The organism is Diaphorobacter oryzae DSM 22780 (assembly GCF_059568935.1).
Genome location: NZ_JCANUL010000001.1, coordinates 676655 through 722688, shown reverse-complemented (window position 1 = coordinate 722688; position 46034 = coordinate 676655). Strand labels below are relative to the sequence as shown.

Below are 46034 nucleotides of genomic sequence, written 5' to 3'. Positions count from 1 at the left end.
ATCGTGGCGATCAACAAGGACCCGGAGGCGCCGATCTTCTCGGTGGCGGACTACGGGCTGGAGGCAGACCTGTTCGCGGCCGTGCCGGAACTGGTCAAGGCGCTCTAAGCCGCAGTGCCGGCACAAAGGCATCGCTTGCGATGCCTTTTTTTTTCATCACATTCGTACTGTATTTGAGTTGGAGATCCCCATGAGCTACGTCGCCCCCGTGAAGGACATGCTGTTTGCCATCGAGCACCTGGCCCGCATCGACCAGGTCGCGCAGATTCCCGGCTTCGAGGATGCGGGGCTGGACACCGCCGCCGCCGTGCTGGAGGAATGCGCGAAGTTCAACGAAGGCGTGGTGGCGCCGCTCAATGTGGAGGGCGACAAGAACCCGTCGTCCTGGAAGGATGGCGCGGTCACGACCACGCCCGGCTTCAAGGAGGCGTTTCGCCAGTTCGCCGAAGGCGGCTGGCAGGGACTGCAGCACCCCGTGGACTTTGGCGGCCAGGGCCTGCCCAAGACCATCGGCGCGGCCTGCATCGAGATGATCAACAGCGCGAACCTGAGCTTCGCGCTGTGCCCGCTGCTGACCGATGGCGCCATCGAGGCGCTGCTCACGGCCGGCAGCGACGCGCTCAAGGCCACTTACCTCGACAAGCTCATCTCCGGCCAGTGGACCGGCACGATGAACCTCACCGAGCCCCAGGCCGGCTCCGACCTGGCTCTGGTGCGCACCAAGGCCGATCCTCAGCCCGATGGCACCTACAAGGTGTTCGGCACCAAGATCTTCATCACCTACGGTGAGCACGACATGGCCGAGAACATCGTCCACCTCGTGCTGGCACGCGTGGCCGGCGCGCCCGAGGGCGTGAAGGGCATCAGCCTGTTCGTGGTGCCCAAGTTCCTGGTGAATGCCGACGGCAGCCTGGGCGCGCGCAACGACGTGCACTGCGTGTCCATCGAGCACAAGCTGGGCATCAAGGCATCGCCCACGGCCGTGCTGCAGTTCGGCGACCATGGCGGCGCCGTGGGCTACCTCGTGGGCGAGGAAAACCGCGGCCTGGAGTACATGTTCATCATGATGAACGCCGCGCGTTACGCGGTGGGCGTGCAGGGCATCGCGGTGGCCGAGCGGGCCTACCAGCAGGCGGTGCAGTACGCGCGCGACCGCGTGCAAAGCCGCCCCGTGGACGGCAGCGTGGCGGGCAGTGCGGCCATCATCCACCACCCCGACGTGCGCCGCATGCTGATGACCATGCGCGCCTACACCGAAGGCTGCCGCGCCATGGCCACCACGGCCGCTGCCGCCTACGACGCCGCGCACCACCATCCCGATGCAGAAGTGCGCAAGCAGAACGCCACGTTCTACGAATTCATGGTGCCGCTGGTCAAGGGCTACAGCACGGAGATGAGCCTGGAGGTGACCAGCCTGGGCGTGCAGGTGCACGGCGGCATGGGCTTCATTGAGGAAACGGGCGCTGCGCAGTACTACCGCGACGCCAAGATCCTGACCATTTACGAAGGCACGACCGCCATCCAGGCCAACGACCTGGTGGGCCGCAAGACGGCGCGCGACGGCGGCCAGTCGGCCCAGGCTATTGCGGCCCAGATCGAGAAGACCGAGGCCGAACTGCTCGCCGCCGGAACGGACGACGCCAAGGCCGTGGCCGGCCGGCTGGCGGCGGCGCGCAAGGCGTTCCTGGACGTGGTGCAGTTCATTGCCGGCGGCGCCAAGGCGCAGCCCAATGACGTGTATGCAGGCAGCGTTCCCTACCTGATGCTGACCGGCAACCTGGTGGCCGGCTGGCAACTGGCGCGTGCGTTGCTGGTGGCGCAGGAGCTGTCGTCCAAGGGACAGGACGTGGCGTTCATGCAGGCCAAGATCGCTACTGCGCGCTTTTATGCCGAGCACATCCTGGTGAAGGCTCCGGGCCAGCGCGACGCCATCGTCGAGGGTGCGGCCAGCGTCACGGCGCTGCCGCTGGAGGCCTTCTGACGCCATCCACCAGGGTGTGAGGTTGCAATTAAATTGATAGCTGCTAGCGCTTTTCCATCAAGCGCTAGAGCCTGATTTTCATATAAATCTATTGGAGACTGTGTCGATGTCCAAGCTACCGCCCGTATTGCAGAAACTGTCACTGCCCGTGATCGGCTCGCCGCTGTTCATCATCAGCAACCCCAAGCTGGTGATCGAGCAGTGCAAGGCGGGCATCGTGGGCTCCATGCCGGCGCTCAATGCGCGCCCGGCCGAGCAGCTCGATGACTGGCTGGCCGAGATCACCGAGACGCTGGCGGCCTGGGACAGGGCGCACCCCGAGGCGCCTTCGGCACCGTTCGCCATCAACCAGATCGTGCACAAGAGCAACGACCGCCTGGAGCACGACATGCAGCTGTGCGCCAAGTACAAGGTGCCGATCATCATCACGTCGCTCGGCGCGCGCGAGGACGTGAACCAGGCCGTGCATGGCTGGGGCGGCGTGGTGCTGCACGACATCATCAACAACAAGTTCGCGCGCAAGGCCATCGAGAAGGGCGCCGACGGCCTCATCGCCGTGGCGGCGGGCGCGGGCGGGCACGCGGGTGTGAAGAGCCCCTTCGCGCTGATCCAGGAAATCCGCGAATGGTTCGACGGCCCGGTGGCGCTGTCGGGCTCCATCGCCTCGGGCGGCGCCATCCTGGCCGCCCAGGCCATGGGCGCGGACTTTGCCTACATCGGCTCGGCCTTCATCGCCACGCACGAGGCGCGCGCCCACGATGCCTACAAGCAGGCCATCGTGGACGGCACGTCGGACGACATCGTCTACAGCAACCTGTTCACGGGCGTGCACGGCAACTACCTGGCGCCGTCGATCCGTGCGGCAGGGCTGGACCCCGACAACCTGCCCGAGTCCGACCCGAGCAAGATGAACTTTGGCGGCGACGCCAAGAAGGCCTGGAAGGACATCTGGGGCTGCGGCCAGGGCATTGGCGCCATCCGAGAGGTCACGGGCGCGGGCGAGCTGATCGCACGCCTCAAGCGCGAATACCAGCAGGCGCGTGAGCGCGTGCTGGCGCCGGCCTGACGGCCCACCGCCGGCGAGGCGAACCCCCATCCCCCACACACGGCGCCTTCGGGCGCCGTTTTCTTTGGGGCTTCCGGCTCCCGAGAGGGGGCCACAGCGGCTGCCGGCCGTGATGGGCAGCGCGCACACCGGACTGCCGCACTCGGGTTCCGTCATCCTGTCATACGGCTAGTGCAATATTGTTTAGAATTGTTTGCGTAATTTCAGTAAATACTGAAATTTCAGAATAAATGAACAAACCTTGTGCTCCGTCATCGTCCGGTTTCGACCGGCTTGCGCGCCGACCCATGGCGGGGACGGGGCGGCTGGTACTGGCTTCGCTGCTGTGGCTGCCCCAGGCGCTGCTGCTGGCGCTGGCGGTGCAGGCCATCGCCGATGGGCGGGGCACGGCGCCGCTGTGGCCCCTGGCCGCTGGCGTGGCGCTGCTGGGCGCGCTGCGTGCCTGGTGCGAGGCCAGCGGCGCGCGCAGGGCCCAGTTGCAGGCGCGTTCCCTGCTGAGCACGCTGCGCATGCAGGTGCTGCGTTCGCTGGCGGGCACCTCGCCGCTGGACCGCCGGCGCGCGGCCTCCGGCCAGGCGGCCAGCGCCATCGCCGAGCAGGCCGAGGCCATCGTGCCCTGGCTGTCGCGCTACCAGACCGCCATGTGGCGCGTGCGCACCGTGCCGCCGCTGATCGCGCTGGCCGTGGCCAGCCAGAGCTGGGTGGTGGCCCTGGTCCTGGTGCTGGCCGCGCCGTTGATTCCGCTGTTCATGGCCATCGTGGGCTGGCGCGCCAAGGCGGCCAGCGAGGCGCAGATGGTGGAGCTGGGCGGCATGAATGCCTTCTTGTTGGACCGTCTGCGCGGCCTGTCCACGCTGCGCGCGCTGGGCGCCGTCGACGCCACGGCCCAGCGCCTGCGCGCCAACGCCGAATCGCTGCGCGAGCGCAGCATGCGCGTGCTGCGCATCGCCTTTCTCTCATCGGCGGTGCTGGAGCTGTTCTCGGCCCTGGGCGTGGCCATGGTGGCCGTTTATGTCGGTTTTCATCTGCTGGGCCATCTGCCCTTCGGCAGTTGGGGCCAGACCCTGACGCTGGGCCAGGCGCTGTTCGTGCTGCTGCTCGCGCCCAGCTTCTTCGATCCGCTGCGCGAGCTGTCTGCCGTCTGGCATGACCGGGCCAGCGGCGAGGCCGCGCTGCAGGCATTGGACAAACTGGGCCATGACGCGCAGCCGCTGCCCGGAGCCCTTGCCGCACCGGTCCGGTCTGGCGGCCGGGCCTGCGCCTTGCGCCTGGAACAGGTGCGGCCCCAGGCGCCCGGCGGTGCCTGCACGCTGGCCCCCCTGAACCTGGACGTGCGGCCCGGCGAGCATGTGGCGTTGTGGGGCCCCAGCGGCAGCGGCAAGTCGCTGCTGTTGGCGCAGATCGCGGGCCTGCTGCCCGTGGCCGGGCCGGGTTCCATCCATGTGGACGGCCAGTTGCTCGATGCCGAATCGGCGGGCAGGCTGCGCACGCGCATGGCCTGGATGGGGCAGAGCCCTTATGTGTTCGCGGGCTCGGTGGCGGGCAACCTGGCGCTGGGCCGCCAGGGCCTGGCCTTCGATGATCTGCGCCAGGCCATGCGGCTGGCGGGGCTGGGCGCGGTGGCCCAGGCGCGTGCCGGCGCCACGCTGGGCGAAGGCGGGGCCGGCCTGTCGGGCGGCGAGATCGTGCGGCTGGCACTGGCCCGCCTGGCCCTGGCGCCCGATGCCGGTCTGCTGCTGGTCGACGAACCCACGGCCCATCTTGACCCGGCCACGGCCGCGCAGGTCACCGACGCCCTGCTGCAGCTAGCGCGTGGGCGCACGCTGATCGTTGCCACCCATGATGCCGAACTGGCCGCCGCCATGCATCGCGTGGTGCCACTGGTGCCCGGGGCCGGGGCCCCTGCGCGGCACCGCCCGGCCGACATGGCCAGCGCGGAGTGCGCCGCATGAAGCCCCGCTCCCGCCTGTTGGATGTGCTCGCGGCCCTGGCCCGCATGGCGCCGCGGCGCCTGTGGCTGGGCGGCGCGCTGCTGGCCCTGCTCACGGTGCTCATGGGCATGGCGCTGCTGGGTCTGTCGGGCTGGTTCATCACGGCCACGGCGCTGGCCGGCCTGGTGCCGGCCACGGCCCTGGTCTTCGATGTCTTCATGCCCTCGGCCGGCATCCGCCTGCTGGCGCTGGGGCGCACGGGCACGCGCTACGCCGAGCGGCTGGTCACGCACGATGCCACCCTGGCCGTGCTGGCCGCGTTGCGCGAGCGGCTGCTGCGCAGTTGGGCCACGCCCGCCGCGGCGCAAAACCTGCGGTTGCGCCCGGCGCGGCTGCTGCAGCGGCTGACGGCCGACGTGGACGCGCTGGACAGCCTGTACCTGCGCCTGTTCGTGCCGCTGGTGGCGGCCGCTGGCGCCACGCTGATGGCGGCCATTGCCCTGGGGTTCATGCGCTGGTGGTTGGGCCTGGCCTTGGCCGCCTGGCTGTTGCTCACGGGGCTGGGCAGCGCGCTGTGGCTGGCGCGCGCCGCGCGCCGCCCCGCCGTGCGCCGTGCCTTGGCGCTGGAGTCGCTGCGGGCCCGCACCGCCGACCTGGTGGCCGGGCAGGCCGAGTTGGTCATGGCCGGCACCCTGGCCGCGCATGGCGAGCGCATCGCCGCGCTGGATGCGCGCGTGGCAGGCGCGGACCGCGTGCTCTACGGCCTGGAGGCCAGGGCGTCCTTCATCCAGGGCCTGTGCGCGGCGCTGGCACTGGCCGGCGTGCTGCTGGGCGTGGGCTGGCTGGCCCAGGCCGGCTTGCTGGGGGCGCCCGTGGCTGCGCTGGCCGTGCTGCTGGTGCTGACGGCCATGGAGCCGTTCGCCGCATTGCGCCGTGGCGCCCTGGAGGCAGGCCGCAGCGGCCTGGCCGCGCGCCGGCTGGCGCCCGCTGTGTGCGGCCAGGGCGATGCCGGCCAGATTTTGCCGGCCGCACCGCACGCCGGCCTGGCCGTGGAGCTGGAACAGGCCGTGGCACCCCATGGCGCCAGGCTGCCGCAGCGCTTGCGCATCCACGAGGGCGAGCGCGTGGCCCTGCTGGGCGCCAGCGGTGCGGGCAAGACCACGCTGCTGTCGCTGATGGCGGGCGAGCTGCAGCCGCTGGATGGAACCGTGCGGGCGCAGCGCTGCACCTGGATGACGCAGCGCACCGAGCTGTTCGAGGACAGCCTGCGCGACAACCTCTTGCTGGCCAGCCCCGGCGCCGACGATGCGCGGCTGTGGGCGGCGCTGGAGGTCGCGGGCCTGGCGACGGACGTGCGCGCCATGCCGCAGGCGCTGGATACACGCCTGGGCGAGGGCGGGCTGGGCCTGTCGGGCGGCCAGGCGCGGCGCCTGGCACTGGCGCGGTTGCTGCTGAGCCCCGCGCGCTGCTGGCTGCTGGACGAGCCCACCGAGGGGCTGGACGCGCCAACGGCTGCTGACCTGCTGGCGCGCCTGGAAGGCGCTGCGCAGGGGCATACCGTGGTCCTGGCCACCCACAAGCTGCGCGAGGCCCGGCTGGCCGACCGCCTGCTGTGGGTGCGCGAGGGCAGGGTGGTGTCACAGGCGCGGCGCGGCACGCCGGCCTTCGACGAGGCGCTGGGCCGTCTGCGACAGGACGCTTGAGCACAGGCTGGCCGCAAGGAATTCATCCCAAGTACCCGAGAGAAAGGATCTCACCATGGACCTCGACATCGTCGATTTATCGCGGCTGCAGTTCGCGGTAACGGCGCTCTACCACTTCCTGTTCGTTCCGTTGACCATCGGCCTGGCCGTGATCATCGCCATCATGGAGACCGTCTACGTGATGACGGGCCGCACCATCTGGCGCGACATGACGAAGTTCTGGGGCACGCTGTTCGGCATCAACTTCGCCATGGGTGTGGCCACGGGCATCGTGATGGAGTTCCAGTTCGGCATGAACTGGAGCTACTACAGCCACTATGTGGGCGACATCTTCGGTGCGCCGCTGGCCATCGAGGGGCTGATGGCCTTCTTTCTCGAAGCCACCTTCGTGGGCCTGTTCTTCTTCGGCTGGGACCGCATGAGCAAGGTGGGCCACCTGGTGGCCACCTGGTGCGTGGCCCTGGGCTCGAACTTCTCGGCGCTGTGGATCCTGATCGCCAACGGCTGGATGCAAAACCCCGTGGGCGCGCAGTTCAATCCCCAGACCATGCGCATGGAGGTCACCGACTTCTTCGCGGTGCTGACCAACCCCGTGGCGCAGGCCAAGTTCGTGCACACGGTCTCGGCCGGCTACGTGACGGCGGCCATCTTCGTGCTGGGCATCTCGGCCTGGTACCTGCTCAAGGGCCGGCACATCCACCTGGCGCGCCGCTCCATGACGGTAGCTGCCTCGTTCGGCCTGGCGGCCGCGCTGTCGGTGGTGGTGCTGGGTGACGAAAGCGGCTACCTGTCGTCGGAACACCAGAAGATGAAGCTGGCCTCCATCGAGGCCATGTGGGACACCGAACCCGCGCCGGCCGCCTTCACGGCTTTCGGCTTTCCCGACAAGGAGGCGCGCGAGACGCATTACGCCGTGCACATTCCCTGGGCCATGGGCCTGATCGGCACGCGTTCGCTGACCACCGAGATCCCGGGCATCAACGACCTGGTCAAGAAGACCGAGCAGCATGTGCGCGACGGCATCGTGGCCTACGACGCGCTGGAGACCATCCGCGCCGTGCGCGCACCGGACCCGGTGCCGGCCGAGGCCAAGGCAGCGTTCGAGGACAAGGGCGCCCTGCTGGGCTATGCGTTGCTGCTCAAGCGCTATGTGGACGACCCACGCCAGGCCACGGATGCGCAGATCCAGCAGGCTGCCTGGGACACGGTGCCGGCCGTGGGGCCGCTGTTCTGGAGCTTCCGCGTCATGGTGGGGCTGGGCATGTTCTTCATCGTGCTGACGGCGACCTTCTTCTGGCTGTCGGTGCGCCGCAGGCTGGACGCCCATCCCTGGCTGCTCAAGCTTGCGGTGTTCGCCATTCCACTGCCGTGGATCGCCGCCGAATGCGGCTGGATCGTGGCCGAGGTGGGCCGCCAGCCCTGGATCATCGAAGGCGTGCTGCCCACGGCGCTGGCCGTCTCCAACCTGGGGGCGGGCACGTTGCTGCTGACCATCGCCGGCTTTGTCGCCATCTACACCGTGCTCTTCGTCATCGAGATGAAGCTGCTGGTCAAGGCCATTCGCAAGGGGCCACAGGAGGAAAGTGCGCCGCACCTGACCACCTACTTTCCGTTGATGCAAAAGCTCGCCCGCGGGCAATGAGCAGGGGAGATTGAAATCATGATTCTTCACGAACTGCTGAGTTACGACGTCCTGCGCCTGCTGTGGTGGGGACTGCTGGGCGTGCTGCTCATCGGCTTTGCCGTGACCGACGGGTTCGACCTGGGCGCCGGTGCGCTGCTGCCGCTGGTGGGCAAGACCGACGTGGAGCGCCGCGTCGTCATCAACAGCGTGGGCCCCGTGTGGGAGGGCAACCAGGTCTGGTTGATCCTGGGCGGCGGCGCCATCTTCGCGGCCTGGCCGCAGCTGTATGCCGTGTCGTTCTCGGGCTTCTACCTGGCCATGTTCGCCGTGCTGGTGGCGCTGATCCTGCGCCCCGTGGCCTTCAAGTTCCGCAGCAAGCGCGAAGAACCCGCCTGGCGCGCACGCTGGGATGCCGTGCTGTGCATGGCCGGCGTGGTGCCGGCGCTGATCTTCGGCGTGGCCGTGGGCAACGTGCTGCAGGGCGTGCCTTTCCGCCTCGCGCCCGACATGCGCATCTACTACGAGGGCACGTTCTTCGGCCTGCTCAACCCGTTCGCGCTGCTGGCCGGCCTGGTCTCCCTGGCCATGCTGCTGATGCATGGCGCGTCCTGGCTGGTGTTCAAGACCGAGGGTGAGGTGGCGGCCCGTGCGCGCCGCTTCGGCGTGATCGCGGCCATCGCCACCACGGTACTGTTTGCCGTGGCCGGCGTCTGGCTGGCGGCGTTGAACGGCTACCGCATCACCAGCGTGGTCAACCCCGTGGGCCCGTCCAATCCGCTGTTCAAAACGGCCGAAGTGCATGCCGGCGCCTGGTTCGCCAACTACCGGGCACTGCCCGCGCTGTACCTGGTGCCGGCCCTGGGCCTGCTGCTGCCGCTGCTGGCGGCCCTGGGCATGTGGCTGCGCCGCGAGTGGCTGGCCCTGCTGTCCAGCGGCCTGGGCATTGCGGCCATCATCGCCAGCGTGGGAGCGTCCATGTTCCCGTTCATCCTGCCCTCGTCGCTGAACCCGCAGCACAGCCTCACGGTCTGGGATTCCTCGTCCAGCCATCTGACGCTGTTCATCATGCTGGTGTGCGCGCTGATCTTCGTGCCCATCATCCTGGCCTACACCAGTTGGGTCTACAGCGTGCTGCGCGGCAAGGTCGATCCCATGGCCATCATCGAAGGCCGGGGCCACTCTTATTGATTCGCCGGCTCACGAAGCTGCAAGAAAGGAAACAACACCATGTGGTATTTCGCCTGGTTGCTCGGCCTGCCGCTGGCGGCGGCCTTCGCGGTGCTCAACGCGATGTGGTACGAACTGATGGATGACGAGGCCACGCGCCGCGAGTTGCTGGCCCGCGAAAAGCCTGCCAAGCACTGAAAGAAAAACAGCTCCCTCGGGAGCTGTTTTTCTTGTCCGGGTGGCCCGTGATCAGTCGTTCGTCGCGTCGGGCTTGGCGCGGCCCTTTGTGCCCGTGACGCGGTCCTTGAACTCGAGCAGCCGCGTCACGGCCGTGCCCATGCCCATGAGCTGCATGGCGGTCTCGGGCGACAGGCGCTGCACGTCGTCGAACCAGTTCATGAGCCGGTCGATCAGCTCGTACATGTCGCGCATGCGCTGCTGGGCGTAGCGCTCCTCGTCGGTCGAGGCCTCTTCCAGCATGGCGGCGCGCAGCATGGACTGGGTGGGTTCGATCTCGCGGCGGCGGCGCTCCTCGGCCAAGCGGCGGAAGATCTCCCAGACGTCCTGCGGCGCCTCGAAATATTCGCGCCGGTCGCCGGGCTGGTGGCGCAACTGGACCAGGCGCCAGGCCTGCAGCTCCTTGAGCCCCATGCTGACGTTGGAGCGCGAAAACTCCAGCGTCTCGGCGATCTGGTCGGCGTTGAGCGGCTCCGGCGACAGGAACAGCAGGGCGTAGATCTGGCCCACGGTGCGGTTGATGCCCCAGCGGCTGCCCATCTCTCCAAAGTGCGAGACAAATTGCCGGTTCAACGCGGGAAGAGGTTTGGATTGCGCCATGGCCGTCATTGTGCCCCGCGCGCGCACAGCGCCGCCGCGGCTGCGGGCGCCGTGCATGCACGGGCCGAAAGGCGCACAATGGCGGCCTTGTTTTTTGCCTTCATCCTCTGTCGCAGGCACGGGTCCGGCCGCGCGGAGGCCCCACACCGTCCCGATTGCCACCCATGTCCCACGTTAGCCGCAGTGCGTTGATTGACTGCACCAAGGGCTTGGCCTGTGCGGCCATCGTCTGGCACCACCTGGCGTTCTATGGCCCCATGTCCGACGTGGCCCGCCAGGTCGTGCCCGGGCTGATCGACTGGCTGTACGAGTACGCGCGCATGGCGGTGCAGGTGTTCCTGGTGCTGGGCGGCTTTCTGGCTGCCGCGAGCCTGGCCCCGCAAGGGCAGGCGCGGTTCGATGCGCCCTGGACCCGGATCGCGCGCCGCTTTATGCGGCTGGTCGTGCCCTATGCGGTGGCATTGGTGCTGGCGATCGTGGTGCAGGCGGCCGTGCGGCCGTGGTTCGAGCATGAGTCGCTCTCCGGCGAGCCTGACCTGTGGCAGCTGTTGGCCCATGCCCTGCTGCTGCAGAGCATCCTGGGCGAGGAATCGCTGTCGGCCGGCGTGTGGTACGTGGCCATCGACTTCCAGCTGTTTGCGCTGACCACGCTGCTGCTGGCCGGCGTGGCATGGGCCGGTGCGGCGCTGCGCCGGCGCTGGGGCGATCAGATGCCGGCCCGCTGCTGGCCATGGCCCGTGAGCGTGGCCCAGGTGCTGGTGGTGGCGGGCGTGGCGGCATCGCTGCTGGGCTTCAACCGCGATGCGCAATGGGACATCTGGGCGGTGTACTTCTTTGGCGCCTACGGGCTGGGCATGCTGGCGTACTGGGCGGTGCAGGCTCCACGTGCCCTGGGGGCCTGGAGCTGGGCCCTGCTGATGACGGCCCTGGTGGTCGCGGCGCTGGGCCTGGAATGGCGCCCGCGCATCGCGCTGGCGGGCGTCACCGCGCTGGCCCTGGTGGCGGCCATGCGCAGCCCCGCCATGGCAGGGTGGAAGGGCTGGGCGCCGCTGAACCGGCTGGGGCAGATGTCCTACTCGGTCTTCCTCGTGCACTTCGCGGTGTGCGTGTTCGTCAATGCCGTGGTCAGCCAGGCATGGCCGCAGTCCATAGCCGCGGCCATGACGGGCATGGTGGCGGCGTTCGGTCTGTCCCTTGCCGCGGGCCATGTGCTGTACGAGCGCGTGGAGCGGCATGTGCCCACCTGGCAGTCCGCACTGCGCTGGCAGGCGGGGCTGGTGGGGACGGGGCTGCTCACCGCCCTGGTGGCGGGCTTTTACTGAACACAAAAAAGGCAGCCGGTGGGGCTGCCTGGATGTTCGGGGACCGAAGCCCGGCAGCGTTCAGCGGTGCAGTTCGCCCGCGCTTTCGGGCTGGAACTCGATGGCGTCCACGCGCACCGTGACCTGGCCCGTGGGGCTGGGCATCTGGAATTCGTCGCCCACGCTCAGGCCCAGCAGCGCGATGCCCACGGGCGCGAAGACCGACACCTTGTCGCTGGAGCCGTCCATCTCCCGTGGGTACACCAGGGTCAGCGTATTGGTCTTGCTCGACTCCAGGATGGTGAAGCGCACGGTGGAGTTCATGGTCACCACGTTGGGCGGCATGTCCTTGGGGTCGAACACATCGGCGCGGTCCAGCTCGGCCTCCAGCGCCTCGCGGCCGGGAAACGGGGTGCTCTGCTTTTCCAACAGGGCTTCGATGCGCTCCATATCCAGGGACGACAGGATGACGTGGGGCTTGCGCTGCATGGTATGACTCCCTTGTGGTGTGTGGGTGGCGAGGGGTCGCGGTCGCCGCTGCCTGCAGCGGCCGCTGGCGTCCCGACAACGCTCAAACGGACAAAAGCCCGGGCAACGGGGTTGTCCGGGCCAAGGCATGTACTCAGAAAGCACCATCTTGGTGCGATGGCTGGATTGTGGGGCCGAGGCCCGCTTTTGCCAAGAGATCTCGCACGCCGTCAGTGCGAATTGCCGCGGGCTTGCAGGAAGCCGGCAAATTGCGTAGGGACGGCCTGCGGGCGTGGTGGCTTGGCTACTGCAGGCCCAGCTGCTGCGCATGGTGGCGCAGGTGGTCGTCGATGAAGCTCTGGATGAAGTAGTAGCCGTGGTCGTAGCCCGCGTGGCGGCGCAGCGTGAGTGGCTGGCCGATGGCGGCGCAGGCAGCTTCGAACAGGTGCGGGTGCAGCTGGTCGGCCAGGAATTTGTCGGCCAGGCCCTGGTCGATGAGGATGCCGGCCGGGTAGGGCGCCAGCGGATAGTTCTCCAGGAGCACGGTGGCGTCGTGCTCGCCCCAGGTCATGCGGTCGGGGCCCAGGTATCCGGCAAAGGCCTTCTCGCCCCACGGGCAGCGCGTGGGTGCGCAGATGGGGGCGAATGCCGACAGGCTCTTGAAGCGGCCCGGGTGGCGCAGCGCCAGCGTCAGCGCGCCATGGCCGCCCATGCTGTGGCCGAAGATGCCCAGCCGCGCCTCGTCGATGGGCAGGGTGGCGGCGATGAGCGGCAGCAGCTCCTGGACCAGATAGCTTTCCATGCGCCAGTGCGTGGCCCAGGGGGCCTGCGTGGCATCGAGGTAGAAGCTGGCGCCCACGCCGAAGTCCCAGGCGTCCGACTCGCCGGGTACGCCGGCGCCGCGCGGGCTGGTGTCGGGCGCGATCAGGGCCATGCCCAGCTCGGCGGCCAGGCGCTGGGCGCCGGCCTTGACCATGAAGGTTTCCTCGGTGCAGGTCAGGCCCGCCAGGTACAGCAGGGCGGGCACCTTCTCGCCGGCCACGGCCTGCGGCGGCAGGAAGACGGAGAAGCGCATCGGCAGGCCGATTTCGCGCGATGCATGCTGGTAGAAGCGCTGCTCGCCTTGGAAGCAGGCATGTTCGCTCAGGAGTTCAACGGAAGTGGACATGGGCGGTATGCTCCTAGTTCAATAGCTGTTTGCGCTTGATCGGCAATGGTTCCAGGTATTAAATGCCATGAAACCATTGCGTATCAAGCGCAAGATGCTCCTGTTTTTGTCAGGCAGCGTAGCGGACCACCGAGCGGATGGACTTGCCTTCGTGCATCAGGTCGAACGCCGCGTTGATGTCCTGCAGGCCCATGGTGTGGGTGACGAAGGGCGCCAGCTGGATGGTGCCGGCCATGGCGTCCTCGACCATGCCGGGCAGCTCGCTGCGGCCCTTGACGCCGCCGAACGCCGTGCCCAGCCACTTGCGGCCCGTCACCAGCTGGAACGGGCGGGTGCTGATCTCCTGCCCCGCGCCGGCCACGCCGATGATCACGCTCTGGCCCCAGCCGCGGTGCGCGCATTCGAGCGCCGCGCGCATCACGTTGACGTTGCCGATGCATTCGAAGCTGTGGTCCACGCCCCAGCCGGTCATCTCCACGATCACCTGCTGGATGGGCTTGTCGAAGTCCTTGGGGTTCACGCAGTCGGTGGCGCCGAAGGTGCGAGCCAGATCGAATTTGCCTGGGTTGGTGTCGATGGCGATAATGCGGCCCGCCTTCGCCATCTGGGCGCCCTGGATCACGGCCAGGCCGATGCCGCCCAGGCCGAACACGGCCACGGTGTCGCCCTCCTGCACCTTGGCGGTGTTCTTCACGGCGCCCAGGCCGGTGGTCACGCCGCAGCCCAGCAGGCAGACCTGCTCGGGGTTGGCGTCGGGGTGGATCCTGGCCAGCGACACCTCGGCGACCACGGTGTATTCGCTGAACGTGCTGCAACCCATGTAGTGGTAGACGGGCTGGCCGTTGTACGAAAAGCGCGTGGTGCCGTCGGGCATCACGCCCTTGCCTTGCGTGGCGCGCACGGCCACGCACAGGTTGGTCTTGCCACTCTTGCAGAACAGGCATTCGCCGCATTCGGCGGTGTACAGCGGGATCACATGGTCGCCGGGCTTCACGCTGGTCACGCCTTCGCCCACTTCCACCACTATGCCCGCGCCCTCGTGGCCCAGCACGGCCGGGAACAGGCCCTCGGGGTCGTCGCCGCTCAAGGTGAAGGCGTCGGTGTGGCACACGCCGGTGTGGGTGATCCTGACCAGCACTTCGCCCTTTTGCGGCGGGGCTACGTCGATTTCGACGATCTGCAGGGGTTCTCCAGCCTTGAAGGCAACGGCGGCGCGGGATTTCATGGGTGGGCTCCTCAGTTCGAAAAGATACGGGGGTGAATCGGCAGAAAAATCATTTCAGGTACGAGCGCAGCAGGGCCAGGGTTTCCTGCACCGCCTCGGGCGACGGCGCGGGCTGCTGGGCCAGGGTTTCGCGCACATGGCTGTCGAGCAGGTCCGCCATCAACCCGTGCACGGCGCCGCGCATGGCGGCCAGCTGCTGCAGGATGGGGGCGCAGTCGCTGCCCGCCTCCACGGCGCGCTCCAGCGCCTGCGCCTGTCCGCGGATGCGGCGCAGGCGGGTGATGGCGCGTTGCTTGTCTTCGGGGGAGTGGGGCATCGGCGAAGCGGCGTTGCTGTGCTTGTACTGGGTGGGAGTATATGAACGAAGCGCTTATCCTGCTTGCGAAAGACCCTTGATAAGGATGGTTACCCCGGGGGAGTATGTGCGGGAAAGGTCTTTCCCGGCCAAGCAGTGGCCTGGATGGGTGGCGGGCAAGGGAGTGAAAAGGTGCCGAGGAACGGGCAGGAACGGCCGGCACGCGACAGGCGTGCAGAGCCAATGCGATTGCGCCGGCGAAGCTGAATTTTTTGGGGGTGGGGGTGTGGGCGATGTGCAAGTCCTGCTGGACTATCACCCGGAATGCCTGGTGCAGTTGGACAACCGCACCAGGATTCGCAGTGCCGAGAATTGGCTCCCCATATTGGGCTCACTGCGAACCGCAAGGCTGGTGCTGGTCCGGCCTGGGAATGTGATGGCGCGAAACCGTGTAGTTCCGTTGACGCTTGCGGCATGAGGCGGCATCGTGCGGTTCGCGCGGGTTGCCCGCGTGTCTCCAAAGGGAACTACCCGTTCGGGGCCGGTCTTACGGACTGGCCCCTTCTTTTTGGGGTGATATTTCTATGCGCAACGCTGCGCAATTTGGATTAAAGTCGCAGTGCCTGAGTGAAATCAGGCCGGGTTGGGAAGCCCGAATGGAGCGGCGCGAGCCGCTACGGATTACATAGCGGCTTTTTTGCGTCTGTGCCACGTTTACGGCGGCCCGGGCGTGGGGAGCCGTAATGGCTCGCCGGTGCTCCATCGGTCTTCCCACCCGCGTTCGGGCCGCCACCCTGTTGGGAAGCAGGGGGGCGGTACTTCAAACCGCGAATGGAGCACAGACATGAACCAACAAACCGACACCGCCGCGTCCGGCGGCGACCTGGGGGCGATACACGAAGATTTCCGCGAGGCCGTGCTGGAGGCCAGGCGCAGTCAACGCGCGCTGGGGCTGCTGGTGGGGTTGCTACACGGGGAAACCGAAGCGTCGTTCACCGTGACGGATCGGGAGGGCATGGCTGTGCTGCTGGAGAGCATTCAGGAGCGGCTGGACCTGTCGATTCAGGGCCTGGGCGCAACGGCCCAAGCGCTGGGTATGCCGGATGCGTGGGAGTTGGTGCACTGAGATGGCGGGGAGGGGTGATGGCGGACAACATGGATCTGTGGGCCAGTGCAATGGCCGAAGTCGAAAATCCGCAGGCACGTGACGCTGGCCTTTGGGCGAGGTGCTTTGCCGAAGCGGACGGGAGCGACGCCAAGGCGAAGGCCGCGTACATCAAGCTCCGGGTTGAACAACTGACGCCCGCGCCCGCCATCGGGTACTGCCCCAACTGCAACGCTGAACTTGCATTGAATGCGGAAACTTGCCTCAGATGCAAAGCGATCTTCACGCAGGGGTCGGATTGGGCGCCAACCGCTATGCCGCAGGGCGCCGTCTCTAGAGTCAGCGTGTCGCCAACGCCTTCCGAGCAGAGCGGCGCCAATGTTTCGAGAATCAAATGGTGGTTGTGGGTTCCACTCGCTTTAGTTGCGGTCTTTTTTCTCTTCCCATACATCGCTTACTCGCCCGCGAAGCGCGCTGCAATTTCTGCACGCGCGAACTGTGAGCGAGTTTTCCCTATGGAGAGGGGGCGCCAATGCGATCAGGTTTACGACGAGGCGCTTCGTCGGTACTCCAAATAGCTTTGATACAAGCCTGAAGGAGTCTGTGATGAGTTGGCTTGTCCATTGCCTGACTAAGCTCATCCTTGCTCTGTCGCTGATCGGTGCATTGAGCGTTGCCCATGCTGGACAGCAATGCGCAATCAGCGATGGGAACACTTATGTAGCGCTTCCCAAAGATGGTCCTATGCCTGCCTCCAGTCCCATCCAAATCAAGAAAGGGATGCGATACGAGGTCGGGCCACTGATGGCGGGTTGGATCGGCGTGCAGGTGAACGGCGACTTTGTGTGGGCAAGAGCGACCATCTTTGCGTACTCGTGCCATCCCACTGTTGGGGGGAAGACGTACGCGAGTCGCAATCCGCAACCCTTCAAGTCGCCCACTACAAACATCAATGTTTCGCCTCCACCCAGCGCTGGCGGATGTCCCTGCGGCAGTGGGCGTGTCTGCGTTGGTCCAAGAGGTGGGAGGTACTGCATCACCAGCGGTGGCAACAAGCGCTACGGGCAGTGATGCCTCACCTGGAACTATGAAATAAATAGCTTGAAGCGCTTTATTAACAAGCGCTGTAGCGTCATTTCACCCCCTTTTTCTGCTAGGACCTTGGGCGGCAAGATGCCAGCATGCCCAAGGATTGGTCCGCGCAGATTCCCACCGTCAATTTCCGCTGCGGCGCGTGCCGCCGCGCGTTCGAGGGGATTCCCGACCTGGTGGAGAACGTGCCGGATCAGGAATGGCAGCTGCCGGCGCACGGGCAAGACGGCGGTGAAGGAGATGTACCACCTGGAGATGCTGGCCACCACGCCCCACCAAGAGCTGGGCATCGTGGCGCCGCGCATGCAGCAGAGCCAGAACAACCTGAACTACCTGATCGACGGCATACGGCGCAGCGAGATGCTGACGGCCTTCATTGCCCACAAGCAGGGGCGCCCGCAGCTCAAGGACACGGCGTTCCAGTTCGTGAACGGCTCCAAGGCCAGCGCCTACGGGATCATGAGCCAGATCGACGGCGACTCGATCACCTACGCCAGCCTGGAGGAGACCGACGACATGCCGCAAGACCGGCTGATGTCGCGTTTTCTGCCCATGCTGGGCGCGGCGCGGCGGCTGGGGGTGGACCGGCGCGAGACGGTTTTCAAGCCCAGCATCCGCATCAGTGGCGTGTACAAGGGCGCCGACGTGCTGCAGCGCCTGATCGACACGGGCGAATACCACACGCTGCCCACAATAGACGTGCACCTGGGCGTGCAGCTGGGCCTGGTGGATGCGGACTGGGCGGCCAGCATGCAAAAGCAGCTGCCGCCGGAGGAGTACATCCGCCAGTTCCTGGGCATGAACATCCGGGCGCAGAACTGGATCTGGGAGGAGCACATTCGCCGCGCCAGCGCCCTGGGCCTGGAGGCAGGCCTGCAGCGCGCCTGCCCGCTGCCGGGCGAGCGGTACCGGCGCCGCGGCCTGCTGTCGCTGGGCTACGACCACACGGGCCACGGCGAAGACCCGGCCGCCTCCAAGTCCGCCCTGGTGATCTGCGAGCAGATCGGCAACTGGCTCACCTTCCCCTATGTGCGCATGTGGGCGCCCGGCGTTGATGACCGGGTGCTGGCGCGCGACCTGGTGGCGATCTGGGACTACTTCCGGCCCGACTACGCGGTGGGCGACGCCTACGGCGTGGGCATGCTCACGGCGGTGAACGACGAGCTGTTCAGCAAGGGGCTCACCCACATCAACCGCGAGACGGTGGCCGATGGCCAGAGCACGGCCACGGCCTGGAGCCAGTGGGCCTTTGCCCCGCAGCGCTTCGAGGGCATGGTCAAGCACATCATGGCCAGCGCCCTGCGCGAGGCCTTCCACCACAACCGCGCCGCCTTCCCCTACGTGGACACGGCGGACGAGCGCGAGCCCGAGGAATGGCTGGCCTTCGTGCGCCAGATGGGAAACATCAAGGCCCAGCCCACCCAGGCCAGCTACAGCAGCTTCTCGATGGTGGACCGCAAGACGGGCGACGACTTGTTCGACGCGGCCTGCGCGGCCGTCTACGCGCTGCTGACTCGCGGCCTGGCCGACGTGCCCACGGTGATCCAGAGCCGCAAGCAGACGCGCGAGCAGCTGCTGGGCATGGGCGGCGGTGTGGCCGGGCTGCTGCAGCGGGCCATGGGCGGCCTGCGCGCGTGGGGGCAGGCCTGGGCACCCAGCGCCGGCGGCGTGCTGGTGCCCGCATGAAAGGAAATAACACCATGCTCAAGCAACTGTCATCCCTGCCATCCGCCGCGGCGGCGCGGCTGGGCACCATGTGGCGGGAGTTCTGGCCCGCGGCCAACCGGCTGACGGGCGAGACCGGCGCGCGCCTGGCGTCCGACAAGGCCATGGAACGCATGTACCGCACCATGTGGCTGGATACCGACCGGCGCGCCATGGTGCACACCATCCGCGACATGGACCGGCGCGACGGCCGCGTGAAGGCCATCCACCGCAAGCTGGCGGGCGACTGCATTCGCGGCGGCCTGGTGCTGCAGGTGAACGAGCAGGCCAGCAGTGAAACCCTCAAGCGCGAGTGGAGCGCCCTCAAGGGCCGCATGCAGCTGGACGTGGCCGAGAAGCTGCGCAGCGACGCGCGCGGCTTCGTGATGGAGGGCAATCTGCCCCTGCAGCTGGTGCTGAACGAGCGGCTGGACGTGGTGGCCGGCATCCGCATGCCCAGCGACACTATCGTGCCGCTCACGGACAGCGGCGGGCGCTTCGTCAACCCGGCCAAGGCCTGGGAGCAGCGCGACGTGATGACCGGCACGCCCCTGGCGAGCTGGGCGGCCTACCAGATGGCCTTTGCACGGCTGGACCCGGACAACTTCGATGACCTGGGCAGCATGGGCCGCCCGTTCCTCGACGCCTGCGCCACGGTGTGGAAGAAGCTGATGATGACCGAGGAGGACCTGGTGATCCGGCGCCGCCAGCGCGCGCCGCTGCGGCTGGCGCACGTGCTGGAGGGAGCGCAGAAGGACGAGCTGGAAGCCTACCGCCTGACCGTGGAGGGCGAGAAGCACCAGATCAGCACCGACTTCTACCTGAACCGCAAGGGCGGAGTGCAGGCCGTGCAGGGCGACGCCACCCTGGGAGACATTGGCGACGTGGCGCACCTGCTGGATTCGTTCTACGCCGGCAGTCCCGCGCCCAAGGGCCTGTTTGGCTACACCGATGGCATGGCGCGCGACATTCTGGAAGACCTCAAGCGCAGCTACTACGACGAGGTGGACAGCCTGCAGGACGCCATGGCCGCAGCCTACGCAATGGCCTTTCGCATCCACCTGCTTTTCAAGGGGATTGACCCCGGGCCCGACGAGTTCACCCTGCGCTACGCCCAGCGCCGCACCGAGACGCCCAACCAGGTGGCCGACCTGGCGCTGAAGTACATGGCCCTGGGCCTGCCCGACGACATGGTGTTCTCGGACATGGGCCTGGATGCGGACTACGTGCGCTCCAAGCGCATCGAGCAGGCCGAGCGCAACGACCCCTACCCGTTCGCCTTCAGCCAGATCGATGAGGCGCAGGTGCTGTGCGTGCGCACGTCGCACGTGATGGCGCACATGAGCTCGACGCCGACGCTGCGCGAGTTCTGGGACGGCCTGCCGGTCAAGAGCGATCGGGTCTACAAAAAGATGCTGGCCGAGGCGGACGTGCTGATGGTGGACGGCAACGACCAGCCGCTGGCCGTGGAGCGCGTGGTGGGCAGCACACGGGTGTCGAACATGGTGGCCCTGTCGCTGTCGGCCCTGGAGCAGTACGGGCTGCATGCGGTGGTGCCCAAGGGGCCGACCGAGACGATGGAGCCGGATGACGGGTTTGGCAATGGGGGGGGAAAGCCATGGTGACCCGGCCGGCGCTTCGCTATCACGGCGGGAAGTTCAGGCTGGCGCCGTGGCTGCTGCAGTTCTTTCCGCCGCATCGCATCTACACCGAGGCTTTCGGTGGCGCGGCAGGCGTGCTGCTCCAGAAGCCTCGCAGCCATGGAGAGGTTTACAACGACCTGGATGGCGAGGTCGTGGCTTTCTTCCGCTGTCTGCAGCAGCCGGAACTGCGCGATCGCCTGGTGCAGGCCGTCACGCTCACGCCCTATGCCCGCGCTGAGTTCGACCTGGCCTGGGAGCCCACAGACGACCTGGTGGAGAGAGCGCGGCGCACGGTGATCCGGGCGCAAATGGGCTTTGGTTCCGCTGGCGCCACGAAGGGCGCAACAGGCTTTCGAGTGGACACGATGAGGCAGTATGCGACCGCTCAGATGGACTGGGCAGCTTACCCGCCGGTTCTGTTGGCCGCGGCGGAACGGTTTCAGGCGGTGCTGATCGAGAACAGACCGGCGCTGGACGTGCTGCGGCAGCACGATAGTGCGGAATCGCTGCACTTTGTAGACCCGCCCTATGTGCACAGCACGCGCAATCTACGCAACGTCAAGAGCTGCTACCGGCATGAGATGAGCGATGCCGACCATCGCGAACTGCTGCAGGCCCTGCAGGCCTTGCAGGGGATGGTGGTGTTGTCGGGCTACGACTCGGGCCTGTATGCCGAAGCCTTGCCGGGGTGGTGCGCATACCGCACTCAGGCGCGGATCTCTGCCGGCCGCGGAACCGGCATCCGTACCGAGGTGGTGTGGTTGAACGGGGCATGCCAGCGCGCGCTGGCCAGCGCCGCAGGCGGCCTGTTCGCGGAGCACCTGCCATGAGCTGCCCCGCCTTTTTCCAGAGCCTTCCGCGCCGCCAGGCGCGCCCTATGCGCGGCGTAGCCGCTGGCCAGGATTCATGCGCGCCGCGCATCGCCGCACCCTTCGCCCCCCGCACCCCCCAGCGCAAGAGGCGCCGCCGACTGTCGGGGGAAACCCTTGGAGCAAGGGGGGCCGGGCATAGGTTTTCTCAATGCCGGGGTACAGGGAGAGTCGCAAAAACCCGTGGATGGGGTTCTTTTTGGGCCTGCATTCCGCATGGCTGTAAGGCTGGCGCCCGATTTGGACTTGTGGATTCCCCACAGGTCGCGGCGTTTTATCCACGGGTCTGGCCTTTTTCCCCATATGTGGCTTTTCGCGGCGCGAGGCCCTTTTTCTTCTTTTCTTCTTCTTTTTTAGAGGAGAGAGAGAGGAAGAGAGGGGCGGCGGGCGGAAAAGCGCCATCCACAGGTCTGGAAACCTGTAACTGGAAGTGTCCACAGGTTGAGGTGGCCATCCACGGGTTTTTCGTGGCTGTCTTTTTGAGCGGAATCGTTGTCTGGCGCGGGTTTGCGGGCGGTGGGCGTGGCTATCCACGGCCCACGGCGGGAAATGCCTGTGTACCCCCCTGCGCCGGGCTGTTGGGAGGGAAGCATGGCGCGTAGAGGCTGGACGGACGAACTGTTGATTGATGCGTGGATGGAATATTTGCGCCTGAACCGGGCGCGCAGCGTGCGCACGATCGAGGCCTACCGGCTGGCGCTGGAGCGGCTGCGCGAGTTCGCCGCGGGCGCCGGCGGCGGCGGGGTGGAGTCGATCACGGAGCTGGACGGGGGTGCGCTGGAGGTGTTCTGCGGGATCTGGCTGCACCGCAAGGGTGTGGTGGCGCGCAGCCGCAAGCCGTACATCTCGGCGGTGCGGGGGTTCTTTCTGTGGTGCCGTGAGCGGGGCCACATCGATGCGAACGCGGCCCAGGCCCTGGCGCACCCGCGCACGGGCCGCCGCCTGCCCCAGGTCATCAGCCTGGCCAATGCCGAGCGGCTGATGAATGCGCCGGACCTCGGCACGTTCAAGGGAATCCGGGACTCGGCCATCCTGCACCTGCTGGTGGGCACAGGCCTGCGTGTGTCGGGGCTTGTGGCGCTGAACGAAGGGGACTTGCACCGTGACGTGATCGGCGGGCGGTCACGCATGTTCCTGCGCGTGGTGGAGAAGGGCGACAAGGAACGCCTGGTGCCGCTGCCGCGCGAGGCCGAGTCCATCCTGCTGGTGTACCTGGGGCATGAGGAACTGGCCGATATCGACCGCGACACGCTGGATCGCCACGGCCGTGCCGACAAGGTGCTGTTCGTCAACACGCGCAACACGACGGTGATCGAGCACGAGCACCGCGGCGAAGAGCGCCGGCTGTCGCGCCAGTCGGTGCATGACCTGGTGCAGACCTATGGCCTGAAGCTGGGCATCCCGGCCGGGCATCTGCATCCCCACGCCATGCGCCACCTGTACGGCACCGAGCTGACCGAGGAGGACGTGCCGACCCTGACGGTGCAGAGCCTCATGGGCCATGCCGACCCCAAGACCACCGCGATCTACACGGAGTTGAGCATCCGCAAGAAGGTGCGCGTGGTGGACGCCAACGGTCCGCTGGCCAAGATCCGTACGCCCGTGAGCGAAATGCTCAAGCGCCTGCCGCAGTCCTGATTTTCCCGACCTCCAAATTTCTCCACGGTATGAAGAGCCCAAGCCATATGCCCTTTCAACCCGCATGTCTACACAAACGCGAGTGGGTCAACCTCCGGCATGCCGAAAACCGGCGTCGCTGCGTGGTCTCGCGCCCCGCCGCAACTCGCCCTCGGAGCGGCCTAACTCGCCACGGCCTGCCGCTGCGCACTCTGTCGAACCTCGCAGTGAACGGGGTATGTCTCCCTCTGAACGATGGAGGCCGCGATGCATGAAAGGCGCAGTGGAATGAATGCAGGCGCGCAGTTGGACTGGGTGGAGCAGGCGACCGGGCAGGGGGTGGGGGCCCGGCAGGGCGGCGAAGCCGCACGCCCAGGGGGGGGGGGGTACCTGGATGAATGCACCCCGGCTCAACTTTGGGAAAAGGCCCGATTCCGCGAATTGGTCGACATGGGCCTGCCCCAGGTGTGGCTGGAGATCGCGCACGATCTGGGCTACGAGACGTTCATGCGCCTGTGGCGGCGGCTGGACGCGGTGATGGAGATGCGGTCCGACAACAACTCCATGATCGAGGTGAAGCTGCGGCGCTTCGGCTCGTTCCAGCGCTACCAGCGCAACCGCTTCATTGAGACGCTGGCGGACATGGGCCTGGGCAACCAGGCGATCCGCGAGCGTGTCAAGAGGGACTTGGGTGAAGAACTGAGCGAATCTCACATTCTTCGTTTGGCCGGCCGCCGTAGAGTCAGGGCATCATGAAGCGCGCCATCATTTACGCCCGCGTCAGCTCCAAGCGGCAGGCAGACGACGGCCTGCCGCTCGAGAGCCAGATCGACCACTGCCGCTCCAAGGCCGAGGCCTTGGGCGCCATCGTGTCGAAGGTGTTTGTGGACGGGGGCAAGACAGGCCGCACCGACCTGCGGGCGGCATTCCAAGACGCGCTGAACTACTGCGCGGTGATGGACGTGGACTACTTCATCACCTGGTCCTCCAGCCGCTTCGCGCGCAACCACCTCGACGCGGGCAAATACAAAGCCATGCTGGCGCGCTACGGCACGCGGCTGACGTATTCCAGTTCAGAGGTGGACATTCGCACCGACGACGGCTGGTTCGTGGATGCGATCAGCGCCGTCATCGATGAACGCTACTCGCGCCAGGTGTCCACCGATACCCGGCGCTCCATGCTCAAGGCGGCGCGGGATGGGTTCTTTCTGGGCGGCCGGGTGCCGTTCGGCTACGTGTCGGTGCCCGATGGCAAGCGCAAGCGCCTGGCCATCCACCCCACCGAGGGAACGGTGGTGAAAACCATCTTCGGCATGTCCCTGCAGGGCAGCGGCACCAAGCTGATCGCCATGCAACTCAACGCGCAGGGGCTGACCATGCGCGGGCGGCCATGGGCGAAGAACACCGTGAACTTCATCCTGAAAAACGAGGTGTACGCCGGCCTGATCGTGTTCAACCGCCGCAGCGCCCGCGTGCTGAACCCAGAGGCCGACTGGGTGAAAGTGCCCAGCCACCCCGCCATCGTGACGAACGAGGAATTCGAGAGGGTCAACGCCATGCTTGAAAACAGACAGCCGGTCAACGCCGGAGGATCCACGCGCAGCAACTTCGCCTTCACCGGGCTGCTCAAGTGCGGGCGGTGCGGAGCCAGCCTGCAGACCTGCAGCGGCAGCGGCCGCAGCCAGGTCTACTACTACTTCGGGTGCCGGGCCTCGCTCACCGGAAAGAACCGCTGCGAGCTGCCGCGCTTTCGGGCTGACCACTTCGAGGAATGGATGCTGGCGCAGCTGCTGGACCAGGTGATGACCCCCGAGCGCATCGAGGGCGTGATCCGCGAGGCCTACGCCCACCGCCGCGACTGGGTTCAGGAGCGCACCCAGCGCCGCGCCGTGATCGTGAAGGATCTGCGCTCGCTGGAGCGGTCGCGCTCCAAACTGTTCTCCATCCTCGAGGAACACGGGAAGGAGACACCGAACCTCCCTGATCTGACCAGCCGGCTGCGCGATCTGAACGCGAACATCAAGCTGCTGGAGAAGGCCCTGACGGATCTGGAAAACGAGGAATTGGCGCCGCCGGAAACTGGAGGCATCGACCCGGCCGCGGCGTCGGAAGCCTTGCGGGGCCTAGTGATGGAGTGTGATGACCCGAGGAAACTGCGCGAGTTCGTGGGTTCGTTCGTGAAGGAAATAACGGTGGGCGACGTGGAGGTCCTGGTGGACTATCACCCGGAATGCCTGGTGCAGTTGGACAACCGCACCAGGATTCGCAGTGCCGAGAATTGGCTCCTCAACCTGGGCTCGAACCAGGGACCTACGGATTAACAGTCCGGCGCTCTACCGACTGAGCTATTGAGGAATGTTCGGTATTTTTGCTGTGGATCTTGTGCGATTGCAAGACCTGAAATGGTGGCTCCTCGACCTGGGCTCGAACCAGGGACCTGCGGATTAACAGTCCGTCGCTCTACCGACTGAGCTATCGAGGAACAAGACCACGATTATATACACAAAAAACGCTCGTTTCGGCGAGACGGCGGTGCGGGCCTGCAATGGACGCCGACGGCGCTCAGCGGTGCGGCTCGGGCCGCAGCCAGAGCCAGGTGAGCACGCAGGCCATGCACAGGGATGCGCTGACCGAGGCCCAGCGCGGTATGTCCGCCACGAGCAGGACGAGCGCGCACAGGGCCATCAGGCCGCTGGCGCTCCACTTGGCATGGCGGCTCACGCGTCCGCCGTTGGCCCAGTTGCGCAGCATGGAGCCGAACAGGGGGTGGTGCCAGAGCCAGGAATACAGGCGCGGCGAACTGCGGGCCGCGGCCCAGCCGGCCAGCAGGACGAAGACGGTGCTGGGCAGGCCGGGAACGACGATGCCGATCACGCCCAGCGCCAGGAACAGCGCCGCCAGCACCAGCAGCAGCCAGCGCACCAGCGCCGGCAGGGGCGGGCGTTCGGGCACGGGCGGCAGGGGATCGGGCGCGGGCATGGCGCCCATTGTGCCCGTGCCCTGGCGGGCATTGGCGAGGGGTATGCTGCATGGTCGCAAAGGCGCCGTAGCCTTTTCGCCGCTGTTTTTGGGGATGCCCGAGATGACCATTCGCACCATTTTGAAGATGGGGGACGCGCGCCTGCTGAAGGTCGCCCAGCCCGTCACCCGCTTCGACACCGCCGAGCTGCACCGATTGGTGAGCGATATGCGCGAGACCATGGTCGCCGTGAACGGCGCCGGGCTCGCCGCGCCCCAGATCGGCGAAGACCTGCAAGTGGTGATCTTCGGTTCGGGCGAACGCAATCCGCGCTACCCGGACCGGCCCCTGGTGCCGCCCACGGTGCTCGTCAATCCGGTGATCACGGCGCTGGGCCCCGCGGAGGAAGAGGACTGGGAGGGCTGCCTGTCCGTGCCCGGCCTGCGCGGCAAGGTGCCGCGCTGGTCGCGCATCCGCTACACGGGCTTTGACCCGCTGGGCGCGCCCATCGACCGCGTGGCCGAGGGCTTTCACGCCCGCGTGGTGCAGCACGAATGCGACCACCTGATCGGCAAGTTGTACCCGATGCGGATGCGGGACTTCGCGCAGTTCGGCTACACCGAGGTGCTGTTTCCCGATATCGGACTGGTCGAAGATGAATGAGAGGCGAATTGGCCTCTAGCGCTTTTTGAATAAGCGCTAATAGCTATAAAAATAATAGCTATTGATCGGCCAGCGCCTGCAGTAGCTCGGTTTCGATCTGGATCTGGCGCGCGTTGTTCTGCAGTTCGGGGCCCTGGACCAGGAAGGTGTCTTCCACGCGCTCGCCCAGCGTGCTGACCTTGGCCAACTGCACGCTCAGGGAGTGGCGCGAGAGCACGCGCGCCACCATGTACAGCAGGCCGGCCCGGTCGCTGGCCGAGATGCTGAGGAGCCAGCGCTGGGCCTTCTCGTCCGGGCGCAGCGTGACGCGCGGCGCGATGGGGAAGCTTTTCACGCGGCGCGATACGCGCTTGCGCGCGGGCTCCGGCAGGCAGCGCGTGTCCTCGATGGCGTGCAGCAGGTCGCTTTCGACCATGTGGGTGAGTTCGCGGTAGGCGCCGGGCTGGCTGGATGCCACGACCTGGAAGGTGTCCAGCGCATAGCCGTTGGTGGCGGTGTGCACGCGCGCGTCCAGGATGGAAAAGCCCGCGCGGTCGAAGTAGCCGCAGATGCGCATGAACAGGTCGCTCTGGTCCGGCGCGTACACCAGCACCTGCAGGCCCTCACCGGCCAGCGACTGGCGCGCGCGCACCACGGTCTTGCCGGTGCCTACGTGGCGCGACAGGTGGCGGGCGTGCCAGGCGATGTCGGCCGCCTCGTGGCGCATGAAGTAGCTCACGTCCAGCGTGTCCCACAGCTTCCTGTGCGCCTCATGCGGCATGGAGTTGAGGGCCAGCAGCACCTGCGCCTCGCGCTTGCGCGCCTCGATCTCGGCGGCGGCGTCTGGCGCGCGCCCGCCCAGGGTGCGCAGCGTGGCCTGGTACAGGTCTTCCAGCAGCTTGCCCTTCCAGGCGTTCCAGACCTTGGGGGAGGTGCCGCGGATGTCGGCCACGGTGAGCAGGTACAGGGCCGTGAGGTAGCGCTCGTTGCCCACGCGCCGGGCGAACGTGGCGATCACGTCGGGGTCCGACAGGTCCTGCTTTTGCGCCACCTGGCTCATGGTGAGGTGTTCGGCGACCAGGAATTCGATGAGCCGCGCATCCTCGCGCCCGATGCCGTAGGGGGCGTGCTGGCGGCAAAAGCGCCGCACCTCCTGGGCGCCGATCTGCGAATGGTCGCCGCCGCGGCCCTTGCCGATGTCGTGGAACAGCGCTGCGATGTACAGGATCCAGGGCTTGTCCCAGCCTCCGGCCAGCTGCGAGCACGAAGGGTATTCGTGCACATGTTCGGCCATGAAGAAGCGCCGCACGTTGCGCAGCACCATGAGGATGTGCTGGTCCACCGTGTAGACGTGGAACAGGTCATGCTGCATCTGGCCCACGATGCGGCGGAAGGGCCAGAGGTAGCGCCCCAGCACCGAGGTCTGGTTCATGAGCCGCATGGCGTGCGTGATGCCCGCGGGCTGCTGCAGGATCTGCATGAACCGCGCGCGGTTCTCGGGATCGCGGCGGAACTGGCTGTCCATCACGCCGCGCGCGTTGTAGAGCGCGCGCAGCGTGCGCGCCGACAGGTCCTTGAGCCCCACCGTGGTCTCGTAGAGCAGAAAGGTCTCGAGGATGGCGTGCGGGTGCCGCTCGTACAGGTCGTCGCTGGCCACCTCGATCAGGCCGGCCTTCTCGAAGAAGCGCGGGTTGATGGGGCGCAGCTCGTGCGTGGAAGGGTTGAGCCGTTCCTCGATGCCCAGCAGCAGGATCTGGGTGAGCTGCGACACGGCCTTGGCGGCCCAGTAGTAGCGGCGCATCAGCGTCTCGCTGGCGCGCATGGCCAGGCGCTTGCCGTCCGGCGCGGTGGAGCGGTAGCCGAAAGACTCGGCAACGGCGGTCTGCAGGTCGAACACCAGCCGGTCCTCATGCCGCCCGGCGATGGCGTGCAGGCGCGCACGGATGAGAAACAGCAGGGCCTCGTTGCGCTCGATCTGCTGTACCTCGAAGGAGGTGGCCAGACCGTTGGCCGCCAGTTCGCGCCAGTTGCGCCCCAGCCCCGCGGCGCGGGCCACCCACTGGATCAGCTGCAGGTCGCGCAGGCCGCCGGGCGATTCCTTGCAGTTGGGCTCCAGCGCGTAGGGCGTGTTCTCGTACTTGGTGTGGCGCTGGCGCATCTCCAGCGTCTTGGCCAGCAAGAAGGCGCGCGGGTTCATCTGCGCGTCATAGCGCTGGCGGAACGCGTCGAACAGCGCGGCGCTGCCGCACAGCAGGCGTGCTTCGAGCAAGGCGGTCTGCACCGTGACATCGGCGGCGGCCTCGTTCAGGCATTCGCCCACCGTGCGCACGCTGGAGCCGATCTCCAGGCCCGCGTCCCAGCAGCTGCCGATGAAGGCTTCGATCGGGTTGCAGGGCGCGCCGCCGCAGTCGGCCGCCGCCATGCCATCGGGCAGCAGTACCAGCACGTCCACGTCGGAGGACGGGAACAGCTGCTCGCGCCCGTAGCCCCCCACGGCGATCAGCGCCAGCCCCTGCGGCAGCCCCGCGCGCTCCCAGAGGTGGTGCAACAGCCCGTCGGCCAGCGCGGACAGCTTGCGCAGCAGGCTGCGTATGCCGCGGGTGGATGCGCCGGGGGACTGCAGCGCGGCCAGCAGGGCCGCCTTATCCTGGCGGTAGCCGTCGCGCAGCGCGTGCAGCGGGGCCAGATCGGGTGCGGTAGCGGGCACGGGGGGCTGACGTGGATGCATGGGAGATGTTGAGCAAGAACCGTGCGTGTCGCCGCGCCCGCCGTGCGGCCGGGCCTCAGGTGGCCGTGGCCGTGACGAAGGAGGGCAGAGGAGGCGAGCCGGCGGAGAGCGTGAGCACGTCGTAGCCCGTTTCCGTGACCAGCACCGTGTGCTCCCACTGGGCCGACAGGCTGTGGTCCTTGGTGATGATGGTCCAGCCGTCCTTGCCCAGTTCCTTGATGTCGCGCCTGCCCAGGTTGAGCATGGGCTCGATGGTGAAGGTCATGCCGGGCACCAGCTCCTCGCCCGTGCCGGGGCGGCCGTAGTGCAGCACCTGGGGGTCTTCGTGGAACTTCTGGCCGATGCCGTGGCCGCAGAACTCGCGCACCACCGACAGGCCGTGGCCCTCGGCGAACTTCTGGATCGCGTGGCCGATGTCGCCCAGGCGCGCGCCGGGCCTGACCTGCTGGATGCCCAGCCACATCGATTCGAACGTGAGCGCCGACAGCCGCTTGGCGGCGATGGAGCACTCGCCGATCATGTACATGCGGCTGTTGTCGCCGTACCAGCCGTCCTGGGTGATCACCGTGACGTCCACGTTGACGATGTCGCCCTTCTTGAGGGCCTTGTCGTTCGGGATGCCATGGCACACCACATGGTTGACCGAGGTGCACAGATGGCCGGGGTAGGGCGGGTAGCCGGGGGGCTGGTAGCCGATGGTGGCGGACACGGTGCCCTGCTGCGCCATGCATTCGGCGCCGAGGCGGTCGATATCGGCGGTGGTGATGCCGGGCTTGATGTGCGGAGCGATGTAGTCCAGCACTTCGGAGGCCAGGCGGCAAGCCTCGCGCATGCCGGCAATGCCCTGGGCGTCTTTGATGGTGATGCTGCTCATGGGCGAAATTATCCCATTCGCGTTTGGCCCCTGCAGCGGCACGGCCGCGCCACCGGCGCCAACGGGCGGCGCCCGTTAAAATACCGGGTTACCACGAATACGCGCCGCAGGGCGTGGCGGCCCCATTCAGCGGCCGCCGTGCCTGGCGGCCATTGCCTCAATTTTCCCCATCACACAGGCCGCTACCGTGACCTTGCACATCACTCCGCTCGAGGGCGGCAATGCCCTCAGCACCTTCCGCGCCCAGCAGCTGCAGCCCGCCCTGGAGGCTATCCACCCCAAGATCGCAGGCATCGCGGCGCGCTTCGTGCACCTGGTGGCCAGGGACGCTGCCCCCACGCCGGCGGAGCGCGAGCGCCTGGCCGCCCTGCTAACCTATGGCGACCCCTACGCCGGCCCGGCCGATGGCGTGGCCCTCTTCGTCACGCCGCGCCTGGGCACGGTGTCGCCCTGGGCCTCCAAGGCGACCGACATCGCCCACAACTGCGGCTTGGCCGTGCGCCGCATCGAGCGCATCACCGAATACCGGATCAGCCTCAAGGGCGGACTGCTGGGCGGCAAGCCCGAGCTGTCGGCCGAACAGCTGGCGCAGGTCGCCGCGCTGCTGCATGACCGCATGACCGAGTCGGTGGTGGCCACCCGTGCCGAGGCCGAGCGCCTGTTCACCGAACTGGACGCCGAGCCCATGGCCTTCGTGGACGTGCTCGGCGGCGGCCGAGTGGCCCTGGAGGCCGCCAACAAGGCCTGGGGCCTGGCCCTGGCCGACGACGAGATCGACTACCTGGTCAACGCCTTCACCGGCCTGCAGCGCAACCCCACGGACGTGGAGCTGATGATGTTCGCCCAGGCCAACAGCGAACACTGCCGCCACAAGATCTTCAACGCCCAGTTCACCGTCGACGGCGTGGCGCAGGACAAGAGCCTGTTCGGCATGATCCGCAACACCGAGCAGGTCGCGCCCCAGCACACCATCGTGGCCTATGCCGACAATGCCTCCATCATGGAGGGCAGCGAGATTGAGCGGTTTGTAGCCAAATTCGAGTCTTTCGCAGAACAGGTGCGCGCACCCAGCTATCAAAAGACGAGCGCCACCAACCATGTTCTGATGAAGGTGGAAACGCACAACCACCCCACGGCCATCTCGCCATTCCCCGGCGCCTCGACCGGCGCGGGCGGCGAGATCCGCGACGAGGGCGCCACGGGCCGCGGCTCCAAGCCCAAGGCCGGCCTGACCGGCTTCACCGTCTCCAAGCTGTGGGGCAGTGAAATGGGCAAGCCCGAGCACATCGCCAGCCCGCTGCAGATCATGACCGAGGGCCCGCTGGGCGGCGCCGCGTTCAACAACGAGTTCGGCCGCCCCAACCTGACCGGCTACTTCCGCGAGTACGAGCAGCAGGTGGGCGACATCACCCGCGGCTACCACAAGCCCATCATGATCGCCGGCGGCCTGGGCGTGATCGACTCCGAGCAGACGAAGAAGATCCTGTTCCCCGCCGGCACGCTGCTGATCCAGCTGGGCGGCCCCGGCATGCGCATCGGCATGGGCGGCGGCGCGGCCAGCTCCATGGCCACGGGCACCAACGCGGCCGAGCTGGACTTCGACTCCGTGCAGCGCGGCAACCCCGAGATCGAGCGCCGCGCCCAGGAAGTCATCAACCACTGCTGGGCGCAGGGTGCGGGCAACCCCATCCTGGCCATCCACGACGTGGGCGCCGGGGGCCTGTCCAACGCCTTCCCCGAGCTGACCAACGACGCCGGCCGCGGCGCGCGCTTCGACCTGCGTGCCGTGCAGCTGGAGGAGTCGGGCCTGGCGCCCAAGGAAATCTGGTCCAACGAAAGCCAGGAACGCTACGTGCTGGCCATCGCGCCCGAGTCGCTGGCGCAGTTCACGGCCTTCTGCGAGCGCGAGCGCTGCCCGTTCGCCGTGATCGGCACGGCCACCGAGGAGCGCCAGCTGGTGCTGGAAGACACGGCCGTGGAGTCCGGCGACCAGAAGTTCCCGGTGGACATGCCCATGAACGTGCTGCTGGGCAAGCCGCCCAAGATGCACCGCGACGTCACCAGCGTGCAGCGCAGCTTCGCGCCCCTGAACGTGGACGGCCTGCCGCTGGAGAAGGCCGTGATCGAGGTGCTGGCTCACCCTACGGTGGCTTCCAAGCGCTTCCTGATCACCATCGGCGACCGCACCGTGGGCGGCCTGACCCACCGCGACCAGATGGTCGGCCCCTGGCAGGTGCCCGTGGCCGACGTGGCCGTGACCCTGGCCGACTTCCGTGGTTTCGCCGGCGAGGCCATGGCCATGGGCGAGCGCACGCCGCTGGCGGCCATCAATGCGCCCGCCTCGGGCCGCATGGCCGTGGCCGAGGCCATCACCAACCTGCTGGCTGCGCCCATCGCGCTGCCGCGCGTGAAGCTGTCGGCCAACTGGATGGCCGCCTGCGGCGAGCCCGGCGAGGACGCCGCCCTGTACGAGACCGTCAAGGCCGTGGGCATGGAGCTGTGCCCGGCGCTCAACATCTCCATTCCCGTGGGCAAGGACAGCCTGTCCATGCGCACGCAGTGGAGCGAGGGCGGCCAGACCCAGAAGGTGACCTCGCCCGTCAGCCTGATCATCACGGGCTTTGCCACGCTGGCCGACGTGCGCGGCACGCTCACGCCCCAGCTTGACGCCAAGGAAGAAGACACCACCCTGGTGCTGATCGACCTGGGCCGCGGCAAGATGCGCATGGGTGGCTCCATCCTGGGGCAGGTGCTGAACCAGAGCGGCGACGAGACACCCGACCTGGACGACGCCAAGGACCTCATCGCGCTGGTCGATGCCGTGAACGCGCTGCGCGCCCAAGGCCAGATCCTGGCCTACCACGACAAGGGCGACGGCGGCCTGCTGGCCACCGTGGCCGAGATGGCCTTCGCGGGCCAGGTGGGCGTGGCGCTCAACGTGGACATGCTCATCACCGAAGGCGACGGCATCAGCGACAGCCGCATGGACAGCGGCGACAGCAAGAACTGGGCGCAGCAGGTCAGCGGCCGCCGCGACGAGCTGACGCTGCGCGCGCTGTTCAACGAAGAGCTGGGCGTGGTGCTGCAGGTCAAGACCAGCGAGCGCAACCAGGTCATGCAGACCCTGCGCGAGCATGGCCTGGCCACCTGCAGCCATTTCGTGGGCAAGACGCGCCCTGCGTCCAGCGGCATCGACGCGGGCAAGGGCGAGCTGCAGGTCTGGCGCGACGCCAAGGCCGTGTTCAGCGCCTCCCTGTCCGACCTGCACCAGGTCTGGGACGCGGTGAGCTGGAAGATCTGCCAGCAGCGCGACAACCCGGCCTGCGCCGACAGCGAGCACGCGGTGGCCGGCGACCCGGCCAACCCCGGCATGCATGTGCACCTCACGTTCGACCCGCAGCAGAATGTGGCGGCACCGTTCCTGCACCTGGCCAGACCCCGCGTGGCCGTGCTGCGCGAGCAGGGCGTGAACTCGCATGTGGAGATGGCCTACGCCTTCACCGAGGCGGGCTTCGAGGCCTACGACGTGCACATGACCGATCTGCAGACCGGCCGCGCCAACCTGGCCGACTTCAAGGGCGTGGTGGCCTGCGGCGGCTTCAGCTACGGCGACACGCTGGGCGCCGGCATCGGCTGGGCGCGCTCCATCACCTTCAACGAGCGCCTGTCCGAGCAGTTCCAGCAGTTTTTCGGCCGCGCCGACACCTTCGGCCTGGGCGTGTGCAACGGCTGCCAGATGTTTGCCGAACTGGCTGACATCATCCCCGGTGCGCAGGACTGGCCGCGTTTCACCACCAACCAGAGCCACCGCTTCGAGGCGCGCCTGTCCATGGTGGAGGTGCTGGAATCGCCCAGCCTGTTCCTGCAGGGCATGGCCGGCAGCCGGCTGCCCATCGCCGTGGCGCACGGCGAGGGCTATGCCAACTTCCAGTACCGCGGCAACGCGGACCGGGCGATCGCCGCCATGCGCTACGTGGACAACCACGGCCAGGCCACCGAGCAGTACCCGTTCAACCCCAACGGCAGCGCTGGCGGGCTGACGGCCGTGACCACGGCGGACGGCCGCTTTACGGCCATGATGCCGCACCCCGAACGCGTGTTCCGCAACATCCAGATGAGCTGGACCGACCTGGCCGCGACCGGCGGCCGGGACGCGCTCAGCCCCTGGGCGCGTGTGTGGCGCAACGCGCGCAAGTGGTTGGGCTGAACTGCCTGGACCGGCCGGGAGGGGCTCCTCCCGGCTATGAAAAACATAGCTCCCAGCGCTTGACAGACAAGCGCTGGGAGCTTTTTTTATTCATAATGCGCGACCACCATTCACGGAGTGATTCATGGCCGGCGCCAGCCTTCTGACCCTGCTCGACGACATTGCCACCATCCTGGACGACGTGGCCCTCATGACCAAGGTGGCCGCCAAGAAGAGCGCGGCCATGGCCGACGACGTATCGGTCATGACCAAGGTGGCGGCGCAGAAGACGGCCGGGGTGCTGGGTGACGACCTGGCGCTCAACGCGCAGCAGGTCACGGGCGTGCGGGCCGAACGCGAGATTCCCGTGGTGTGGGCCGTGGCCAAGGGCTCGGTGGTGAACAAGGCCATCCTGGTGCCCGCGGCGCTGCTCATCAGCGCGTTCGCGCCCTGGGCGGTGACGCCGCTGCTCATGGTGGGGGGCGCGTTCCTGTGCTTCGAGGGCTGCGAGAAGCTGGCGCACAAGTTCCTGCACTCGCCCGAGGAGGACGCGGCGGACCATGCGCGCCATGCCCAGGCCAACGCCGATCCGAGCGTGGACCTGGCGGCCCTGGAAAAGGACAAGATCAAGGGCGCGGTGCGCACCGACTTCATCCTGTCGGCCGAGATCATCGCCATCACGCTGGGTGCGGTGGCGGGCGCGCCGTTCGTGCAGCAGGTCGCCGTGCTCGTGGGCATCGCCGCGCTCATGACGGTGGGCGTCTACGGCCTGGTGGCGGGCATCGTCAAGCTCGACGACCTGGGCCTGTGGCTCAGCGGCAAGGCGAGCCGCGCCGCGCAGGCGCTGGGGCGCGGCATCGTGGCGGCGGCGCCCTGGCTCATGAAGAAGCTGTCGGTGGTGGGCACGGCCGCCATGTTCCTCGTGGGCGGCGGCATCCTGGTGCACGGCGTGCCGGTGCTGCACCACGCAATCGAAGGCGTGGGCGCGGCCATGGCGGGCTGGCCCCTGGCCGGCCTGTGGGCGGCGGTCGCCACCAACGCGCTCAACGCGGTGGTGGGGCTGGCGGCCGGCGCCGCCGTGCTGGCGGCATGGATGCTGGTGGGGCGCCTGCGCGGCGGTTCCGCGTCCCATTGAGCCGTGTTCCAAGAAGATGACGGTGTGATGCTTCGGGACAACACCGATGGACAGAGGCGGATAAGGTTTGATCTGCGGCAATATTGACCTGACGATTCGTAGGCTTAATACATGCACGGGGGTCGTCCCCGTTCAACCGACGTATCGAGTCAACATGAAAAAGAATCTGCTGGCCCTGGCCGCTCTGTGTGCAATGACCTCCGGTGCTGCATTCGCGCAGCAGGCTGAAGAAGGTTCCTGGCTGGTGCGCGCTCGCGCCGTGAACCTGGACAGCGCCAACAAGGACAGCACGGGCCTGGGGTTGTCGATCAACGACAAGGTCATCCCCGAGGTCGATGTTTCCTACTTCTTCACGCCCAACATCGCCGCTGAGCTGGTCCTGACCTATCCGCAAAAGCATGACCTGCGCGCCAACGGCCTGGGCAAGATCGGTTCGCTCAAGCACCTGCCGCCCACGCTGCTGGCCCAGTACCACTTCACCAACTTCAGCGGCTTCAAGCCCTACGTGGGTGCCGGCGTGAACTACACGCGCTTCTCCAACGTGCGCTTCGCGCCCGCCGTGGACGCGGCCCTGAGCCCCTCCATCGACAAGAACAGTTGGGGCGGCGCGCTGCAGGTGGGTGTGGACATCCCCCTGTCCAAGAACCTGTACCTGAACTTCGACGTCAAGAAGGTCTTCATCAAGACCGACGTGCTCTCCGCCGGTGCCAAGGTCGGCACGTTCAAGGTCAACCCCGTGCTCGCGGGCGTGGGCCTGGGCTGGCGCTTCTAAGCCGGGCCCGGCAATACGGTTTCTTCATGGTGGGGTGGGCCGGCGCGCAAGGCGCCGGCCCTTTTTTGCTTTTTGGCCGCGCCCGGTCAGGAGTGGAGCCCACCGGCCCTCATGGCGGCCATCAGCTCCGTGGCGGCGGCCTCGGGCTGGTCAGCATTGACCAGCGCGCGCACCACGGCGATGGAGCCCACGCCCGTCGCCAGCACCTGCGCAAACTGCGACAGGCCTATGCCGCCAATCGCCACCTGCGGGTAGCCGCGCATCAGCCGCGCATAGGCGTCAAGCCGCGCCACGCCCTGTGGCACGGTGGCCATTTTCTTCAGCGTGGTGGGAAACACCGCGCCCATGGCGATGTAGCTGGGGCTGGCGGCATCGGCGCGCACCATCTCGGCGTAGCCGTGGGTGCTGACGCCCAGGCGCAGACCGGCCTCGCGGATGGCGCGCAGCTCGTCGGGCTGCAGGGCGTCCAGATCCTCCTGGCCCAGGTGCACGCCGTAGGCGCCCGCGGCAATAGCCGCGCGCCAGTGGTCGTTGATGAACAGCAGCGCATCGGTGCCCTGCATGGCCTGCACGGCGGCGCGCACCTCGTGCGCGATGGCGGCCTCGTCGGTGGATTTGTAGCGCAGCTGCACCGTGGGCACGCCGGCGCGCGCCATGCGGCCTACCCAGGCGGCGTCGGGCAGCACGGCGTACAGGCCCAGTGCCTGGGGGCAGGGGGCGAAGGGTTGTGCATGGGGAAGCGGCTGTAGGCCGAAGTCGGCCGGCTCGTCGGGCCAGCGGGCGGCGTCGAAACGCCCCAGGCGCCGCGTCTGCGCGGCCCAGGCGCGGGCCAGGCAGTCCGCATCGTGGGCGATGAAGCCCAGGGCGCTGCACGCGGCCAGGGCGGCGCGGTAGACCGGCTCATCCACTGCCGCCGCGGGCGCGGGTTGGGCGGGGAAGTCCGCGTAGGTCGCGGCGTGGCGCTGCAAGATGGCCTGCGCCATGGTGGCCTCGGAGGGATGGGTGGACGGCGCCATGCTCAGCCCTGCGCGTGGTGCCAGAACGGCGTGCCCAGCACGGGCGTGCTGGGCTGCGCGGCCTCCTGCGGCGCCATGGCGCCCGCCATGCGGGCGGCGCGGCCGGCGGCCACGGCGTCGGCAAAGGCGCCGGCCATCTGCACGGGGTCGGTCGCCAGGGCCACGGCGGTGTTGAGCAGCACGCCGTCGTAGCCCCACTCCATGACCTGGCAGGCGTGTGACGGCAGGCCCAGGCCGGCGTCCACCAGCATGGGGACGGTCAGCCGTTCGCGCAGCAGTTGCAGCGCATAGGGGTTGACGGGGCCGCGGCCCGTGCCGATGGGGGCGGCCCAGGGCATGACGGCCTGGCAGCCCACGTCCACCAGGCGCTGGCACAGCACCAGGTCCTCGGTGCAGTAGGGCAGCACATGGAAGCCCTCGCGGATGAGCTGCTCGGCCGCCTGCACCAGGTTCAGCGTGTCGGGCTGCAGGGTGTAATCGTCGCCGATCAGCTCCAGCTTGATCCAGGGCGTGTCGAACACTTCGCGCGCCATGTGGGCGGTGGTGATGGCTTCCTGCAGGCTGTGGCAGCCGGCGGTGTTGGGCAGCACGGGGACCTGCAGGCGTTTGAGCAACTCCCAGAAGCTGCCGCCTGTTTCGGCCGGGTTGCTGCCCTGGCGGCGCAGCGACGCCGTGACCATGGCGGGACGGGCGCGTTGCACCGCGGCCTCGAGCACGGCGGGCGAAGGGTAGCGGGCCGTGCCCAGCAGCAGGCGGCTCTGGAAGGTCTGGCCATAGAGCACCAGGGCATCGGCGCTGGGAGCGGGGGCAAAGTGGTGGTGGGTCATGGTGGTCAGCCGCCGGTCACCGGCGCAATGATTTCGATCTGGTCGCCGGGCTGCAGCGCGTGGGTGGCGTAGCGTGCCTGGGGCACGAACTGCAGGTTCACGGCCACGGCGAACGGGGGCTTGGGCTGCTGGTGCGCCACGGCATCGGCCACGGTGGCGCCGGCGGGCAGGTCAACGGCGGTCTGGTTGATGAGAACGTTCATGGACTGGTTCAAGGGTGGAGTGCCGCCTCGCGTTCGAGCTGCAACGACAGGTCGAACCCGGGGGCCAGCGCGGATTGTCCCGTGTTCAGCACCTGCATGACCACGTCGAGCATGGCGGGGGCGATCATGAAACCGTGGCGGTACAGGCCGTTGACCTCCAGCACCCGGTCGCGCACCACGCGCACGGCGGGCAGGTTGTCGGGCAGGGTGGGGCGGCACTGGGTGGCGATCTCGAGGATGCGCGCCTCGGCAAAGCCCGGGTGCACGGCATAGGCGGCGCTCAGCAGCTCCAGCGTGGAGCGCACGCTGGCCGGCGAGAGGTCGTCGGACTCGATCTCGGTGGCGCCGATGACGAACAGGTGGTCCTGCTTGGGCGCGATGTAGATCGGGTAGCGCGGGTGGACCAGGCGCGTGGGGCGCTGGAGCTCCACGTCCGGCGCATGCAGGCGCACGACCTCGCCGCGCACGCCGCGCAGCGCGGGCCATTGGGCCCGGGCGCCCAGGCCCCGGCAGTCCAGCACCAGGTCGGGCTGGCCGGCGCTGCCCGGGGCGAAGTCCGCCGGTGTGCGCGGGCTGTGCCAGTGAACGGCCACGCCCAGCCGCTCCATGGTGGTGGCCAGCGCGGCCAGCAACTGGCGGTTGTCGAGCTGCCCCTCGCCGGGCAGGTACAGGCCCTGGTGGAAGCGCTGGGCCACGGCGGGCTCCAGCGCGGCTACGCCCGCACCGTCGAGCGGCTGCATGTGGGGCAGTTGGGGCACCAGGCCCTGGGCCTGCTCCAGCTTGTGGCGCAGGCGGGCGGCCTCGGGGGCGTCCTGGCGGTGCCACAGGATCAGCGTGCCGTTGTGCTGCAGGTACACGGGTTCGGCCAGCGTTTCGAGCAACTGCGGCCAGCGCGCCAGGGAATGCTGGCCCATGCGCACCACGCCGGGTTCGGTCACCGCCGACTCGGCCAGCGGCGCCAGCATCGCGGCGGCCACGCGCGCGGCGGCGCCCTCGGCGTCGCGGCTGCCGGCCTCGTGGATCTCGATCCTGTGGCCCTGGCGTGCCAGTTCGACGGCCAGCAGGCGGCCCATGAGGCCGGCACCGAGGATGGTGATGGAGGAGGGGGAGCGAAGGGTGGGAAGGGAGAGCATCGTGTCCGTGTGCCAGCTGAGCCAAACAAGGGGACAAAACGGGGCAACGCACCGATGCTGGAAACTCCCCACGCCAGCATGACCTGGATCGGGTGGCGGGGCCGGCGCGCCGCCGCCCTGCGCATGCAAGGGCGGGCGGCGCGCCATCGCGGCCCCAGGGTATTTCTCAGTCGCCCGCCTGTGTGTGCGGCGGGGACACCCCTGTTTCGTCCGTGAAGGGCATTACAGCACAAGGCCCGAACCCCTGATGTTGACGTGGCGCAGGCTGTGGCGTTGCGGCCGGCGGTGCGGATGTTGGCCGATAATTTTTGCCATGAACAAAGACAACCAGTCGTCGTCCCCTTCCCATCCTGGCGGCCGGCGCTATGCCCGGGTGCTGTCGATCGCGGGCTCCGACAGCGGCGGCGGGGCCGGCATCCAGGCCGACCTGAAGACCTTCAGCGCCCTGGGCTGCTATGGCATGACGGCCATCACCGCGCTGACCGCGCAGAACACGCAGGGCGTGCGCGGCATCCATGGCGTGCCGCCCGGGTTTTTGGCCGCGCAGATCGATGCTGTGGTCGAGGACATCGGCGTGGACGCCGTGAAGATCGGCATGCTGCACTCGCCCGAGGTGGTGCAGGTGGTGGCCGATGCGATCCGCCGCTACGGCCTGCCCAACGTGGTGCTTGACCCGGTGATGGTGGCCACCAGCGGCGACCGCCTGATCGCCGAGGAAACGGTGGGCACGCTGGTGCGCGAGCTGTTCCCGCTGGCCGCGGTGGTCACGCCCAACCTGGACGAGGCGGGCTGGCTGCTGGGCCGCAGCGTCGCCGACGAGGCCGCGCTGGACGCCGCCGCCGACGGCCTGCTGGCCCTGGGTGCCCGCGCCGTGCTGCTCAAGGGCGGGCATCTGCCGGGCGACTGGGTGGTGGATGTGCTGGCGCTGCCCGGCGGCGAGCACCACCGCCTGGGCTCGGCACGCATCGCCACGCACAACGGCCACGGCACGGGCTGCACGCTGTCGTCGGCCATCGCAGCGCACCTGGCGCTGGGCCAGCCGCTGGTGACGGCGGTGGAGAGCGCGCGCCGCTACATCCTGGGCGCGATTGCCGCCGGTGCCGACGTGCACACGGGCCATGGCCACGGCCCGCTCAACCATGGCTACGCGCCGCTGCCGCAGCGCGTGCTGGGGTAAGGCCTACCAGCCCCAGGTCAGGCGCTTGGCCACCCAGCCCTTCTGGCCGCCGTCGCGCTGCACCCGGGCCCAGCCTCCGGACTGGCCCAGGGTGCGCACCACCTCATGCTGCTGCAGCTTGCCCACGGTCTTGTGCTGCTGGCTGGGGCCGGCGCGCAGGTTGGCGCTGCGCGCGGTCACCACGCGGTGGGGCGTCTTGTCGGTCAGCGGCGCGAACACCCAACCCAGCGGTGCCTCGAAATCCCGCACCTTGATCCACTGGCCCTTGCGCTGCTGGACCTGCAGCGGGTAGCCCTTGCTCAGTTCCCACAGCGTGTCGGAACGGGTGCTGGGCCGCTCGCGCACATTCACGGTATTGCCCTGGATGCTGACGAACTCGCGTGCCTGCGCCGCAACGGGCGACAGCAGGGGCGCGGCAAGTGCGGCGGTGGCAGCGGCGGCAAAAACCATGCGGGCGAAACGGGGCAGTGCAAAAGACACGGGGCGGAACTCCTTTTTCTGTGAAGACTGAGTGAAAGACCACCAGGGTGGAGGGCCTGCTGGGCGTGAAGTTCCGGCGATGTGCCCCGGAGACCCGTCTGGATGGTTGTTTTGCTATCAAAAGTGAAGCTGCTTGCGCTTTGTTGGTAAGGCGTAATGCCGGTTTTTATATGTTTTTTGGGGTGGGCGGGCCATGCCCTTCGCCCCGCGTCTGCGTGCCATGATGCACGGGCGTTGGCTTCAGGAGCGGATCATGAGACAGGCAGAAATGAGGGCGCGACGGCCCCGCCGCCGGTGGGCCATCGCGGTGTGCGCGGGTCTGGGCATGGCGGCCGCCTTGGGCGCCCGGGCCCAGGACGGCGCGCGGGTGCAGCCTGTGGCGGCGCGCAGCCAGGCCACGGCCGAGGTGGTGGCCACGGGCCTGGCCCATCCCTGGGGCCTGGCCTTTCTGCCCGACGGGCGCTTTCTGGTCACCGAGCGGCCCGGCCGGCTGCGCGTGGTGGAGCCCGGCGGCCGCCTGGGCCCGCCCCTGGGCGGGTTGCCGCGCGTGGCGGCGGGCGGGCAGGGCGGTTTGCTGGACGTGATCACCGACGCCGACTTTGCCCGCAACCGGCGCATCTTCTTTTGCTATGCCGAGCCCGCGCCGGGTGGCGTCAACGGCACGGCGCTGGCCAGCGCCACGCTGGCGCCCGGCGCATCGGAGTTGTGGGATGTGCGGCTGCTCTTCAGCCAGACCCCCAAGGTGGCAAGCCAGCTGCACTTCGGCTGCCGCATCGTGCAGGCGCCGGACGGCCAGCTGTTCCTCACGCTGGGCGAGCGCTTCGGCCGCAAGGACGACGCGCAGCGGCTGGACAACCACCTGGGCAAGGTCGTGCGCCTGGCGCCCACGGGCGGCGCCGCGCCGGGCAACCCGTTGACCGGCCGTGCGGGCGCGCTGCCGGAAATCTGGAGCTGGGGCCACCGCAACCCCCAGGGCGCGGCGTGGGGGCCGGATGGCCGGCTGTGGATCCATGAGCACGGGCCGCAGGGCGGCGACGAAATCAACCGCCCCGAGCCCGGGCGCAACTACGGCTGGCCCGTGGTCTCCCATGGCGAGAACTACGGCGGCGGCCGGATCGGCGAGGGCACGGCCAAGGCTGGCATGGAGCCGCCGCTGCACTACTGGGTGCCGTCGATCGCGCCCTCGGGCATGGCCTTCCTCACCAGCGACCGCTATGGCGCCGCCTGGAAGGGCAGCCTGTTCATCGGCTCGCTCAAGTTCGCGCGCCTGCACCGGCTGGAGCTGCACGAAGGCCGGGTGGTGCGCGACGAGTACCTGCTGGACAGCCTGGGCGCGCGCATCCGCGATGTGCGCCAGGGCCCCGACGGGTGGCTGTACCTGCTCACCGACAGCGCGGACGGGCAGCTGCTGCGCCTCAAGCCCTGAGCGCCAGCGCGCGAGCCCCGCCTGCGACAATGGCCGCCTGAATTTTGAACAGAACATTGACCGCCATGCTGCTTGACGCCTCCGAATCCCAACTCGTGCTCGTGGACTACCAGGAACGCCTGATGCCCGCCATCTTCGAAGGCCCGGCCGTGCTGGCCAACGCCCGCAGGCTGGCCCAGATCGCCCAGATGCTGGACGTGCCCGTGTGGGGCACGGAGCAGAACCCCTCGCGCCTGGGGCCAAATGACCCGGCGCTGCGCGCGCTGTGCCGCCGCACGCTGGCCAAGATGCACTTCAGCGCCACCGAGGAGGGCCTGGGCGAATGGCTGCGCCCGCCCGCCAAGCCCCAGGGCGGCAATGCGCGCAGCCTGCCCAAGCACCTGCAAAAGGCCCGCGAGCAGCAGCCGGCGCCCGAGCCGGGCAGCATCGTCATCGCCGGCTGCGAGGCCCATGTCTGCCTGCTGCAGACGGCGCTGGATCTGCTGGAGGATGATTTCGAGGTCTGGGTCGTCACCGACGCCTGCAGCTCGCGCACCGAGCGCAACCGCGACGCCGCCTTCGACCGCCTGGCCGGCGCGGGCGCCGAGCTGGTCACCACCGAGATGGTGGCCTTCGAGTGGCTGCGCAGCTGCGAACACCCGGCGTTCAAGGACATGCTGGCGCTGGTGAAATAAGGAGTTGGTGCATTTTGGGGCTCCAGCGCTTGTGTGGAAAGCGCTGGGTGCTATGAAAAAGTGACTGGGGTGCGGCCACGGCAGGTCAGGCAGGCGTCAGCTTCTCGCAAGCGCCGCGTGAATAATTACGGGCTCTGGATGATTCCCTCCCCACGCCAGGCCGGCGCGGGGCATTCCAAGGAGACAGCCCCATGGCCGCCGAACACGCCCCCTACGCCGATTTCCACCACCGCTCCATCGAAGAGCGCGACGCCTTCTGGGCCGAACAGGCCCGCCTGATCGACTGGCAGCAGCCGCCGCAGCAGATCTGCGACTGGAGCAACCCGCCGTTCGCCAAGTGGTTCGTGGGCGGCACCACCAACCTGTGCCACAACGCGGTGGACCGCCACCTGGCCGAGCGCGCGCAGCAGAACGCCCTGGTGGCCATCTCCACCGAGACCAACACCGAGCGCGCCTACACCTATACCGAGCTGCACCAGGAGGTGCAGCGCATGGCCGCCAGCCTGCAGGCGCTGGGCGTGCAGCAGGGCGACCGCGTGCTGATCTACATGCCCATGATCGCCGAGGCGGCGTTCGCCATGCTGGCCTGCGCGCGCATCGGGGCGCTGCACTCGGTGGTGTTCGGCGGTTTCGCCTCGTCGTCGCTGGCCTCGCGCATCGAAGACGCCGAGCCCGTGGTGATCGTGAGCGCCGACGCGGGCTCGCGCGGCGGCAAGGTCGTGCCCTACAAGCCGCTGCTCGACGAGGCCATCGAGCTGTCGGCGCACAAGCCGGCGGCCGTGCTGCTGGTGGACCGCGGCCTGGCCCCCGCCACCATGCGCGCCGGGCGTGATCACGACTGGGCTGCGCTGCGCGCGCAGCACCTGAATGCCCAGGTGCCCTGTACCTGGGTGGAGTCCACGCACCCCAGCTACACGCTCTACACCAGCGGCACCACCGGCAAGCCCAAGGGCGTGCAGCGCGACACCGGTGGCTACACCGTGGCGCTGGCGTCCAGCATGCGCCACATCTTCCAGGCGAACCCGGGCGACACATACTTCTGCACCAGCGACATCGGCTGGGTGGTGGGCCACAGCTACATCATCTACGGCCCCTTGATCGGCGGCATGACCACCATCCTGTACGAGGGCCTGCCCGTGCGGCCCGACGCGGGCATCTGGTGGAGCATCGTCGAGAAGTACCAGGTCACGCACATGTTCTCGGCGCCCACGGCGGTGCGCGTGCTGAAGAAGCAGGACCCCGAATACCTGAAGAAACACGACATCAGCAGCCTCAAGGCCCTGTGGCTGGCCGGCGAGCCGCTGGACGAGCCCACGGCCACCTGGATCAGCGGCGCGCTGAACGTGCCCATCATCGACAACTACTGGCAGACCGAGACCGGCTGGCCCATCATGACGCTGTGCAACGGCGTGGAGCCGCAGGCCTCGCGCTTCGGCAGTCCGGGCAAGGCGGTGTACGGCTACAACGTCAAGCTGATCGACGAGGCCACGGGCGAGGAACTGACGGCGCCCAACCAGAAGGGCGTGGTCGCCATCGAGGGGCCCTTGCCCCCGGGCTGCCTGCAGACCGTGTGGCGCAACGACGAGCGCTTCGTCAACACCTACTGGAAGAGCATTCCGGGGCGCCTGATCTACAGCACCTTCGACTGGGGCGTGCGCGACGCCGATGGCTACTACTTCATCCTGGGCCGCACCGACGACGTGATCAACGTGGCCGGCCACCGCCTGGGCACGCGCGAGATCGAGGAGTGCATCGCCGGCCACGCCAACATTGCCGAGGTGGCCGTGGTGGGCGTGGCCGACCAGCTCAAGGGCCAGGTGGCCATGGCGTTCGCCGTGCCGCGCGATGCCTCGGGCCTGGTGGACGATGCCGCGCGCCTGAAGTTCGAGGGCGAGGTGATGAAGCAGGTGGATGCCCAGCTGGGCGCCGTGGCCCGCCCCGCGCGCGTGATCTTCGTGACCATGTTGCCCAAGACGCGCAGCGGCAAGCTGCTGCGCCGCGCCCTGCAGGCCGTGGCCGAGCGGCGCGACACGGGCGACCTGACCACCATGGAAGACCCGGTGGCGCTGCAGCAGATCAAGGAGCTGCTGGGCTGACGGCCTGATCAGCTATGTTTTTCATAGCCTCTAGCGCTTGGTGGGTAAGCGCTAGAGGCTTTTTTCATGCTTATGCGCTGACGGATTCGGGGCAGGGCGCGGCCGCCATGCCCGGTGCGCCGGCCTTCTCGCCGGCCTTTTCTTCCGCCACTTCGCCGGCTGCCGCGCCCGCCGCTTCGCACCACAGCGCCGGTGCCTGCCAGTCCGCGGCCCAGGCGGCGAACTGCGCCGCCGGCATGGGGCGGGCGATGCAATAGCCCTGCGCCAGGCTGCAGCCCAGCTGCAGCAGCGCCAGGCCCTGTTCCTCGGTCTCCACGCCCTCGGCCACGATGCCGCAGCCGAAGGACCGGGCCAGGCCGATCACTCCCTGCACGATGGCGCGGTCGCCGGCGTCGGTCAGCATGCCGGCGACGAAGCTGCGGTCCAGCTTGAGTTGGTCCATGGGCAGGCGGCGCAGGTAGGCCAGCGACGAGTAGCCCGTACCGAAATCGTCGAACGCGATGTGCATGCCCAGCGCGCGCAGGCGCGCGAGTTCCTGCGCGACATGCTCGATCTCGTACAGCGCGGCGCTCTCGGTGAGCTCCAGGGCCAGCAGCCGCGGCGGCACCTCGGGGTGCTGGGCCAGGCGTTCGGCCATCCAGTCGGCGAAGCCGCGGCGGTGCAGGTGCTCCGGCGTGATGTTGATGCTGACCGGCAGGTGCAGGCCCTGGGCCATGAGCGCGGGAATGATCCCCAGGGCCGTGTCCACCACCCATTCGCCGAACAGCGCCTGCAGCTCCGCGTGCTCCTCGATGAGGGGCAGGAAATGCGCCGGCGCCAGCAGCCCGCGTTCGGGATGCTGCCAGCGCGCCAGCGCCTCCGCGCCGACCACCGTGCCCCGGCGCATGTCCACCTTGGGCTGCAGGTACAG

The 46034-nt window shown here is 68.1% G+C and carries 38 protein-coding genes, 2 tRNA genes and 1 pseudogene (1 of these 41 cut by a window edge); 25 read left to right on the top strand and 16 right to left on the bottom strand.

What is annotated here, in order from left to right; translation table 11 throughout:
• The 8 genes and pseudogenes from BP68_RS03300 to cydX form a co-directional block, all read left to right on the top strand.
• Positions 1–108: pseudogene (locus tag BP68_RS03300) on the top strand (electron transfer flavoprotein subunit alpha/FixB family protein); the annotation flags it as partial.
• A gap of 82 nt (positions 109–190) precedes the next feature.
• On the top strand, positions 191–1981 hold the full coding sequence (locus BP68_RS03295) for an acyl-CoA dehydrogenase (protein WP_496369034.1): 1791 nt from the start codon (positions 191–193) through the stop codon (positions 1979–1981).
• Between the two features lie 106 nt (positions 1982–2087).
• Complete coding sequence (locus BP68_RS03290) at positions 2088–3047, top strand: NAD(P)H-dependent flavin oxidoreductase (RefSeq protein ID WP_496369032.1); 960 nt, start codon at positions 2088–2090, stop codon at positions 3045–3047.
• Between the two features lie 287 nt (positions 3048–3334).
• Positions 3335–4999 carry a thiol reductant ABC exporter subunit CydD gene (cydD, locus tag BP68_RS03285; protein WP_496369076.1) on the top strand — a complete coding sequence of 555 codons (1665 nt, stop codon included), beginning with the start codon at positions 3335–3337 and terminating at the stop codon, positions 4997–4999.
• Positions 4996–6681 carry an amino acid ABC transporter ATP-binding/permease protein gene (locus BP68_RS03280; protein WP_496369030.1) on the top strand — a complete coding sequence of 562 codons (1686 nt, stop codon included), beginning with the start codon at positions 4996–4998 and terminating at the stop codon, positions 6679–6681. Before cydD ends, BP68_RS03280 begins: the two co-directional genes overlap by 4 nt.
• A gap of 55 nt (positions 6682–6736) precedes the next feature.
• Positions 6737–8323, top strand: coding sequence for a cytochrome ubiquinol oxidase subunit I (locus BP68_RS03275; RefSeq protein ID WP_496369028.1), 1587 nt, complete (start codon positions 6737–6739; stop codon positions 8321–8323).
• Positions 8324–8341: 18 nt separating this feature from the next.
• Positions 8342–9493 carry a cytochrome d ubiquinol oxidase subunit II gene (cydB, locus tag BP68_RS03270; RefSeq protein ID WP_496369026.1) on the top strand — a complete coding sequence of 384 codons (1152 nt, stop codon included), beginning with the start codon at positions 8342–8344 and terminating at the stop codon, positions 9491–9493.
• Between the two features lie 39 nt (positions 9494–9532).
• On the top strand, positions 9533–9670 hold the full coding sequence (gene cydX / locus BP68_RS03265) for a cytochrome bd-I oxidase subunit CydX (protein WP_428162859.1): 138 nt from the start codon (positions 9533–9535) through the stop codon (positions 9668–9670).
• A gap of 51 nt (positions 9671–9721) precedes the next feature.
• On the opposite strand, the gene BP68_RS03260 is transcribed toward cydX, so the two are convergent.
• Complete coding sequence (locus tag BP68_RS03260) at positions 9722–10318, bottom strand: GbsR/MarR family transcriptional regulator (RefSeq protein WP_496369074.1); 597 nt, start codon at positions 10316–10318, stop codon at positions 9722–9724.
• 155 nt (positions 10319–10473) lie between these two features.
• On the opposite strand from BP68_RS03260, the gene BP68_RS03255 reads away from it, so the two are divergent.
• The gene (locus BP68_RS03255) at positions 10474–11631 is read left to right on the top strand and encodes an acyltransferase family protein (RefSeq protein ID WP_496369024.1); all 1158 of its coding nucleotides are present in this window, start codon (positions 10474–10476) and stop codon (positions 11629–11631) included.
• 60 nt (positions 11632–11691) lie between these two features.
• Here the strand turns inward: BP68_RS03255 and rnk are convergent, their stop codons facing one another.
• The 4 genes from rnk to BP68_RS03235 form a co-directional block, all read right to left on the bottom strand.
• Positions 11692–12099 (bottom strand): nucleoside diphosphate kinase regulator, encoded by a 408-nt coding sequence (rnk, locus tag BP68_RS03250; protein WP_496369022.1) that lies wholly within the window; start codon positions 12097–12099, stop codon positions 11692–11694.
• 283 nt (positions 12100–12382) lie between these two features.
• Complete coding sequence (gene fghA / locus BP68_RS03245) at positions 12383–13246, bottom strand: S-formylglutathione hydrolase (RefSeq protein WP_496369020.1); 864 nt, start codon at positions 13244–13246, stop codon at positions 12383–12385.
• Positions 13247–13355: 109 nt separating this feature from the next.
• Positions 13356–14471, bottom strand: a complete 1116-nt coding sequence (locus BP68_RS03240) for an S-(hydroxymethyl)glutathione dehydrogenase/class III alcohol dehydrogenase (RefSeq protein WP_496369018.1) — start codon at positions 14469–14471, stop codon at positions 13356–13358.
• A gap of 49 nt (positions 14472–14520) precedes the next feature.
• Positions 14521–14787 carry a metal/formaldehyde-sensitive transcriptional repressor gene (locus BP68_RS03235; RefSeq protein WP_496369016.1) on the bottom strand — a complete coding sequence of 89 codons (267 nt, stop codon included), beginning with the start codon at positions 14785–14787 and terminating at the stop codon, positions 14521–14523.
• 823 nt (positions 14788–15610) lie between these two features.
• Here BP68_RS03235 and BP68_RS03230 point away from each other — a divergent pair.
• The 8 genes from BP68_RS03230 (at position 15611) to BP68_RS03195 (ending at position 25117) form a co-directional block, all read left to right on the top strand.
• Positions 15611–15892: a hypothetical protein gene (locus tag BP68_RS03230; RefSeq protein ID WP_496369014.1), complete on the top strand. Its 282-nt coding sequence runs from the start codon at positions 15611–15613 to the stop codon at positions 15890–15892.
• Between the two features lie 29 nt (positions 15893–15921).
• A complete protein-coding gene (locus BP68_RS03225; RefSeq protein WP_496369012.1) occupies positions 15922–16449 on the top strand; it encodes a hypothetical protein in 528 nt (175 codons plus the stop codon).
• A gap of 745 nt (positions 16450–17194) precedes the next feature.
• Complete coding sequence (locus BP68_RS03220) at positions 17195–18649, top strand: hypothetical protein (RefSeq protein WP_496369010.1); 1455 nt, start codon at positions 17195–17197, stop codon at positions 18647–18649.
• Positions 18650–18663: 14 nt separating this feature from the next.
• Positions 18664–20292, top strand: a complete 1629-nt coding sequence (locus BP68_RS03215) for a hypothetical protein (RefSeq protein ID WP_496369008.1) — start codon at positions 18664–18666, stop codon at positions 20290–20292.
• Positions 20286–21140, top strand: a complete 855-nt coding sequence (locus BP68_RS03210) for a DNA adenine methylase (protein ID WP_496369006.1) — start codon at positions 20286–20288, stop codon at positions 21138–21140. The genes BP68_RS03215 and BP68_RS03210 overlap by 7 nt, the downstream gene beginning before the upstream one ends.
• A 630-nt stretch (positions 21141–21770) precedes the next feature.
• Complete coding sequence (locus BP68_RS03205) at positions 21771–22817, top strand: tyrosine-type recombinase/integrase (protein ID WP_496369004.1); 1047 nt, start codon at positions 21771–21773, stop codon at positions 22815–22817.
• 267 nt (positions 22818–23084) lie between these two features.
• The gene (locus BP68_RS03200; protein ID WP_496369002.1) at positions 23085–23552 is read left to right on the top strand and encodes a hypothetical protein; all 468 of its coding nucleotides are present in this window, start codon (positions 23085–23087) and stop codon (positions 23550–23552) included.
• Positions 23549–25117 carry a recombinase family protein gene (locus BP68_RS03195; RefSeq protein ID WP_496369072.1) on the top strand — a complete coding sequence of 523 codons (1569 nt, stop codon included), beginning with the start codon at positions 23549–23551 and terminating at the stop codon, positions 25115–25117. The genes BP68_RS03200 and BP68_RS03195 overlap by 4 nt, the downstream gene beginning before the upstream one ends.
• Here BP68_RS03195 and BP68_RS03190 read toward each other — a convergent pair.
• From BP68_RS03190 to BP68_RS03180, 3 genes are all read right to left on the bottom strand, one after another.
• Positions 25076–25151: transfer RNA gene (locus tag BP68_RS03190), tRNA-Asn, on the bottom strand. The genes BP68_RS03195 and BP68_RS03190 overlap by 42 nt on opposite strands.
• Positions 25152–25202: 51 nt before the next feature.
• Positions 25203–25278: transfer RNA gene (locus BP68_RS03185), tRNA-Asn, on the bottom strand.
• Between the two features lie 80 nt (positions 25279–25358).
• The gene (locus BP68_RS03180; protein ID WP_496369000.1) at positions 25359–25775 is read right to left on the bottom strand and encodes a YbaN family protein; all 417 of its coding nucleotides are present in this window, start codon (positions 25773–25775) and stop codon (positions 25359–25361) included.
• Positions 25776–25878: 103 nt separating this feature from the next.
• Here BP68_RS03180 and def point away from each other — a divergent pair, with 103 nt between their 5' ends.
• Entirely contained in the window at positions 25879–26418 is a 540-nt protein-coding gene (def, locus tag BP68_RS03175) for a peptide deformylase (RefSeq protein WP_496368998.1), read from the top strand.
• Positions 26419–26476: 58 nt separating this feature from the next.
• Here def and BP68_RS03170 read toward each other — a convergent pair whose 3' ends face one another.
• On the bottom strand, positions 26477–29125 hold the full coding sequence (locus BP68_RS03170; RefSeq protein WP_496368996.1) for a [protein-PII] uridylyltransferase: 2649 nt from the start codon (positions 29123–29125) through the stop codon (positions 26477–26479).
• A 55-nt stretch (positions 29126–29180) separates the two neighbouring features.
• The gene (map, locus tag BP68_RS03165) at positions 29181–29999 is read right to left on the bottom strand and encodes a type I methionyl aminopeptidase (RefSeq protein ID WP_496368994.1); all 819 of its coding nucleotides are present in this window, start codon (positions 29997–29999) and stop codon (positions 29181–29183) included.
• Positions 30000–30186: 187 nt separating this feature from the next.
• On the opposite strand from map, the gene purL reads away from it, so the two are divergent.
• From purL to BP68_RS03150, 3 genes are all read left to right on the top strand, one after another.
• Entirely contained in the window at positions 30187–34206 is a 4020-nt protein-coding gene (gene purL, locus BP68_RS03160; RefSeq protein ID WP_496368992.1) for a phosphoribosylformylglycinamidine synthase, read from the top strand.
• A 124-nt stretch (positions 34207–34330) separates the two neighbouring features.
• A complete protein-coding gene (locus BP68_RS03155) occupies positions 34331–35320 on the top strand; it encodes a DUF808 domain-containing protein (protein WP_496368990.1) in 990 nt (329 codons plus the stop codon).
• Positions 35321–35474: 154 nt separating this feature from the next.
• Entirely contained in the window at positions 35475–36092 is a 618-nt protein-coding gene (locus tag BP68_RS03150; RefSeq protein ID WP_496368988.1) for an OmpW/AlkL family protein, read from the top strand.
• Positions 36093–36178: 86 nt separating this feature from the next.
• Here BP68_RS03150 and thiE read toward each other — a convergent pair whose 3' ends face one another.
• From thiE to thiO, 4 genes are read right to left on the bottom strand one after another with little or no spacing between them, the layout of a single operon-like run.
• A complete protein-coding gene (gene thiE, locus BP68_RS03145; RefSeq protein WP_496368986.1) occupies positions 36179–37108 on the bottom strand; it encodes a thiamine phosphate synthase in 930 nt (309 codons plus the stop codon).
• 2 nt (positions 37109–37110) lie between these two features.
• Complete coding sequence (locus tag BP68_RS03140) at positions 37111–37935, bottom strand: thiazole synthase (protein ID WP_496368985.1); 825 nt, start codon at positions 37933–37935, stop codon at positions 37111–37113.
• A 5-nt stretch (positions 37936–37940) separates the two neighbouring features.
• Complete coding sequence (gene thiS / locus BP68_RS03135) at positions 37941–38138, bottom strand: sulfur carrier protein ThiS (RefSeq protein ID WP_496368984.1); 198 nt, start codon at positions 38136–38138, stop codon at positions 37941–37943.
• Between the two features lie 8 nt (positions 38139–38146).
• Positions 38147–39271: a glycine oxidase ThiO gene (thiO, locus tag BP68_RS03130; protein WP_496368982.1), complete on the bottom strand. Its 1125-nt coding sequence runs from the start codon at positions 39269–39271 to the stop codon at positions 38147–38149.
• 313 nt (positions 39272–39584) lie between these two features.
• Here thiO and thiD point away from each other — a divergent pair, with 313 nt between their 5' ends.
• Positions 39585–40448, top strand: coding sequence for a bifunctional hydroxymethylpyrimidine kinase/phosphomethylpyrimidine kinase (gene thiD / locus BP68_RS03125; RefSeq protein ID WP_496368980.1), 864 nt, complete (start codon positions 39585–39587; stop codon positions 40446–40448).
• Positions 40449–40451: 3 nt separating this feature from the next.
• Here the strand turns inward: thiD and BP68_RS03120 are convergent, their stop codons facing one another.
• Complete coding sequence (locus tag BP68_RS03120) at positions 40452–40898, bottom strand: SH3 domain-containing protein (protein WP_496369070.1); 447 nt, start codon at positions 40896–40898, stop codon at positions 40452–40454.
• Between the two features lie 355 nt (positions 40899–41253).
• Here BP68_RS03120 and BP68_RS03115 point away from each other — a divergent pair, with 355 nt between their 5' ends.
• The 3 genes from BP68_RS03115 (at position 41254) to BP68_RS03105 (ending at position 45124) form a co-directional block, all read left to right on the top strand.
• Complete coding sequence (locus tag BP68_RS03115; protein WP_496369068.1) at positions 41254–42354, top strand: PQQ-dependent sugar dehydrogenase; 1101 nt, start codon at positions 41254–41256, stop codon at positions 42352–42354.
• Between the two features lie 65 nt (positions 42355–42419).
• Positions 42420–43028, top strand: a complete 609-nt coding sequence (locus BP68_RS03110; protein WP_496368978.1) for an isochorismatase family protein — start codon at positions 42420–42422, stop codon at positions 43026–43028.
• 191 nt (positions 43029–43219) lie between these two features.
• The gene (locus BP68_RS03105) at positions 43220–45124 is read left to right on the top strand and encodes a propionate--CoA ligase (RefSeq protein ID WP_496368976.1); all 1905 of its coding nucleotides are present in this window, start codon (positions 43220–43222) and stop codon (positions 45122–45124) included.
• A gap of 70 nt (positions 45125–45194) precedes the next feature.
• Here the strand turns inward: BP68_RS03105 and BP68_RS03100 are convergent, their stop codons facing one another.
• A protein-coding gene (locus BP68_RS03100; protein WP_496368975.1) for a sensor domain-containing protein crosses the window boundary here: on the bottom strand, positions 45195–46034 show its end. The gene runs 3099 nt beyond the window's last position; the window shows 840 of its 3939 coding nt (coding positions 3100–3939); the start codon falls outside the window, past its right edge — the gene reads right to left on this strand; the stop codon is at positions 45195–45197.

What these genes read in the sequence shown, in the direction of transcription:
- BP68_RS03295 (WP_496369034.1), top strand. Translation starts at nt 191, where the DNA reads ATGAGCTACGTCGCCCCCGTGAAGGACATGCTGTTTGCCATCGAGCAC.
- BP68_RS03290 (WP_496369032.1), top strand. Translation starts at nt 2,088, where the DNA reads ATGTCCAAGCTACCGCCCGTATTGCAGAAACTGTCACTGCCCGTGATC.
- cydD (WP_496369076.1), top strand. Translation starts at nt 3,335, where the DNA reads ATGGCGGGGACGGGGCGGCTGGTACTGGCTTCGCTGCTGTGGCTGCCC.
- BP68_RS03280 (WP_496369030.1), top strand. Translation starts at nt 4,996, where the DNA reads ATGAAGCCCCGCTCCCGCCTGTTGGATGTGCTCGCGGCCCTGGCCCGC.
- BP68_RS03275 (WP_496369028.1), top strand. Translation starts at nt 6,737, where the DNA reads ATGGACCTCGACATCGTCGATTTATCGCGGCTGCAGTTCGCGGTAACG.
- cydB (WP_496369026.1), top strand. Translation starts at nt 8,342, where the DNA reads ATGATTCTTCACGAACTGCTGAGTTACGACGTCCTGCGCCTGCTGTGG.
- cydX (WP_428162859.1), top strand. Translation starts at nt 9,533, where the DNA reads ATGTGGTATTTCGCCTGGTTGCTCGGCCTGCCGCTGGCGGCGGCCTTC.
- BP68_RS03260 (WP_496369074.1), bottom strand. Translation starts at nt 10,318, where the DNA reads ATGACGGCCATGGCGCAATCCAAACCTCTTCCCGCGTTGAACCGGCAA.
- BP68_RS03255 (WP_496369024.1), top strand. Translation starts at nt 10,474, where the DNA reads ATGTCCCACGTTAGCCGCAGTGCGTTGATTGACTGCACCAAGGGCTTG.
- rnk (WP_496369022.1), bottom strand. Translation starts at nt 12,099, where the DNA reads ATGCAGCGCAAGCCCCACGTCATCCTGTCGTCCCTGGATATGGAGCGC.
- fghA (WP_496369020.1), bottom strand. Translation starts at nt 13,246, where the DNA reads ATGTCCACTTCCGTTGAACTCCTGAGCGAACATGCCTGCTTCCAAGGC.
- BP68_RS03240 (WP_496369018.1), bottom strand. Translation starts at nt 14,471, where the DNA reads ATGAAATCCCGCGCCGCCGTTGCCTTCAAGGCTGGAGAACCCCTGCAG.
- BP68_RS03235 (WP_496369016.1), bottom strand. Translation starts at nt 14,787, where the DNA reads ATGCCCCACTCCCCCGAAGACAAGCAACGCGCCATCACCCGCCTGCGC.
- BP68_RS03230 (WP_496369014.1), top strand. Translation starts at nt 15,611, where the DNA reads ATGAACCAACAAACCGACACCGCCGCGTCCGGCGGCGACCTGGGGGCG.
- BP68_RS03225 (WP_496369012.1), top strand. Translation starts at nt 15,922, where the DNA reads ATGGATCTGTGGGCCAGTGCAATGGCCGAAGTCGAAAATCCGCAGGCA.
- BP68_RS03215 (WP_496369008.1), top strand. Translation starts at nt 18,664, where the DNA reads ATGCTCAAGCAACTGTCATCCCTGCCATCCGCCGCGGCGGCGCGGCTG.
- BP68_RS03210 (WP_496369006.1), top strand. Translation starts at nt 20,286, where the DNA reads ATGGTGACCCGGCCGGCGCTTCGCTATCACGGCGGGAAGTTCAGGCTG.
- BP68_RS03205 (WP_496369004.1), top strand. Translation starts at nt 21,771, where the DNA reads ATGGCGCGTAGAGGCTGGACGGACGAACTGTTGATTGATGCGTGGATG.
- BP68_RS03200 (WP_496369002.1), top strand. Translation starts at nt 23,085, where the DNA reads ATGAATGCAGGCGCGCAGTTGGACTGGGTGGAGCAGGCGACCGGGCAG.
- BP68_RS03195 (WP_496369072.1), top strand. Translation starts at nt 23,549, where the DNA reads ATGAAGCGCGCCATCATTTACGCCCGCGTCAGCTCCAAGCGGCAGGCA.
- BP68_RS03180 (WP_496369000.1), bottom strand. Translation starts at nt 25,775, where the DNA reads ATGCCCGCGCCCGATCCCCTGCCGCCCGTGCCCGAACGCCCGCCCCTG.
- def (WP_496368998.1), top strand. Translation starts at nt 25,879, where the DNA reads ATGACCATTCGCACCATTTTGAAGATGGGGGACGCGCGCCTGCTGAAG.
- BP68_RS03170 (WP_496368996.1), bottom strand. Translation starts at nt 29,125, where the DNA reads ATGCATCCACGTCAGCCCCCCGTGCCCGCTACCGCACCCGATCTGGCC.
- map (WP_496368994.1), bottom strand. Translation starts at nt 29,999, where the DNA reads ATGAGCAGCATCACCATCAAAGACGCCCAGGGCATTGCCGGCATGCGC.
- BP68_RS03155 (WP_496368990.1), top strand. Translation starts at nt 34,331, where the DNA reads ATGGCCGGCGCCAGCCTTCTGACCCTGCTCGACGACATTGCCACCATC.
- BP68_RS03150 (WP_496368988.1), top strand. Translation starts at nt 35,475, where the DNA reads ATGAAAAAGAATCTGCTGGCCCTGGCCGCTCTGTGTGCAATGACCTCC.
- thiE (WP_496368986.1), bottom strand. Translation starts at nt 37,108, where the DNA reads ATGGCGCCGTCCACCCATCCCTCCGAGGCCACCATGGCGCAGGCCATC.
- BP68_RS03140 (WP_496368985.1), bottom strand. Translation starts at nt 37,935, where the DNA reads ATGACCCACCACCACTTTGCCCCCGCTCCCAGCGCCGATGCCCTGGTG.
- thiS (WP_496368984.1), bottom strand. Translation starts at nt 38,138, where the DNA reads ATGAACGTTCTCATCAACCAGACCGCCGTTGACCTGCCCGCCGGCGCC.
- thiO (WP_496368982.1), bottom strand. Translation starts at nt 39,271, where the DNA reads ATGCTCTCCCTTCCCACCCTTCGCTCCCCCTCCTCCATCACCATCCTC.
- thiD (WP_496368980.1), top strand. Translation starts at nt 39,585, where the DNA reads ATGAACAAAGACAACCAGTCGTCGTCCCCTTCCCATCCTGGCGGCCGG.
- BP68_RS03120 (WP_496369070.1), bottom strand. Translation starts at nt 40,898, where the DNA reads ATGGTTTTTGCCGCCGCTGCCACCGCCGCACTTGCCGCGCCCCTGCTG.
- BP68_RS03115 (WP_496369068.1), top strand. Translation starts at nt 41,254, where the DNA reads ATGGCGGCCGCCTTGGGCGCCCGGGCCCAGGACGGCGCGCGGGTGCAG.
- BP68_RS03110 (WP_496368978.1), top strand. Translation starts at nt 42,420, where the DNA reads ATGCTGCTTGACGCCTCCGAATCCCAACTCGTGCTCGTGGACTACCAG.
- BP68_RS03105 (WP_496368976.1), top strand. Translation starts at nt 43,220, where the DNA reads ATGGCCGCCGAACACGCCCCCTACGCCGATTTCCACCACCGCTCCATC.